The sequence below is a fragment of the Pseudomonas aphyarum genome (assembly GCF_028657055.1).
Lineage (GTDB): Bacteria > Pseudomonadota > Gammaproteobacteria > Pseudomonadales > Pseudomonadaceae > Aquipseudomonas > Aquipseudomonas aphyarum.
Genome location: NZ_JAMDGS010000013.1, coordinates 113,050 through 169,010, shown reverse-complemented (window position 1 = coordinate 169,010; position 55,961 = coordinate 113,050). Strand labels below are relative to the sequence as shown.

The window sequence follows — 55,961 nt, the reverse complement described above, 5'->3', positions numbered from 1 at the left end:
TCAAGTCGTTTGGTGACCTGCCGTCCAATCCGGTTTCTGTGGCGCTGTTCAGCGTAGAGAAGAAGATGCGCCTGTTTCAGCATGAAACGAAGGAAGGGCTCACCTACTTCCTGGACAAGAATCCGAACGACACCGGGCACAATGCCTACAACCCTTCGTCGGTGTCGTTCGTCTTGAGGACCAATCCTTCGCTGCTGTCTGCCGTCGCCTAGTACGAATAGCGCAGCAAGGTATGCGGCAAGTGTCGCAGCACGAAGAAACCGAACAGGGCGACCAGCGCCGGCAACACCAGCCACCAGACTTTCTGCGGCATGGCGCCGAGCGGTGACTGCCGCTGGCTGAGCCAGAGCCCGGCGGCACACACGCACGCGGCAAGCATGGCGCCGGCCAGCACATCCGTCGGCCAGTGTGCGCCCAGATACACCCGCGACAAGGCAATCGCCAGTGCCGGAATGCAGCCGATCAGCAGCCAGGTCAGTCGCAGCCTTGGCGGTTGCCCGCGTCCGGCGAGTACGGCCAACGTCAGGAACAGCGCGAACGATCCCGACGCATGACCGCTGGGCATGCTGTAGCTGGTGAGCGGATCGGTCAGCACTTCCGGGCGCACCCGGGCGAAGAACATTTTGGTGCCGGTGTTGGCCAGGGCCGTGACGAGCAGGGTGCCGCCCACGAAGATCGCGTGGCGCCACTGGCGGCACAGCAACAGGAGCGCGGTCAGCAGGGCACTGAACAGCAGCATGTTGCGGAATTCACCGATCAGGGTGAAAACCACCGCCACCTCATCCAGCGCCGGGCGACGGTGTTCCTGCACCAGGGTCATGACGCCCTGATCGAGGGCGGTCAGGTACGGGTAACCGATGAACAGGCCGATCAGGATCAACAGGCTCATGCTGCTGATCCAGATGGTCGCCCGGCGATGGCGACGCAGGCTGCTGTTGGCACTCAGGCCGACCATCACCGCGATGCTGCCAGCGACGATGCCGGCCTGCAGCCAGAAACCTTCCGGCAACGGCAAGCGAATCGCCGCCCCGGTGGCCCAGCCCGGCAGCAGGTAGGCGATGCTCCAGCCGGCCGCTGCCAGCAGACTCACGGCGGCGAAGCGCGGGAAGGGCATGTCGCACATCCCGGCGACCATCGGCAGCATCGGCCGCAACGGGCCGATGAAGCGCCCGACCAGCAGGCTGGCGATGCCATAGCGCTGGAAATAGGTTTCTGCGCCGGCCATCCATTCCGGGTGATGGCGCAGGCCCGGCAGGCGCCGGATGTTCTGGTGGAAGTGGCGGCCGAGGAAATACGAAATCACATCGCCGAGAATCCCGCCGAGGAAGCCCAGCAACAGGGTTTCGCTCAACGACAGGGCACCGCTGCCGGCCAGCACCGCCACGGCAAACAGCAGCACCGTGCCGGGCACGATCAACCCGGCGATCGCCAGACATTCCACGCAGGCCACGACAAACACTGCAGCGGCCAGCCACTGCGGATTGGCGGCCAGCCACCCGGTCACGCTATCGAGCCATGGGCCCATACAAACCACTCCATTTCATTGATGTCCCTGATCGGCGAGCCGAAGGGTGTGCATTCACAGCAGAAAATAATCGCGACCTTCGACCTGACCCCGACGCAGCGGGTTCCGCGTACACCACTGGGCATAGGCGGCATCGACGAAGCGATACATCAAGTGTTCGTCACGGCCATGGGGAATGCCCAGGCGGGTGGTCTGAATCACATGAGTTGGCGCAGGGCCGGTGTCTTCCACCAGCAGGATTTCGTGGTCGAAGCGCTTGGCATCCCACACCGGCACTTTCAGTCCCAGTGCCTTGCACAGCAGCGTCTGCCCGGCACAGAGTTTCTGCGACGGACGCGGTCGCCCCTGGGCGTCGGGGTTGTTCAACAGCATCTGCGCCAGACTGGCCGGGCCGCTGATCTCGTCGACCCACGGATAGGCCGATTTGATCAGCACCGCGTTGCCCGGACCCTGCGCGCTGAAGTTCAGCGAATCGCCGCCACGGGCGTAGTACATATAGATGTGCCCGCCGTCCAGAAACAAAGCCTTACGCTTTTCTGTGTAGCCGAGGGACGCATGGCTGCCTTTTTCTTCGCAGTAATACGCTTCGGTTTCGATGATTCGGGCGCTGAGCCACAAATCGCCGACGCGGTGGCGGATGACTTTGCCGAGCAGATCGCGGGCCAGCGTCTGGGCGTCACGGTCGAAAAAAGCGTCCGCAAGGCCGACAGGCTGGCGCGCGGAGGTGGCGCGAACGGTCAGGTTGGACATGGCAAACAGTGTTTATCCAGGCGAAGGAGGTCGTGATGATAACAATTCGCGGCTTAATCCCGGCTGAACGTCGGCAAATCGCCGTCCATTTCGACCATCCGCCCGTCACCGCTGTTAGTCCCGGTACGCGACAGCTATAATCTGCCGCTTTCCTCTTTGCCAAGACCCCAGCAGACCATGACTGAGTCCGTTCTTGACTACATGACCCGATTGGGTCGCGCCGCCCGCGAAGCCTCCCGCGTCATCGGCCGTGCCAGCACCGCGCAGAAAAACCGCGCCCTGCTGGCTGCCGCCAATGCCCTGGACGCCGCCCGCGCCGAGCTTGCGGCAGCCAATGAACAGGATCTGGCCGCCGGTCGCGCCAACGGTCTGGAGCCGGCATTGCTGGAACGTCTGGAGCTGACCCCGGCGCGCATCGACGGCATGATCGTCGGTCTGCGTCAGGTCGCAGCGCTGCCGGATCCGGTCGGTGCGATCCGCGACATGAGCTTCCGTCCGTCGGGCATTCAGGTCGGCAAGATGCGCGTACCGCTGGGTGTGATCGGGATCATCTACGAATCCCGTCCCAACGTGACCATCGATGCCGCGAGCCTGTGCCTGAAGTCCGGCAATGCGACCATCCTGCGCGGCGGTTCCGAAGCGATTCATTCCAACCGCGCGATTGCCGCCTGCATCCAGCGCGGTCTGGCCGAAGCCGAACTGCCGGCCGCCGTGGTGCAAGTGGTGGAAACCACCGACCGCGCCGCCGTCGGCGCGCTGATCACCATGCCCGAGTACGTCGACGTGATCGTGCCGCGCGGTGGCCGTGGCCTGATCGAGCGCATCAGCCGCGACGCCCGCGTACCGGTAATCAAGCATCTGGACGGCATCTGCCACGTCTATGTCAGCGAACACGCCGACCTGCCGAAAGCCCAGCGCATCGCCTTCAATGCCAAGACCTATCGCTATGGCATCTGTGGTGCGATGGAGACCTTGCTGGTCGATCAAAGTGTTGCGAAGGATTTCCTGCCGTCGATGGCCAAGCAGTTCCGCGAAAAGGGTGTCGAACTGCGTGGTTGCGAACGTACCCGGGCGATCATCGAGGCCGTAGCCGCGACCGAAGAAGACTGGAGCACCGAGTACCTGGCGCCGATTCTGTCGATCCGCGTGGTGGATGGCCTGGATCAGGCCATCGAACACATCAACCATTTCGGCTCCCATCACACCGACTCGATCGTCAGCGAAAACCTCGCCGACACCCGCCAGTTCGTGGCTCAGGTCGACTCGGCGTCGGTCATGATCAACACCCCGACCTGCTTCGCCGACGGATTCGAATACGGATTGGGTGCCGAGATCGGCATTTCTACTGATAAGCTGCACGCCCGTGGCCCGGTGGGCCTCGAAGGACTGACCTGCGAGAAGTACATCGTGGTCGGTGATGGCCAGTTGCGCGGCCAGGCGACGGTCTGACTTGTCCGACCTCGACCTGAAAGCGCCGAAACCCGGCAAGAAGTCCCGTCCCCGGCGCATTGGCGTACTGGGCGGGACGTTCGATCCGGTGCATGTCGGCCATTTGCGCGGCGCGCTGGAAGTGGCCGAAGCGTTGGGGCTCGATGAGCTGCGCATGATGCCCAGCGCCCGGCCGCCGCACCGCGATACGCCGCAGGTGTCGGCGCAGGATCGGCTGGCAATGGTTGAATGTGCGGTGGCCGGTGTGCCGCCGCTGGTGGTGGACGCCCGCGAATTGCAGCGGGACAAACCGTCCTGGACCATCGATACCCTGGAGTCGCTGCGTGCCGAAATGGCCGCCGAGACCCAGGTTTTTCTGCTTCTGGGCTGGGACGCATTTTGCGGCCTGCCCACTTGGCACCGCTGGGAAGAGTTGCTCCAGCATTGCCACATCCTGGTGCTACAGCGCCCGGACGCCGACAGCGAACCGCCGGATGCCTTGCGCAACCTGCTGGCAGCGCGTTCGGTGAGCGACCCGCTGGCCCTGAAGGGGCCGAGCGGTCAGATTGCATTCGTCTGGCAGACACCGCTCGCGGTTTCCGCCACCCAGATCCGTCAACTGCTGGCCAGCGGTAAGTCGGTACGTTTCCTGGTGCCCGACGCGGTCCTGGCCTACATCGATGCGCACGGTCTGTACCGTGCGTCGAACTGAACAAGGCGTGCTTCACTGATACGAATCCACGTGTCGCCAAGCCGCCGAAAATATGAGCAAAACGAGTTTTATATGACTGACAAAGACCAAACCAAAGTAAAGCGCAAAGGCACATTCAAGAGCGCCCCGCTGCCAGAGCCGGTCAACACCAACGAACCGCTGAAGGGCGACGAACTGGTCAAGGTGGCCGTTGCAGCCCTGGAAGACGTCAAGGCACAAGACATCCAGATCATTGATGTGCGCGACAAGCAGAGCATCACCGACTACATGATCATCGCCACCGGTACTTCCAACCGCCAGATCAACGCGATGCTGGACAAGGTTCGCGAAGAGGTCAAAAAGAACGGCGCCAAGCCGCTGGGCGAAGAAGGCAAGGGCGACAGCGACTGGGTGCTGCTGGACCTGGACCTGGTGATCGTGCACATGATGACCGCCTCGGCACGTCAGTTCTACGACCTGGAACGCCTGTGGGCCGGTGCCGAGCAAAGCCGTGCGGCGGACGCCAAGCACCACAGCCCGGAAAACACCCACGAGCATTTCACCAAGCTCAACAAAGACCAGCTGTAAGGGATTGCTGTGCGACTGCGACTGATCGCCGTCGGTTCACGCATGCCCAAGTGGGTGGAAGAAGGCTGGCATGAATATGCCAAGCGTCTTCCGTCCGAGCTGGCGCTGGAACTGGTGGAAATTCCGCTCAATACCCGTGGCAAAAACGCCGACGTGGCCCGCTTCATCCGTCAGGAAGGCGAAGCCATGCTGGCCAAGGTCGGGCCGAACGAGCGGATCGTCACCCTCGAAGTTCATGGCAAGCCGTGGAGCACCGAGCAACTGGCGGTCGAACTCGATCGCTGGCGCCTGGACTCGCGCACGGTCAACTTCATGGTCGGTGGCCCGGAAGGGCTGGCGCCGGAAGTCTGTGCCCGCGCGGATCAGCGCTGGTCGTTGTCGCCGTTGACGCTGCCGCACCCGCTGGTGCGCATCCTCATCGGCGAGCAGTTGTATCGTGCCTGGACCGTGCTGTCCGGCCACCCTTACCACAAGTAATCCGCCCTCATGTCTCAGCCGATCCGCATCAAGGACCACGAAAAAGACGCCCGTCTGGTGCGTGGTCGCGTCGTGTTCGGCGCAATTGCGGTGGTGGCGCTGATCTGCGTGCTGATTGCGCGCCTGTATTACCTGCAGGTGATTCAGTACGAATATCACTCGACCCTGTCGGAAAACAACCGGGTTCACGTGCAGCCGATCCCGCCGACCCGTGGCCTGATTTTCGACCGCAACGGCGTGGTGGTGGCGGACAACCGTCCGAGCTTCAGCCTGAGCATGACCCGCGAGCGCTCCGGCGACTGGCAGCAGGTGCTCGACGTGATCGTCGAGGTCTTGCAGCTGACGCCGGAAGACCGGGTGATCTTCGAGAAACGCATGCGCCAGGGTCGTCGGCCGTTCGAGCCGGTGCCGATCCTGTTCGAGCTGAGCGAAGAGCAGATCGCGCGGATCGCGGTGAACCAGTTCCGTCTGCCGGGCGTCGAGGTGGTCGCGCAACTGGTGCGTCATTACCCGCAGGGCGCGCATTTCGCGCACTCGGTGGGTTACATGGGGCGGATCAACGAGAAAGAGCTGAAGACCCTCGATCCGGTCAACTACAGCGGCACCCACCACATCGGCAAGACCGGCATCGAGCGCTTCTATGAAGCCGAGCTGCACGGTCAGGTGGGTTACGAAGAGGTCGAGACCAACGCCCGTGGCCGCGTCCTGCGTGTACTCAAGCGTACCGATCCGGTGCCGGGCAAGGACATTGTCCTGAGCCTCGACATCAAGTTGCAGGAAGCCGCCGAGGCCGCGCTGGGCGGTCGGCGTGGCGCGGTGGTGGCTCTCGATCCGAAAACCGGCGAAGTGCTGGCGATGGTCAGCCAGCCGAGCTTCGACCCGAACCTGTTCGTCACCGGCATCAGCTTCAAGGCTTACGCCGAGTTGCGCGATTCCATCGACCGGCCGCTGTTCAACCGCGTGCTGCGCGGTCTGTACCCGCCGGGCTCGACGATCAAGCCGGCGGTGGCGATTGCCGGTCTCGATGCGGGCGTGGTGACGGCGTCGAGCAGGGTGTTCGACCCCGGTTACTACATGCTGCCCAACTACGATCACAAGTACCGCAACTGGAACCGCACCGGGGACGGCTTCGTCGACCTCGACACGGCGATCATGCGGTCCAACGACACCTACTTCTATGACCTGGCGCACAAGCTGGGCATCGACCGGTTGTCGGCCTACATGAACAAGTTCGGCATCGGCCAGAAGGTCTCGCTGGACATGTTCGAAGAATCCCCAGGCCTGATGCCGTCCCGCGAGTGGAAACGCGCGACCCGGCGTCAGGCGTGGTTCCCCGGCGAAACCCTGATTCTCGGGATCGGCCAGGGCTACATGCAATCGACCCCGCTGCAACTGGCCCAGGCCACGGCGCTGGTGGCCAACAAGGGTGTGTGGAACCGCCCGCACCTGGCCAAATCCCTCGAAGGCGTGAAACCGGTGGACGAGAATCCGATGCCGGACATCATCCTGCGTGATCCGTCGGACTGGACCAAGGTCAACCATGGCATGCAGCAGGTGATGCACGGTGCGCGGGGTACGGCGCGTAAAGCGGCCATCGGCGCGCAATACCGGATCGCCGGCAAGTCGGGTACCGCGCAGGTCGTGGCGATCAAGCAAGGCGAGAAGTACGACCGCTCCAAGGTCCAGGAACGCCACCGCGACCACGCCTTGTTCGTCGGTTTCGCGCCGGCGGATGACCCGAAAATCGTGGTGTCGGTGATGGTCGAGAACGGTGAGTCCGGTTCCGGCGTCGCGGCACCGGTGGTGCGGCAGGTCATGGATGCCTGGCTGCTGGATCAGGACGGACGGTTGAAGGCCGAATACGCCAGCCCTATCAGTGCGGAGGCTACGGCCCGTGATGAATAATTTCGATCGCATGCTCTCCAGCGAGGATGTGATGCGTCGCCGGGCGACGCTGTTGCAACGTTTGCATATTGACGGCCCGCTGCTGGTGCTGCTGCTGATTCTCGCGGCCGGCAGCCTGTTCGTGCTGTATTCGGCCAGCGGCAAGAGCTGGGATCTGCTGGCCAAACAGGCCACGTCGTTCGGCATCGGTCTGGTGTCGATGATCGTCATCGCCCAGTTCGAGCCAAGGTTCATGGCGCGCTGGGTGCCGCTCGGCTACGTGATCGGGGTGGTGCTGCTGCTGGTGGTGGACATCATGGGCCACAACGCCATGGGCGCGACCCGCTGGATCAACATTCCCGGGGTGATCCGCTTCCAGCCTTCGGAATTCATGAAGATTTTGATGCCGGCGACCATCGCCTGGTACCTGTCCAAGCGCACGCTGCCGCCGCAGCTCAAGCATGTCGGCATCAGCCTGCTGTTGATCGGCGTGCCGTTCGCCCTGATCGTGCGTCAGCCGGATCTCGGCACTTCGCTGCTGATTCTGGCCGGCGGCGCCTTCGTACTGTTTATGGGCGGGCTGCGCTGGCGCTGGATTCTCAGCGTACTGGCGGCGGCGATTCCGGTGTCGGTTGCGATGTGGTTCTTCATCATGCACGACTACCAGAAGCAGCGGATCCTGACGTTCCTCGACCCGGAAAGCGATCCGCTGGGCACCGGCTGGAACATCATCCAGTCGAAAGCCGCCATCGGTTCCGGCGGCGTATTCGGCAAGGGCTGGCTGCTGGGCACCCAGTCGCACCTGGACTTCCTGCCGGAAAGCCATACCGACTTCATCATCGCCGTGCTCGGCGAAGAGTTCGGCCTAGTGGGCATCTGCGCACTGTTGCTGATCTATCTGTTGCTGATCGGCCGTGGCCTGGTAATTACCGCCCAGGCCCAGACGCTGTTCGGCAAATTGCTGGCCGGCGCTCTGACCATGACGTTTTTTGTTTATGTTTTCGTCAACATCGGTATGGTCAGTGGCCTGTTGCCGGTGGTGGGGGTGCCGTTGCCGTTCATTAGCTACGGCGGAACTTCGCTGGTGACGCTGCTGTCAGCGTTTGGGGTTTTGATGTCGATCCATACCCATCGCAAGTGGATCGCACAGGTTTGAATAAGGTGAAGAGTTCAATGCAAGTAATGCGTGACTGGGCGACACGATACGCACCGTGGCTCGGCCTGGTAGGCATCCTTGGCAGCGCGCAGGAAGCGTTGGCCGGCGATTACGAAGGCTCGCCCCAGGTGGCCGAATTTGTCGGTGAAATGACCCGCGACTACGGTTTCGCCGGCGAACAGCTGATGGCCGTGTTTCGCGAGGCCCAGCGCAAACAGGCGATTCTCGACGCCATTTCCAAACCCGCCGAACGGGTCAAACAGTGGAAAGAATACCGGCCGATGTTCATCACCGACGCGCGCATCGCCCGCGGTGTGGACTTCTGGCGCCAGCACGAGGCCACTCTGGCCCGAGCCGAGCAGGAATACGGCGTTCCGGCCCAGGTCATCGTGTCGATCATCGGCGTTGAGACCTTTTTCGGACGTAATACCGGCAATTACCGGGTGATCGATGCCTTGTCCACCTTGGGTTTCGACTATCCTCCCCGTGCCGAATTTTTCCGCAAGGAACTGCGTGAGTTCCTGCTGCTGGCGCGCGAAGAGCAGGTCGACCCGCTGACCCTCAAGGGTTCCTACGCCGGGGCGATGGGCCTGCCGCAGTTCATGCCGAGCAGTTTCCGCGCCTACGCGGTGGATTTCGACGGCGACGGCCACATCAATATCTGGAACAACCCGGATGATGCGATCGGTAGCGTCGCCAGCTATTTCAAGCGTCACGGCTGGGTCGCCGGCGAACCGGTGGTCAGTCGCGCGGATGTACGGGGAGACCAGGTGGATGAGGGCCTGACCACCGGCATCGAGCCGACGAAAACCGTCGGGGAGTTGCGAGCGCTGGGCTGGTCGAGTCATGATGCGCTGCGCGATGACATGCCGGTCACCGCATTCCGCCTCGAAGGCGACAATGGCCCGGAATACTGGATGGGCCTGAAGAATTTCTACGCGATCACGCGTTATAACCGCAGCGTGATGTACGCCATGGCCGTACATCAACTGTCTGAACAGCTGGTACAAGCACGGGGCGTCAAGTAATGCGGGCATTGCCTATCAATAAACCCCTGAAGCTGGTGGCTTTCGCTGCGTTGGCGGTGCTGCTCGCCAGTTGTTCGACCAGCCGTTCGCCGAGTCAGAAGCCGACCACCGCCGTTCGCTCGCAGCCGGGCCTGGACATCAACCGGGCTCACAAGGACGGCGCGCCGTGGTGGGACGTCGACGTATCGCGCATCCCGGATGCGACGCCGACCCTGCACACCGGCCCGTACAAGGCCAACCCGTACACTGTGCTGGGCAAGACCTACTTCCCGTTGCAGGAATCCAAGACGTACGTGGCCTCCGGCACCGCGTCCTGGTACGGCACCAAGTTCCACGGTCAGAACACCGCCAACGGCGAGGTCTACGACCTGTACGGCATGAGTGCAGCCCACAAGACATTACCGCTGCCGAGTTACGTTCGGGTGACTAACCTGGACAACAACCGCACGGTGATCCTGCGAGTCAACGACCGTGGGCCGTTCTACTCGGACCGGATCATCGACCTGTCCTACGCCGCCGCCAAGAAGCTCGGTTATGCCGAAACCGGCACCGCGCGGGTCAAGGTCGAGGGCATCGACCCGCAACAATGGTGGGCCGCCAAGGGCCGTCCGGCGCCTTTGATGCTCAACGAACCGCAAGTCGCGCAGAATAGCGCCCCGGTGATCACGGCCTCGGCCGGCACCGTCGAGCAATGGACTCCACCGCCGCAGCAGCACGCCGCGGCCGTCGTGCCGGTTCAGCTCGATGCAAAAAAAAACGCTTCTGCACCAGCGTCTGGCCAGTATCTGCAGGTGGGCGCGTTCGCCAACCCGGACGCTGCAGAACTCCTGAGGTCGAAGCTCAGCGGGATGGTGAGCGCTCCGGTGTTCATCAGCTCGATCGTGCGCAATCAGCAGACCCTGCACCGGGTTCGCCTGGGACCGATCGGTTCGCCGGGTGAAATTGCCCAGGTACAGAACAGCGTGCGCCTGGCCAACCTGGGTTCGCCAAGTGTGGTCACCGAGTAAACGTAGGACTTGATTGACGGTTCACCAGCGATTGGGGGGTGAACCAGGTTGTTGGCTCGTCGAAGAACAAAAGCCCGGCAAGGGTGACTGGAGTGAGCAACTGAACACGCGATGGCCCGTTAGAAAGCCATCTGATTAATTTTGTCCGCAAGGACAGTTTCCATTAGCGATTTCGAGAGACGGATGAACATCACCACCTTTGCCAAACGCCTGTGTCTGCTAGTCCCGCTGCTCCTCTCGCCTGCCGCGTTCGCGGCCGAGATGATGCCGTCGCCACCACAACTGGCCGCCAAATCCTACGTGCTCATGGATGCCAACAGCGGCAACGTGCTGGTGGAGAACAACGGTGACCAGCGCCTGCCGCCGGCCAGCCTGACCAAACTGATGACCGCGTACATTGCCACGCTGGAAATCCGTCGCGGCCAGATCGGTGAAAACGACCCGGTGACCGTCAGCGAAAACGCCTGGCGCACCGGCGGTTCGCGGATGTTCATCAAGGTCGGCTCGCAAGTCACTGTCAGCGACCTGCTGCACGGCATCATCATCCAGTCCGGCAACGACGCCAGCGTCGCGGTTTCCGAACACATCGCCGGCAGCGAAGACGCCTTCGCCGACCTGATGAACAAGACCGTCGCCGATCTGGGCATGACCAATACCCACTTCATGAACCCGACCGGTCTGCCGAACCCAGAGCACTACTCGTCGGCTCACGACATGGCGATCCTGGCTCGCGCGATCATCCACGAAGACCCGGCTCACTACGCGATCTACTCGCAGAAGGAGTTCTTCTGGAACGGCATCAAACAGCCTAACCGCAACCTGCTGCTGTGGCGCGACAAGACCGTCGACGGTCTGAAAACCGGTCACACCGACGAAGCCGGCTACTGCATGGTGTCCTCGGCCGTACGTGACGGCATGCGCCTGATCGCCGTGGTGTTCGGCACCAACAGCGAAGTGGCCCGCGCCGCCGAGACCCAGAAGCTGCTGACCTACGGTTTCCGCTTCTTCGAAACCCAGACCTTCTACCAGAAGGGCACCGAACTGGCTCAGGCCCCGGTGTGGAAAGGCACCACCAGTCAGGTCAAGGCCGGCTTGGCACAAGACCTGACCATGACCCTGCCGAAAGGCCAGCTGAAAAAGCTCGCTGCCAGCATGACCATGAACCCGCAACTGACCGCGCCAATCGCCAAGGGCGACGTGATCGGTAAAGTCGAAGTGAAACTGGATGACAAGGTGGTGCACAGCGCCGACCTGATCGCCCTGGACGCTGTCGAGGAGGGTGGTATCTTCCGCCGCATGTGGGATAGCATCCGTCTATTCTTCTACGGCTTGTTCAACTGATTTGAGTTGACCTGCATGGCCCCGTTCCGATCCGGAGCGGGGCCTTGTTCGTTACCGGGCTTACGCTTACGAGGCCGTTACGCCATGACCGATACCGAAGTAAAGGCGCCAAAGATCGAATTTCCCCAGGTTGATTATCCGGTTAAGGTGATCAGCGATACGGGCGTCGGCAACAAAGACAAGATCATCGACATCGTCAAGAAACACGCCAAGATCAACGATGAGCGTGTCGACGAGCGTCAAAGCAGCAACGGCAAGTACACCACCATCCAGTTGCACATCGTCGCGACCGACCAGGATCAGCTGTACAACATCAACAGCGAACTGCGGGCTACCGGTTTCGTGCACATGGTGCTGTGATGCCGGGCACGCTGGGCTTTCGCGAGCTTGGCCAGATGGCTTACGAGCCGGTCTGGCAGGCCATGCAACGTTTTACCAACGAGCGTGGCACCACGGCCCCGGACGAAATCTGGCTGGTCGAACACCCGCCGGTGTTCACCCAGGGCCAGGCCGGCAAGGCCGAGCACCTGTTGCTGCCGGGGGATATTCCGGTGGTGCAGGTCGACCGCGGCGGTCAGGTGACCTACCATGGCCCCGGCCAACTGGTGGCGTACCTGCTGCTGGACGTGCGCCGACTCGGTTTCGGCGTGCGCGATCTGGTCAGCCGCATGGAGCGCTGCCTGATCGAACTGCTGGCCAGCTACGGCGTGACCGCCGTGGCCAAACCGGATGCTCCCGGCGTCTACGTCGACGGAGCGAAGATCGCTTCTCTGGGTTTGCGGATTCGCCACGGTTGTTCCTTTCACGGCCTGGCCCTGAACGTGGACATGAACCTGGAGCCGTTTCGACGGATTAATCCCTGCGGCTATGCCGGGCTGGCGATGACCCAGCTGAGCGAGCACGCAGGATCGATTGAATTTGCCGAGGTAAGTGCCCGGCTGCGCGTGCAGCTCGTCAAACACCTCGACTATGCTGAGCAGACGACCCTGACGGGCGGAATCGACTGATATGACTACTGATGCAGTGCAAACCATGATCCCGACGCTCGACGTGACCGAGCGCCCGGCCCCGCGTCCCAAGGTTGAAGCCGGCGTCAAGCTGCGCGGCGCCGAGAAGGTTGCACGCATCCCGGTGAAGATCATTCCGACCACCGAACTGCCGAAGAAACCCGACTGGATCCGCGTGCGCATCCCGGTTTCGCCGGAAGTCGACCGCATCAAGAGCCTGCTGCGCAAGCACAAGCTGCACAGCGTCTGCGAAGAGGCGTCCTGCCCGAACCTGGGCGAGTGCTTCTCCGGCGGCACCGCGACCTTCATGATCATGGGTGACATCTGCACCCGTCGTTGCCCGTTCTGCGACGTCGGCCACGGTCGTCCGAAGCCACTGGACGTCAACGAGCCGGAAAGCCTGGCCATCGCCATCGCCGACCTGAAACTCAAGTACGTGGTGATCACCTCGGTTGACCGTGACGACCTGCGTGACGGCGGTGCCCAGCACTTTGCCGACTGCATCCGCGAAATCCGCAAATTGTCGCCGAACGTGCAGCTCGAGACCCTGGTCCCGGACTACCGTGGCCGCATGGACATCGCCCTGGAAATCACCGCAGCCGAGCCGCCGGATGTGTTCAACCACAACCTGGAAACCGTACCGCGCCTGTACAAGGCTGCGCGTCCGGGTTCGGACTACCAGTGGTCGCTGACCCTTCTGCAACGCTTCAAGCAGATGATGCCGCACATCCCGACCAAATCCGGCCTGATGCTGGGTCTGGGCGAGACCGACGACGAAGTCATCGAAGTCATGAAGCGCATGCGCGAACACGACATCGACATGCTGACCCTGGGCCAGTACCTGCAACCGTCCCGCAGCCACTTGCCGGTGCAGCGTTTCGTGCACCCGGACACCTTCGCCTGGTTCGCCGAGGAAGGTTACAAGATGGGCTTTAAGAACGTCGCGTCCGGCCCGTTGGTACGTTCTTCGTACCACGCCGATGAGCAGGCGAAACTGGTCAAGGCCGAGCTGCTCGGTTCCTGATTCAGCGCTGAATGAAAAAATGCCCGCCGGGGTTTATCGCCCGGCGGGCATTTTTTTGCCTGGCTTACACTCGTTACTGACTTTTCCTGCAATCTGCGGCGCGGCGAGGCTCTTCTGTTTGTCGCCGTTCCTGACTACTGTGTGAGCATGACTTCACACAGGGAGATCCATGGATGACCGTTCGACCGACCCACACCCTTTTTCCGCACAAGCCTGTGCCTGCACTGCCGTCGGAAGGACTGATAGGCGTCATTGCGCCCGCCGGCCCCGGCACGCTGGATACCGAAAAGGCCGTTCAGTGGATGCGCGCCCGGGGTTACGGTTTGCGGGTGTTCCCTGGCGTTTACGAGAAGGATGGCTATCTGGCCGGCAGCGACGAGGTGCGGCTCAACGATCTGCACGCGGCGTTCGCTGACGAGGAGGTGGATGCGATCATTTGTCTGCGCGGTGGCTACGGCACGCCAAGGTTGCTGGACCGGATCGACTACGACCTGCTGAGCCGCCATGCCAAGCCCTTCGTCGGTTACAGCGACATCACCGCGCTGCATCTGGCCATCAGTCGCTACGCCGGGTTCGTGACCTTTCATGGGCCGTTGTTGAATGCCGATCTGCTGGGGGACAAGGAACCGCCGACGGAGACGTCGTTCTTCGCCATGCTGCGCGGTCAGTTGAAGGCTGGCAGTGTGCTGAGTCATCCGGCGGCTTATCCGTTGACCACCGTTGAGCCAGGCATTGCCCACGGGCGTTTGCAGGGTGGCAATCTGGCGATGATCGCCGCGACTTTGGGCACGCCTTACGAAATCGACGTCGAAGGGGTGATTCTGCTGATCGAGGACATCAACGAGCCGCTGTACCGGATCGACCGCTTGCTGACCCAGATGCGTCTGGCGGGCAAGTTGGCCAGATTGCGCGGCGTGCTGGTCGGGGATGTGGCGGGCGTGGACGTCGAAGCCTTGAACCGCTTGCTCAAGCAGACCTTTGAACCGTTGCGGATTCCCGTGCTGTCCGGCTGGCGCAGCGGGCACTGTGATCCGAACCTGACGCTGCCGCTGGGGGCGCTGGTTCGACTGGATGCGGGTAAGAAGGAATTGATGCTGGAGCAGGATGTGGTGATTCGCTGAGCGAGCCACAAAAAAAGACCGCCGCCTGAAGAGGCGGCGGACTTTTTGTTTTTACTGGTTACGCAGGCTTTCCAGCAGTTTGTGCGTCGGATAACCGTCCGCCGGCCAGCCGAATGACTGCTGCGCACTGCGGATCGCCTTGCGCGTATTGGCGCCGATGATCCCGTCTGCCGCGCCGGCGTCGTAGTTGCGCGCGGTCAGCAGGTTTTGCAGTTCGATCCGTTCGGTGCGGCTCAACGGCAGATCGTCTTTTGGCCAGGTGCCATTGATCAGGCCGGCACCGTTGAAGCGCTCGGACAGCAGGCTGACGGCCAAGGCATAGGACGACGAGTTGTTGTACTTGAGGATCGCCCGGAAGTTATCGAGGATCAGGAACGCCGGGCCGCGATAGCCGGCCGGCAGCAGCAGGGCAGCGGACAGTTGCTCGGAGCCGGCCGGCACCTGACCGCCGTTCGGCAGGATCACGCCCAGTTGCCGCCATTCAGCGACGCTTTTGCGAATTGCGCCGTCGGCCAGGGTGTAGTTGAAACCGCTCGGCAGTTGCACTTCGAAGCCCCACGGCTGGCCACGCTGCCAGCCGGAGCTTTGCAGGTAATGCGCGGTGGAGGCCAGGGCGTCAGCCGGGCTGCCCCAGATGTCGCGGCGACCGTCACCGTCGAAATCCACGGCGTGGGTGTTGTAGGTGGTCGGGATGAACTGGGTCTGGCCCATGGCGCCGGCCCAGGAACCGAGCATTTTCTCCGGCGTGATGTCGCCCTGTTGCAGGATCTGCAGCGCCGCAATCAGCTGCGCATGGGCAAAGCCCGGACGGCGGCCTTCATAGGCCAGAGTGGCCAGCGAGTTGATCACCGACTTGCTGCCCTGGAACTGGCCGAAGTTGCTTTCCATCCCCCACACCGACACCAGCGCCTGACGATCGACGCCATAACGCTGCTCGATGCTTTGCAGGATGTCAGCGTACTGGCTGATCAGGGCCTGGCCTTTGCGCACGCGCAAGGGCGAAAGAGCACCGTCCAGGTATTCCCAGACCGGCCGGGCGAATTCCGGCTGGCTGCGGTCGGCGCGAATCACGCTGGCATCGAAACTGACATTGGCGAACGCGCGGTCGAACAGGTCGGCACGGATGCCGGCGGCCAGAGCTTCCTTGCGGAAACCGGCCTGCCATTCGGCGAAGGTCTGGGTCGGTTGCAGGTCGAGGTTGTCACCGGACGGCACTACCGGCGGGATGACCGCTGGGGCTGTAGCAACGGGGACGGTCTGAAGCGGTTGAGCGTCGGCGGCGGTGGGTTTTTCCGCGCAGGCGACGAGCAGTACGAAGCTGGAGGCAGCGATCAGTTGGCGGAAAGGCCAACGACGGGAAAGACTGAGGGGCATGCACAGGTCCAGGGGATACGAATCAGGTGCAGACCTTAACATGAGGAAGGGGTGCTGTGCTTCAAGCGGCCAGAAAGTAATAAGCCTCCCAGCTGTCAGACTGGAAGGCTTCGCGGCGGTAGCTGCCTTTACCCTTGGTTGGTCGTTCCTGGCGGCTGCGGAACAGGGGTTGGGCAACGATGGATTTGGCCTTGTTGTGGCCATGTTTCGATGGCTTTTTGCTCATGAGGATTCTCTCGATTGAGTGGGGTTTTGCGCGGCAGATAATCTGCCGATCTCGGGCGTCTGTCTATAGGACCGAAGGCGGGATGTTCTGTAGGAAATGGACTCGGTAAAAAAACGGGATCGCAGAGCGCGATCCCGGATTTCATTCGGCAGGCAATGTCAGACGCTGACCGGCCATCAACAGCGCCAACCGGCTCAGGCTCATCCACGGCGAGCCCGCCGCCTGACCCTTGATCTGCGCATCGATGCGCTGGGCTTCGAGCAGCAACTGCGCCCAGCGTTGCGCCGAGTAGCGTTGCAAGGCCTTGCTCATCAGCGGTTTGCGCTTGTCCCAGACCGGCGGCTTGGCCTGACTGAAGCACTTGTCCAGCGGCGTGCCCTGGCTGTATTGCAACGAGATGTTGGCCAGCAGGCGCAACTCACGGGCCAGGGCCCAGAGTATCACCGGCGGCTCGACCCCTTCGCCGCGCAACCCTTCGAGCATGCGCAGGGCGTGAGCCGGTTCACCGTTGAGCACCGCGTCGGTCAGGCCGAACACGTCGAAGCGCGCACTGTCGGCCACGGCCGCCTGCACGGTTTCGACGGTAATTTGCCCGCCCTCGGCCATCAGCTTGAGCTTTTCGATCTCTTGCGCAGCGGCCAGCAGGTTGCCTTCGACCCGCGCGGCAATCAGCTCGACCGCGTCCTGACTGGCCGACAAGCCGGCCTGGGACAAGCGCTGACGAATCCAGCTCGGCAACTGGTTGGCGTCCACCGGCCAGATCTGCACGAACTGGGTCTGCTGACCCTCGACCAGCGCCTTGCCCCACTTGGTCTTTTGCGCGCTGCCGTCCAGCTTCGGCAGGCTGATCAATAGCACCGTGTCTTCAGCCGGGCGCGAGCAGTATTCGATGAGTGCGGCAGCGCCCTTGTCACCGGGCTTGCCCGAAGGCAGGCGCAGTTCCAGCAGGCGTTTTTCAGCAAACAGCGACATGCTGGCGCCGGCCTGCAGCAACGTGCCCCAATCGAAATTGGCGTCGGCGGCGAAGACCTGGCGTTCGTCGAATCCTTGCTGACGGGCAGCAGAGCGAATGGCGTCGGCGGCTTCCTGACACAGCAGCGGGTCATCGCCGCTGATGATGTAGACCGGCGCCAGAGCGCCTTGCAGGTGTTTGCCGAGTTGGGCGGGAGCGAGCTTCATAAGAGAGGGCGAACGGGGCGCCTGAGCGCCCCGAACGTCTTACTGTTGCGGCAGTTCGAGTGGCGACTGACGCGGGGTTTCCGCTTCAGCCTTCTGCGCCGCTTCGAGGGCATCGGCTTCTGCCTTGGCCCGTGCATTGGCGGTTTGTTGCAGAGCGTCCAGTTGCGCCGGTGTCAGTTGTTGCAGGCGGATCATCATGCGCTGCACCAGCTCGCGGCGGGTTTCACGGCGGGCATCGTTGGCTTCCTGGTCGGAACCCACCAGGTTGTTGCCGTCGTGAATGAACACTTTCTGCACTTCAAGCTTGTCGCTTTTGAGCAGCAGGTCTTTTTCGCCACGGATATCGTAGTTGAGCACGGTGCTCACCTGATATTCGCCAGTACGACCGGCGCCGGCGTAGCTGAGGATGCGCTGGGACTCTTGCTCATCCGCCAGGTAAAGCTTGTATGGCGCGCCGGAAACGACCTTGACGCCGCTGGCCTCCAGCACCTGACGCAATTGCGTCACGGTCTCGCCATAGGCATTACGGGCGCTCAGGTCGAGTTCCTTGATCGTCAGTTCGGTGGTGCCGGTGCCACGCAGCTGGAAACCGCAGGCGCTCAACAGGACGGCGAGGCCCATCACCAGCAGATTGCGTTTGATCATTGTGTTGCTCCCCTTGAAACCATGTGGGCCGACTCTGTGGCCCGAAAGGTTTTACTGGGCGTCAGGCTCACCTGACGCCCGATCCAATTAGCTGGCGACGATATTGACCAGTTTCCCGGGCACTACGATCACTTTGCGAATGGTCAGACCGTCAACGAAACGCAGCACGTTTTCGTTGGCACGGGCTGCCGCTTCGACTTCTTCACGGGTGGCGGCGGCCGGCATTTCGATCTGGCCACGCAGCTTGCCGTTGACCTGGATAACCAGGGTCAGGCTGTCCTGCACCAGCGCGCTTTCGTCCAGCACCGGCCAGCCGGCGTCGATCACCGGATCGGCGTGGCCCAGACGGTTCCACAGCTCGTGGCTGATGTGCGGCGTGATCGGAGCCAGCAGCAGCGTCACGGTTTCCAGACCTTCCTGAACCAGTGCGCGATCCTGTTCGGTCGCTTGCGCGGCTTTTTCCAGCACGTTCATCAGCGTCATCACCTGAGCGATGGCGGTGTTGAATTTGTGGTTCTGGCCGACGTCGTGGCTGGCCTGCTTGATCGCCTGGTGGATCGCGCGACGAATGACTTTCTGCTCGTCATTCAGGCCGGCGATGTCCAGTTTGCCCGGCAGGCCCTGAGTAATGTGGGCCTGAGCCAGACGCCAGACGCGCTTGAGGAAGCGGTGCGAGCCTTCCACGCCGGAGTCCGACCATTCAGCGCTCATGTCAGGTGGCGAGGCGAACATCATGAACAGACGGCAGGTGTCGGCGCCGAACTGATCGATCATCGACTGAGGGTCGACGCCGTTGTTCTTCGACTTGGCCATCTTCTCGGTGCCGCCGATTTCCACCGGCAGGCCGTCGGCGATCAGCCTGGCGCTGATGACCTTGGCCTTGCTGTCGCGCTCGAGTTCCACGTCCGCCGGGTTGAACCAGGTGTAGGCACCGTTGGCTTCACGACGATAGTAAGTCTCGGCGACCACCATGCCCTGGGTCAGCAGGTTCTTGAACGGCTCGTTGGAGCTCACCAGGCCTTCGTCGCGCATCAGCTTGTGGAAGAAGCGTGCGTAGAGCAGGTGAAGAATCGCGTGTTCGATACCGCCGATGTACTGATCCACCGGCAACCAGTGGTCGGCCGCGGATTTTTCCACCAGACCGCCTTCGAAGTGCGGCGAGGCGTAGCGGGCGTAGTACCAGGACGACTCGACAAAGGTGTCCATGGTGTCGGTTTCACGCTTGGCAGGCTGACCGCATTTCGGGCAAGCGCACTCGTAGAACTCGGGCATGCGCGCCAGCGGCGAACCGGCGCCGTCCGGCACCACGTCCTCCGGCAGAACGACAGGCAGTTGATCTTCCGGCACCGGCACGTCACCGCAGGCATCGCAGTGGATGATCGGGATCGGGCAGCCCCAGTAACGCTGACGGCTGATGCCCCAGTCGCGCAGACGGAACTGGGTGCGCGAGGCGCCGAGGTTTTTCTTGATCAGGGCGACTTCCATGGCGTCGAACGCGCCAGCGAAGTCCAGACCGTCGAACTCGCCGGAGTTGATCAGCGTGCCGTGCTCGCCGTAGGCGTCCTGCCATGGCGCCGGGTTGGTTTCGCCGGAGCTGGTGCGCACCACGGATTTGACCGGCAGGTTGTACTTGTGGGCGAACTCGAAGTCGCGCTCGTCGTGCGCCGGCACAGCCATGACCGCGCCGTCGCCGTAGTGCATCAGCACGTAGTTGGCGACCCACACCGGCAGTTTCTCGCCGGTCAGTGGGTGCTCGACGAACAGGCCGGTCGGCAGGCCTTTTTTCTCTTGAGTGGCGACGTCGGCTTCGGCGACGCTGCCGCCCTTGCATTCGGCGATGAACGCTTGCAGCTCAGGGTTGTTCTTCGCGGCGAGAGCGGCCAGGTGGTGCTCGGCAGCCACGGCGACATAGGTCGCGCCCATCAGGGTGTCCGGACGGGTGGTGAAGACTTTCAGGGTGCCGCTTTCGCCGATCGAATCGACGTTGTACGGGAACTGCACTTCCATCCCGCGCGACTTGCCGATCCAGTTGCGCTGCATGGTCTTGACCTGTTCTGGCCAGCCAGTCAGTTCGTCGAGGCTCTCCAGCAGCTCATCCGCGTAGGCGGTGATCTTGAAGTAGTACATCGGGATTTCGCGCTTTTCGATCAGCGCGCCGGAACGCCAGCCGCGACCGTCGATTACCTGCTCGTTGGCCAGAACGGTCTGGTCGATCGGGTCCCAGTTCACGGTGCCGTTCTTGCGGTAGATCACGCCTTTTTCGAACAGGCGAGTGAACAGCCATTGTTCCCAGCGGTAGTAATCCGGTTTGCAGGTGGTGACTTCGCGCGACCAGTCCACCGCCAGGCCCAGGCTGCGCAGCTGGGATTTCATGTAGGCGATGTTTTCGTAGGTCCACTTGGCCGGGGCCACGTTGTTCTTCATCGCGGCGTTTTCCGCCGGCATGCCGAAGGCGTCCCAACCCATCGGTTGCAGAACGTTCTTGCCGAGCATGCGCTGGTAGCGGGAGATCACGTCGCCGATGGTGTAGTTGCGCACGTGCCCCATGTGTAGCTTGCCGCTGGGGTAAGGGAACATCGACAGGCAGTAGTAAGTCTCCTTGCCTGGCTGTTCACTGACTTCAAAGGACTTTTGCTCGTCCCAGAACGACTGGGCGGCGGCTTCGATTTCACGGGGCTGATATTGTTCGTGCATGGCTACTTTTGTACTGGATAGGGGTGGCCTAATCCTCTTCAATGCGACGTTCGGGGCGTGCCGGACGAGCTGGAAGTGGAGTTACAGGAAGCGCCGTAGCATACATGACCGCGCTCGGCCTAGGGAAACCCTGATTGCAGCCGTTTGACCGGTCAAAATTGCGGCGAGGGCCGTTGGTCGCGGCGTGCAGCCGGTTTGTGCAGCGAAGCTAAGCTCTAACTGGGGAGTGAGTCTTATCTTCAATGAGGTGAGGGATGGTGGAGTCACAGCAAAAAAACGTTACCAAACCCGAGTTGTACGAGCGGTTGATCGATCGTCTGGGTATGGCCCTGGACGCGGCAAAAACCGCTGGAAGGCTGCGCGACGAGCGCCCCCTGGAGCTGGAATTGCGTGGCTTGAGTCCCGCCGAGTTCAAACTGGTCAAGGCCTATCTGGATCGCAGTGAGCGTGAAACCCACGGATACCTGTCACAAGCAGTGAAACAACTCGATGCAGCCCATACGGCCAATGTCATCTGGCTCAAGGACAAGGCGCCCGGCAGAGACCCCGTCAAGGTGCGGACTCTGCAGGCCAAGTAAACGCATGGCAGGTCAAAAAGCGGATCTTTTTCAACGGGATCCGACCCTACTGGTTGTCGCGCTGTATCAACCCACTTAGGCTTCGGGCATCTCTGGAGATGCTCGATGCCTTTTCGTTATTTCATTAAACAACTTCTATTGCCGCCCGGCCTTCTTTTGCTGCTGTTGCTCGCGGCCTGGTGGCTGCGTCGCTCGCGGCCTCGGCTGGCGGGGCTGTGTTTTGCCCTGGGTTTTGGCGGGTTCTGGCTGATGAGCCTGCCGGTGGTCGTGCAATGGGGCGCGAAGGCCCTGGAGCGCGAGCCGCCGCTTGCCCGGGATTCATGGACAAGCCTGGCGCAGCGCGCCGATGCGATTGTGGTGCTGGGCTCCGGTCGCGAACGCGGCGATGTGGCCTGGGGCGAGGATCAACCGACCGGTGTCGGGCTCGAGCGCCAGCGTTATGCGGCGCGACTGGCCAAGGCTTCGGGGTTGCCGATTCTGACCAGCGGTGGCCTGCATTACGGTACGCCGCCGACTGAAGCCAAATTGATGGCCGACTCGTTGCGCGATGATTTCGGGGTGACGGTGCGCTGGCAGGAAGGGGAGAGCCGCACCACGTGGGAAAACGCCGAATTCAGCGCCAAAGTGCTGTTGCCGGAAGGCGTCAAACGCATCGTGCTGGTGACCCAGGCCTGGCACATGCCGCGAGCGGTGTGGAGTTATCAACAGGCCGGATTCGAAGTGGTGCCGGCGCCGGTCGGTTTCCTCGGTACTGACAATGCCCGGCCGTTTGGCGGCTGGCTGCCGGAGTTCAAGTCGATCTGGCAGAGCGGGCAGTTGATGAACGAGGCGGTGGGGCAGATTGGCTATTCGCTGTTCTACCGAGGGAATGAAAGCGCCGATTGATCACTCCCGCGCAGGACGCGGGAGTGAACAGGCTTTCAGAGCGTCTTGGACATCCGATTGGTCATCAGCGCCCAGCCGAACAGCACCACGCACAGGATGATCAGCGGCCACGAGCGCCATTGCAGATACGGCGTCAGGTTGTGCATCGGCACCACTTCGCCGTACAGCACGCCCTGTTCGAACTGCGGGATGCGCTCGGTGATCTGGCCAAACGGGTTGATCAGCCCGGTCACGCCGTTGTTGGTGGCGCGGATCATCCAGCGTCCGGCTTCAAGCGCACGCATCTGCGCCATCTGCAGGTGTTGCAGCGGGCCGATCGAGGTGCCGAACCAGGTGTCGTTGCTGATGGTCAGCAGCAGGTCGCTGCGTGCCGCCAGACTGGCGGCGAATTCCGGGTACACCACTTCGTAGCAGATGAACGGTGCAATCTGATATCCCTTGGCCTGCAACAGGGCCTGATCCGCAGGGCCGCGGGCGAAGTCGGACATCGGCAGGTCGAAGAACGCGATCAGCCCGCGCAGGATATCCTGCAACGGTACGTACTCGCCGAATGGCACCAGTTTCTGCTTCAGATAAGTGCCGTCGCCTTCGCCGACTACGGTGATGCCGTTGAAGAAGCGTTTTTCGTGACGGACCATTTCGCGGATCGGTACGCCGGTGATCAGCGCCGATTTACGCTCGGCGGCGAAGTTGCCCATCATGTTCAGGTAGCCCTCGGCGGACTCCTTGAGTACCGGTACGGCGGTTTCCGGCCAGATCAGCAGGTCCACGGGTTTCGAACGGAAGCTCAGGTCGCGGTACAGCGCAAGCTGCGCATTGAGTTCGGCCGGGTCCCATTTCATGCTTTGGGCGACGTTGCCCTGAATCGCAGCGACGGTCAGCGGCGCGCCGGCCGGGCTGGTCCAGGCATGACCCTTGAGTGCAATGCCTGCCGCCCATGGCCCGATCAGCAATACCAGACCGGTAGCGATGAAAGCTTTGCGGCGGGTTTGCAGCAGACGCGGTGCGTTGTAGATCAGTGCAGCGGTCAGTGCCAGGACGAACGACACCAGCCACATGCCACCTACTGGCGCGAGCCCGGCCAGCGGGCCGTCGAGCTGGCTGTAACCGGAATACAGCCACGGGAAACCGGTGAGGAACCAGCCACGGAAAGCTTCCTGGCCGACCCACAACGCCGCAAAGGCCAGGGCATCAGCCACCGGCGCTTCGTTACGCCGCAGCCAGCGCGCCCACAGCCACGCGGGCAGGGCGAAGAACCAGGCAATGGCCGCCGTGAAGATCAGCATCAGGAACCCGGCCAGCAGCACCGAAGCGCCGCCGAAGTGGTGGATGCTGTAATAGATCCAACTGGTGCCGGCGCCGAACAGGCCGAAACCGAAACACCAGCCACGCCCCAGCGCCTGACGCGGGCTCAGCTCGCGCAGGCCGGCATAGAACAGGCCGACCGCCAGCAACGCCAGCGGCCAGAGATCGAACGGTGCCAGAGCGAAGGTGGTGATTGCACCGGCCGCCACGGCCAGCAGGTTACCGGGCCAGCCGGGGCGGGTTGTCCAGCGCATTTCAGTCCTTAGAATTAACGAGCAATGGGCGTCAGTCGCAGCAAATGAATCCGACGGCTGTCGGCGTTCAAGATGCGGAAACGGTAGGCGCCGATTTCAGTGATTTCGTTGCGTTTTGGCAAGTGCCCGAACGCGCTCATCACCAGCCCGCCAACGGTGTCGAACTCGTCGTCGGAGAATTCGCTGTCGAAGAACTCGTTGAAGTTCTCGATCGGCGTCAGGGCCTTGATCAGGAAATCACCGCTGGGCAGCGGCTTGATGTAGCTGTCCTCTTCGACGTCGTGCTCGTCTTCGATGTCGCCGACGATCTGCTCAAGAACGTCTTCGATGGTCACCAGACCGGCCACACCGCCGTATTCGTCGATGACGATGGCCATGTGGTTGTGGTTGGCGCGGAATTCACGCAGCAACACGTTCAGACGCTTGGACTCCGGCACGAAGGTGGCCGGGCGCAGCAGGTCCTTGATGTTGAAGCTGTCGCCGTTCTCCTTGAGGATCAGCGGCAGCAGATCCTTGGCCAGCAGCACGCCCATCACGTCGTCATGGCTTTCGCCGATGACCGGGTAGCGCGAGTGGGCCGAGTCGACCACAGCGGGGAGGAATTCGCGGGGTGTCTGGGTCGCCTTGATGCTGATCATCTGCGAGCGCGGCACCATGATGTCGCGAACCTGCAGGTCAGCCACCTGGATGGCGCCTTCGACGATGGCCAGCGCTTCGCTGTCCAGCAGTTTGTTCTGATGTGCATCGCGCAGCAGCTCAAGCAGCTCCTGGCGGTTCTTCGGCTCGTGGGCAAAAGCCTGGGTCAGTTTACCCAGCCATGACTTTTGCCCGTTGCTCGATCGATCTTCGCTCATAGCGATTACTCTGAATCCTTTGTTGTAACAGTAGGGGATGTTTCGGTTTCGTCGTCCGCGTACGGATCGGGATAACCCAATTCGGCAAGCAACTCGCGTTCCAGTGCTTCCATTTCCTCGGCTTCCTCGTCATCTATATGGTCGTAACCAAGCAGATGCAAGCAGCCGTGAATGACCAGATGTGCCCAGTGGGCCTTTAGTTCCTTGCCCTGTTCGGCAGCTTCGCGCTCGACCACCGCCACGCAGATCACAAGATCGCCCAGCAATGGAATGTCGAGAAACTCGTCAGGCACTTCGGCGGGGAAGGACAGGACGTTGGTCGCGTAATCCTTGTGGCGCCAGGTGTGATTCAGTTCGCGGCCTTCTTCCTCGTCGACCAGACGAATGGTCATTTCCGAGTCGGCGGTGCGCTGGCGCAGAGCCAGTTCGCACCATTGGCGGAACTCGGCTTCGGTCGGCGCAGACGCTTCGGTCGCGATTTGCAGGTCAAGCTCAAGCATCGTGGCGATTGTCCTTCGGTGTTTCATCGGCCACACGCGTCTCGAAGCGCTCGTAGGCTTCGACGATGCGTTGCACCAACGGATGGCGCACCACGTCTTTGGGCTGGAAGTGGGTGAAGCTGATGCCCGGCACATCTTTCAGGACTTCGATGACGTGATGAAGTCCGGATTTGGTGCCGCGCGGCAGGTCGACCTGGGTGATGTCGCCGGTGATCACGGCTGTTGAGCCGAAACCGATCCGGGTCAGGAACATCTTCATCTGCTCGACGGTGGTGTTCTGACTCTCATCGAGAATGATGAAGCTGTTGTTCAGCGTACGGCCGCGCATGTAGGCCAGCGGCGCGACTTCGATCACCTGACGCTCGATCAGCTTGGCCACGTATTCGAAGCCGAGCATCTCGTAGAGCGCGTCGTAGAGCGGGCGCAGGTACGGGTCGATCTTCTGCGACAGGTCGCCGGGCAGGAAGCCGAGTTTTTCACCCGCTTCGACCGCCGGACGCACCAGCAGGATGCGGCGGATCTGTTCACGCTCCAGCGCATCAACCGCGCAGGCGACAGCCAGATAGGTCTTGCCGGTACCGGCCGGGCCGATGCCGAAGTTGATGTCGTTGCCCAGGATTTCCTTCACGTAGCGCAGCTGATTCAAGCCGCGTGGGCGAATCATGCCTTTCTTGGTGCGCAGTGCGACGGAGGCTTCGGCGGGGGCGTGGTTGTCCAGTTGCTCGACGGCCGATTCCTGGAGGAACAGGTGCACCGTATCTGGCGACAGCTCTGAACCCTTGGTTTCCCGGTACAGGCGGCGAATCAGGTTTTCCGCAGAAGTGGTGTGCTTGGGTTCGCCGATCAGTTCGAACTGATTACCGCGGTTGCGGATCTCGATGGCCAGGCGCTGTTCGATCAGCCGCAGGTGCTCGTCGAACTGCCCGCACAGATTGGCGAAGCGGCGAGCCTCAAAGGGCTCGAGGATAAAACGATGTGGTTCGATGGGTGCGTTCAAGGTCGTATTTAGCCGCCCTGGGGCAATTAGGATGAAATCAAGGATAACGCCAGCGGCGTGGGTGCGAAAGCTCTTAAAAAGCCTTGCATCGATTCAGCCGTCTGGCGGGGTCTCCTTGCGGTGTTACTGGATCAGCGAGCCGCGCAGCGAGTGCGGTTGCGCCGCGTCGATGTGGACGTCGGCGAACTGGCCGATCAGGGTCGGATTATCGCAGCGGAAGTTGACGATACGGTTATTCTCGGTGCGCCCTTGCAGTTCGCCCGGGTCTTTCTTCGAATAATCGGTCACCAGAATCCGCTGGACCGAACCGACCATTTGTCGGCTGATCTCGAAGCCTTGCTGATTCAAGCGGTGTTGCAAGGCGTTCAGGCGTTCTTTCTTCAATTCTTCCGGGGTGTCGTCGGCCAGATCGGCGGCCGGGGTGCCCGGGCGCTGGCTGTAGACGAACGAGTAGGAAAAGTCGAAACCGACGTCGGCGATCAGCTTCATGGTCTGTTCGAAATCTTTCTCGGTTTCCCCCGGGAAGCCGACGATGAAGTCCGAGCTGATGCAGATGCCCGGTACGGCGGCGCGCAGTTTGCGCAGCTTGGATTTGTACTCCAGCGCCGTGTGGTTGCGTTTCATCGCGGCCAGGATCCGGTCCGAACCCGACTGCACCGGCAAGTGCAGGTGCTTGACCAGTTCCGGCACTTCGGCGTGGGCCTGGATCAGGCTGTCGGAGAATTCCAGCGGGTGCGAGGTGGTGTAGCGGATGCGGTCGATGCCGTCGACCGCCGCGACCACGCGGATCAGTTCGGCCAGGTCCGCCAGGCGACCGTCGTGGGTCAGCCCGCGATAACCGTTGACGTTCTGGCCCAGCAGGGTCACTTCACGCACGCCGTTTTCGGCCAGGTGAATGATCTCGGCAATCACGTCGTCGAACGGCCGGCTGACTTCTTCGCCGCGGGTGTAGGGCACCACGCAGAACGTGCAGTACTTGCTGCAGCCTTCCATCACCGACACGTAGGCGCTCGGGCCGTCGATGCGGGGCTCGGGCAGGTGGTCGAATTTTTCGATTTCCGGGAACGAGACGTCGACTTGCGGCAGCTTGCTGATGCGCGCGGCGTCAATCATTTCCGGCAGACGGTGCAGGGTCTGCGGGCCGAACACCACGTCGACGTACGGGGCGCGATCACGGATCGCCGCGCCTTCCTGGCTGGCCACGCAACCGCCGACGGCGATCACCATGTCCGGGTTGGCCAGTTTCAGTTCGCGCCAGCGGCCGAGCTGGGAATACACCCGGTCCTGGGCGCGTTCGCGGATCGAGCAGGTGTTGAGCAGGATCACGTCGGCATCTTCGGCGCGCGCCGTGACTTCCAGGGCCTGGTGTTCGCCCAGCAGATCGACCATGCGCGAGCTGTCGTACTCGTTCATCTGGCAACCGTGGGTTTCGATGTAAAGCTTCTTGGCCATGGAATAGGGTCGTCACGTGGTTCAAAGAACCGCGCATTATAGGGAACATGTCCCCAGGTTCCTACCGCTGCGCGTCCGGTGGCTATGCTATAGTTCGCGCCCTCATTTTTACCCCGATGTCGTCCGCCCGCCATGACCAAACGCGAAGCTCCAATCTACAAGGTGATTTTCCTCAACCAGGGCCAGGTGTTCGAAATGTACGCCAAGCAGATCTATCAAAGTGATCTGTGGGGCTTCCTGGAAGTGGAAGAGTTCGTCTTTGGCGAGCGCACGCAAGTGGTCGTCGACCCGAGCGAAGAAAAGCTCAAGGCGCAGTTCGAAGGCGTGGTGCGCAGCTTTGTGCCGATGCACTCGATCGTGCGTATCGACGAGGTCGAGCGGCTGGGGACGCCGAAGATCAGTGAAGCCCGTGGCGGCGTTGGCAATGTGATGCCGTTTCCGGTGCCGATGCCCGAGAAGTAAAGCCGGTTTTTATGGAAGTGATCGTTCCCATGCTCTGCGTGGGAATGCCGCCTTCGACGCTCCGCGTCAGTGACGCACAGCGCGGGAACTGTCGTTAGTCAGGGCAGGGGCGAGAACGGCGTACGCCCGTCGGCGCTCTGCAATTCCATCAGGTATTTACGGAAAATTTGCCCGAGCACTTGCGTGGCAGTCTCAAGATCTTCGCGAGACATTTTTTCGGAGACTTCGTCGGCCGTATCCAGCGCATCTTCTGCACCGTTGACCGCCGCCATCTTCAGCACGATGTACGCCTGAATGTTGTTGGCCTGCACACCTTCGCCGTGGAAGAACATGGTGCCGAGCTTGAATTGCGCCTGGGCGTGGCCTTGCAGCGAGGCCTTTTCGAAATAGCTCAGGGCTTGATTGAGGTCGCGCGGCGCATTCTTGCCGTCGTAGTAGAACTCACCCAACTCGTATTGCGCTTGCGCATCCCCCTCATCCGATGCCTTTTGGCAGGCGGCGAGGGCCTGCGTGACATCTTGCGGCTGAGTATTGAGGGTGCAGCGACCCATCGCCGGGATCAACAACGAGTTGCCGCCTGCTTGTGCATGTGCGAGCAGCGGCTGAAGGAGCAACAGGCAGCCCAAGGCAAGGGTGCGGCCGGTGCGGTTCATGGGAATCGACTTACCTCTGAAGGGCGCGCGGACCCGTCGAGGGATCCAATAAGCGCGCATTATGAAATAAGCAGGGCCATCCTTACAAAGTCTTTACTCGATTTTCTGCTGCGCGGGAAATATATCGCCCACTTTATGGGAGATTTTTGGCAGGCGTGTCGGAAAAGGCGTGCGGATGTAGGAGAACGCTGACGCTGGCAATGGCCAACGTCAGCGGCGGGGCGTTTTACTTCAACTTGGCGAAGGCGCGCTCGGCGGCGTCGAGGGTCAGTTTCAGCTCGGCTTCGCCATGGGCGATCGAGGTGAAACCGGCTTCGAAGGCGCTAGGTGCCAGGTACACGCCACCTTCCAGCATCAGGTGGAAGAAGCGGCCGAACAGCGCTGCATCGCTGGCCATCACGTCTTCAAAAGTAACAATGTCGTCGGCACCGCTGAAGTACAGACCGAACATGCCGCCCGCCTGGGTGGTCACGAACGGAATGCCGGCGGCATCGGCGCGCTGTTGCAGGCCGTCGAGCAGGCGCGTGGTGTAGTCGGTCAGTTCGGCGTGGAAACCCGGACGGCTGATCAGGCGCAGGGTGGTCAGGCCGGCGGCCATCGCCAGCGGGTTACCCGACAAGGTGCCTGCCTGATAGACCGGGCCCAGCGGTGCGATGCGCTCCATGATCGAGCGCTTGCCGCCGAAGCAGCCGACCGGCATGCCGCCGCCGATGATCTTGCCGAAGGTGGTCAGGTCCGGGGTTACGCCGTAGTAAGCCTGGGCACCGCCGAGGGCAACACGGAAACCGGTCATCACTTCGTCGAAAATCAGCACCACGCCGTGCTTGTCGCACAGGCTGCGCAGGCCTTCGAGGAAACCTGGCGCCGGCGGTACGCAGTTCATGTTGCCGGCCACGGGCTCGACGATGATGCACGCGACGTCCTGGCCGACTTCGGTGAGCATTTTTTCAACGGCGTCGATGTCGTTGAACGGCAGGGTCAGGGTGTGTTTGGCGAATGCCGCCGGTACGCCGGCGGAGCTTGGCACACCCTGGGTCAGTGCGCCGGAACCGGCCTTGACCAGCAGGCTGTCGGAGTGACCGTGGTAGCAGCCTTCGAACTTGATGATGCTGTCGCGGCCGGTGAAGCCACGGGCCAGACGGATCGCGCTCATGGTCGCTTCGGTGCCGGAGCTGACCATGCGCACCATCTCCATCGATGGCACCAGCGAGCAGACCAGATCGGCCATCTCGGTTTCCATCGCGGTCGGCGCGCCGTAGGACAGGCCGTGCTGCAACTGGTTGCGCACCGCATCCAGCACGTCCGGGTGGCTGTGGCCGAGGATCATCGGGCCCCACGAGCCGACGTAATCCACATAACGCTTGTCGTCTTCGTCAGTGACGTAGGCGCCTTCGGCGTGCTTGAAGAACAGCGGCGTACCGCCGACGCTCTTGAATGCGCGCACCGGCGAGTTCACGCCACCGGGAATGTGTTTCTGGGCGTTGGCAAACAGGGTTTCGGAACGAGACATGATCGGGCTCTCAGACTTTTAGTAATTCATTGAAGGCGCGGGCGCGGCGGGTCACTTCGGCGGTGCTGTCGGCGCCGAACAGGCCATGGACCACGGCCAGCAGATCGACACCGTGGGCCACCAATGGCGCAGCGTTGTCGAGGGTGATGCCGCCGATCGCGCAGATCGGCAGGTGCAGGGTGCGTTTGGCCTCGTCGAGCAGATCGAGGCTGCAACTCGGTGCACCGGGTTTGGTGTTTGAATTGAAGAAGCGACCGAAGGCGACGTAACTCGCGCCTTCTTTGGCGGCCTGCTCCGCCAGTTCAAGCTGCGCGTGGCAGGTCGAACCGATGATCGCCTTGGAGCCGAGCAGGGCGCGGGTCGGCGACAGCGGGCCGTCGGTCTGGCCAAGGTGCACGCCGACGTTCAGGCGTGCGGCCAGTTCGGCGTCATCGTTGATGATCAGTTGCGTCTTGTAGCGTTCGCACAGATCGCGCAGGGCTTCGGCCTCACGCAGACGGCGGGCTTCGTCGCTGCTCTTGTCGCGGTATTGCAGCAGGGTGACGCCGCCTTCCAGCGCCGCCTCCACGTAGGACAGAAACTTGCCGGCCAGCAACTGGCTGTCGGTGATGGCATACAGGCCACGTAGTTTCATCGCGCAGACCTCAGGCTCGGAACATCAGGAACAGAAATCCAGCGGCAGGCGACGCGGCACGAACTGGCCTTTGCCCAGCTGTTCGGCATCGCGCAGGGTGCGCCAGGTGTAATCCAGTGCCGTGCGCACCGCGCTGGCGAGGTTTTCGCCCAGTGCCAGGCGACCGGCGAGGGTGCTGGCCAGGGTGCAACCGGAACCGTGATAGCTGCCCGGCAGGCGCTGGCACTTGAAGGTTTCGCGCAGGCCGTCGCGGCTGTACAGGCGATTGTGGATTTCGGTTTCGTCGCCGTGACCGCCAGTGATCAGCAGGTTCTTGATGTACGGCAACAGTTTTTCAGCGCACTCGTCCGCGGTGCCTTCTGGCAGTTCGGCGAGGATCCGGGCTTCGGGAAGGTTGGGGGTGGCGATGATCGACAGCGGCAGCAGGCGTTCGCGCATGGCGTAGCCGACTTCGTCCTTGCCCAGGCGTCCGCCGCCGCCGGCGCGCAGCACCGGGTCGCAGACCACTGGCAAGTGCGGGTGCGCCTGAAGCAGTTCGACGACGGTGTCGACCATTTCCAGGGAACCGAGCATGCCCAGTTTCACTGCCGCGACTTCGGAATCGTTGAGCACGGCATTGGCCTGGGCCAGTACCCACTCACGGTCGAGGACGCGAAAGTCAGTGACATTGACCGTGTCTTGCACGGTCAGGGCGGTGACGGCCGGAGCCGCATGGCAACCCTGAGCGAGCAGGGCTTCGATATCTGCCTGCAAGCCGGCGCCACCACTGGGGTCGTGGCCGGAGAGACAGAGGACAACGGGGCGTGAGCTGTAGATATTCATGGTGCGCGAGCTTACCACCAAACCTGTTTTTCGGGTGTTGTGGCGCAGCGTCCTGCCGATAACACGGGTAGCGGATCCGCAGTGCTTGTCACAATTTGACCGAGCAAACAGCTCTAGTCCGGCGTTCTGCTCTGGAACGCCCGTTCTAGAGCCTTCGTCGGAAAAATTTCCATGGTGCTCAATGGCCATCAACGGCTATGCTAGAGTGGATCCAAACCAATAACAGGTAATACCGGTTTTACGTCATCTCAAAGGGAATGGGGGGCTTCCTGACACAACCGGCCAAGCCACGCTGGGGCTTCAATGCGCTATTTGTTGATGTTGCTGTTCTGCTTGCCCCTCCTGGCAAGCGCCGTCGAGTTCGACGAGTTCACCCAGAGCCTTCCGCTGGGTCGATCCCTGCAAGTGTTCGAAGACCCGAGCGGTCAGGCGAGCATTGCCGACGTCCGCGCGCAAGCCGCTGCCGGAAACTTCAAACCCCATGACAAAGCCACGCTCAATGCCGGTTATTCGCGCTCGGCGTTCTGGCTGAAGATCGACCTGCATTACCGCCCGACCAATCCGTCGGCGCAGCGCAGCTGGCTGCTGGAACTGGCGTATCCGCCGCTTGATCATCTCGACCTGTATCTGCCCGATGCCGCTGGCGACTACCGTCTGGTGCGGCAGACCGGCGACGCCTTGCCGTTCGCCAGTCGCGAGATCCGCCAGAACAATTACCTGTTCGACCTGGCGTTCAAGGCGGATCAGCAGCGAACCGTTTATCTGCGGTTGTCCAGCGAAGGCTCGATTCAGGCGCCGGTGACGTTGTGGTCGAGCACCGCGTACCTTGAAGACCAGCCGGTGCGCCTCTACGTGCTGGGGATCATTTATGGCGTGCTGCTGGGGATGCTGGTCTACAACCTGTTCATCTACCTGAGCGTGCGCGACACCAGTTACCTCTATTACATCTTCTATATCGCTTCGTTCGGCCTTTATCAGCTGTCGGTCAATGGCGCGGCGGTCGAGTATTTCTGGCCGGACAACCCGTGGTGGGCCAACGCCGCCACGCCGTTCTTCATTGGTTGCGCGGGACTGTTCGGCAGCCAGTTCGCCCGTAGCTTCCTGCAGACCAGGAACCACAGTCGTTGGCTCGATCGTCTGCTGATCGCCTTGATCGTTTTTGGCGCCGTGGTGATCGGCCTGTCGTTGATGACCAGTTATGGCCTGGCCCTGCGTCTGGCAACGACCCTGGCGCTGACCTTTACCGTGGTGATCTTCGCCGCCGGGATCCTGGCCTGGTGGCGTGGTCTGCGGGTGGCGCGTTATTTCATCATTGCCTGGTCGGCGTTCCTGATCGGCGGCATCGTCAACACCATGATGGTGCTGGGCCTGCTGCCGAATGTGTTCCTGACCATGTACGCCAGCCAAATCGGTTCGGCCATTGAAGTGGCGCTGCTGTCGCTGGCGCTGGCCGACCGCATCAACGCGATGCGCGAACAACAGGCGCAGACCCTGTTCGACGCCGGCCAGAAACTTGAAGTGCTTAACCAGCAACTGGCCCACAGCAACAAGCTCAAGGACGAATTCCTCGCGACCCTGACCCACGAACTGCGTACGCCGATGAATGGCGTGATCGGTTCGCTGGAGCTGATGCAGACCGTCGAACTCGATCCGGAACTGGAGCAATATCAGCAGACCGCCGCCGGTTCGGCGCGGGACATGATGCGCATGGTCAACGGCATCCTGACCCTGACCGAATTGCAGGCCGGCAAGCTCAAGGCCACGCCGGGCAGTTTCAGCCTGCGCGGGGTGGTCGAGGCGTTGCGGATTCAGTTCGATGGCAACGCTTCGAGCAAGTCGCTGGACTTCAAGGTCGACGTACTGCCGACCCTGCCGGATCGCCTGCATGGCGACAGCGCCAAACTCGCGCAATGCCTGGAATGCCTGCTGGACAACGCGATCAAGTTCACCCGCGTCGGCGGTCTGGCATTGCGGGTCACCGGCAAACCGTCGACGGACAATCGCCTGGCGCTGTCCTTCGCGGTGATCGACACCGGCATCGGTTTTACCGATCTGGGCGAGGCGACGATGTATCAGCGGTTCTTCCAGCTCGATGGTTCGATGACCCGCGAATACGGCGGGTTGGGTGTCGGCCTGGCGATCTGCCGTCAATTGGTGGAATTGCTCGGTGGCAAGCTCACGCACCGTTCCGAACCGGGGAGTGGCAGCCGCTTTCAACTGGATGTCGAGTTTGAGTTGCCGGAAGTGGAAGCCGTGCCGGCGTTCAGCCGCGACACCGTGCGTGCGCCTCAGGACTGCACCGTGCTGTTGGTGGACGACAACAGCGTCAACCAATTGGTGATGCGCGGCATGTTGCTCAAGCTCGGTTTCCGGGTGCGCACCGCCGACCACGGCGCGGCGGCGCTCGACTGTTTGCAGCGCGAGCGCTTCGATGCCGTGCTGATCGATTGCCAGCTGCCACCGCTCGACGGGGCATCGCTGTGTTGCCAGATTCGTGACCTGCCGGGATGCGCCCATCTGCCGGTGTTCATGATCGCGCTGGGGGCGGATCGCGAGCATTGCGCGTCGGGTGGCTCGATCGATTACCTGAGCAAACCAGTGAAATTCGAGGATCTGCAGGTTGCGATGCAGCGGCGGGTGCTGAGTTACTGATAGGGTGAAAGCGCCGGTATTTAGGCCGATATGACACTTTGATCGGTTCGGGGGCGGTGCTTAACTGAAGCTCTGGCCGATCAAGGAGCCCCGTCATGAACCTGCATCAGTTCGCCGAAACCCACGAAGTCACCAACCAGCCACCGTCGCTCGACGGCACCAACCTGTACCGCATCGACCTGCCGTTGCAGGAGTGGTCGCGGCGGTTCGGCGCCGGCTGGGCCGAGTCGCGGATCGACGCTTACGGCGCGCTGGCCGGCGGGCCGCTGATGGAGGCCGGGTTCCTCGCCAACCAGAACAAACCGGTGTTCGCCAGCCATGACCGCTACGGTCATCGCATCGATCTGGTGGAGTTTCATCCGGCGTATCACGAGCTGATGCGCACCGCCATTGAACATGGCCTGACGTCGCTGCCCTGGGCTCATCCACAGGACGGCGCCCATGTTGCCCGCGCCTCCATGAGCTATCTGCACAGTCAGGCCGAGGCCGGCAGCGGTTGCCCGCTGACCATGACCTTCGCCAGTGTCCCCGCGATGCGTTTGCAGCCGAATCTGGCCGAGCAGTGGCTGCCGAAAATTCTCGCCACCGAATACGACCCGCGCAATGTCGGCATGGCCCACAAGGCTGGCGTGACCATCGGCATGGCGATGACCGAGAAACAGGGCGGCACCGACGTCCGTGCCAACACCACCAAGGCTTATCCGGTCGGCGCCAGCGGCCCGGGCCAGGCCTATGAACTGGTGGGCCACAAGTGGTTCTGCTCGGCGCCGATGTGCGATGCGTTCCTGACGCTGGCGCAGACCGACAAGGGTTTGAGCTGCTTCCTGCTGCCGCGCCATCGCCCGGACGACACGCGCAATCAGTTCTATATCCAGCGCTTGAAAAACAAGCTCGGCAACCAGTCCAACGCTTCCAGCGAAGTGGAGTTCCGTGGCGCACTGGCGTGGATGGTCGGTGAGGAAGGGCGCGGCGTGCCGACCATCATCGAGATGGTGGCCATGACCCGTTTCGATTGCATGGTCGGCTCCAGCTCGCTGATGCGTCAGGCGCTGACCCAGGCCAGCCATCACTGCGCCCATCGCAAGGTCGGCGGCAAACTGCTTAGCGAACAACCACTGATGCAAAACGTGCTGGCCGATCTGGCACTTGAAAGCGAAGCCGCGCTGGCGTTGAGCCTGCGCATGGGCAAGGCGCTGGATCATCTGGACGATCGCCATGAAGCGCAGTTCGCCCGACTGGTGACGGCGGTGGGCAAATACTGGATCTGCAAACGTGCGCCGGGAATGATCAACGAAGCCGCCGAATGCATGGGCGGTGCTGGCTATGTCGAGGAGAGCATCCTGCCGCGGCTGTACCGCGAAGCGCCGGTGAACTCGACGTGGGAAGGCTCCGGCAACGTGCAATGCCTCGATGTGCTGCGCGCCCTGTCGAAGGAACCGGGCGTGCTCGACGTACTGTTCAACGAGTTGGGCGACGGCCATGGCGACAAGCGACTGGCCGCGCACATTCAGCAGTTGCAGGCGCAGTTCAAGGACACCAGTGACATTCAATACCGCGCTCGGCAACTGACCGAAGACATCGCTTTGGGACTGCAAGCGAAGCTGCTGCTGGAGGCCGGGAATTCGGCGGTCAGCGATGCGTTCATCGCCAGTCGCTTGAACGGAGGCGGGCGGGTCTACGGCGCGTTGCCGCGCGGGCTGGATGTCGAAGCCATCGTCGCCCGCTCTACGCCGCAAGGTTTCTGAATAGGGATTGCGACAAAGCCACAACGCCACTGTTTCCGTGACGCCACGATGCAGGCAAGATGAAGCTCTGCAAGTCAGAACACAGGAAGCTGATCGTGACCGAAGCGTTTATTGTCGTTCAAACCGCCGAACAGGCCGTGGATCGTCTCGCCGAGCTGCATGAGCGGGCCACCACGGCGCTGAACTCGGCGCTCAAGCGTTATCTCAAGGATCGCGTCGAGCCCGACGCCGAGCAACGTGCCCTGTTCCGTTATCCCGAACTGCGTCTGACCTACCACTGCCAGGGCGAAGTCCCGCAGACCACCCGCGCTTACGCCAAGGTGCAGTTGCCGGGCACCTACAGCGTGACCGTCACTCACCCGGCAGCGTTTCGCAAATACCTGCTGGAGCAACTAACGCCGCTGATGCACGACTTCACCGTGACCGTCGAAGTCGGCGTCAGCGAGCAGAACATTCCATACCCGTACGTGGTCGAGCAGGGCGATGAACTGGCCGGCTCCGGTGTCACTGCCGCCGTGCTGGCGCGGGTGTTCCCGAGTACCGACCTGTCCGCCGCCACCGATGGCATCGCCGACGGGCTCTACGATTGGGAAAACACCGATCCGCTGCCATTGGCGCTGTTCGATGCGGCCCGCGTCGATTTTTCGCTGCGTCGTCTGGTGCATTACACCGGCAGTGACTGGCGCCATGTGCAGCCGTGGATTCTGCTGACCAACTACCACCGTTATGTCGACCAGTTCATCGTCCATGGCCTGGAGCAACTGCGCCGCGACCCGCGTTTCGTGCGCATGGTGTTGCCGGGCAACGTGATCATCGAAAAAGGCATGGATCACGGTGAAGCGTCGGCGATTGCGGCAGGCGTGGTCTGGCACCGCTACCAGATGCCGGCCTACCACCTGATCGCCAGCGATGGCCACGGCGTGACCCTGGTCAATATCGGCGTCGGCCCGTCCAACGCCAAGAACATCACCGACCACCTGGCCGTGCTGCGTCCGCATTGCTGGTTGATGATCGGCCACTGCGGCGGCCTGCGTCAGTCGCAGACCATCGGCGACTACGTGCTGGCTCACGCTTACATGCGTCGCGACGGAATTCTCGACCGCGTGGTGCCGCCGAACATTCCGATCCCGGCGCTGGCCGAAGTGCAACTGGCGTTGCAGCAAGCGGCGGCCAACATCACCGGCGAGAAAGGCGAAGAGCTGAAAAAACGCCTGCGCACCGGCACCGTGCTGACCTACGACGACCGTAACTGGGAGTTGCGCTGGGCCCAGGAACGACCGCTGATCAACCTGTCCCGCGCCGTGGCGGTGGACATGGAAAGTGGCACCATCGCCGCCCAGGGTTATCGCCTGCGGGTGCCGTACGGCACGTTGCTGTGCGTGTCGGACAAGCCGCTGCACAGTGAAATCAAGCTGCCGGGTTCGGCCAACGCGTTCTACGAGCGTGCGGTCAGCCAGCACTTGAAGATCGGCATCGAAGCGGTGGATCTGTTGCGCACCGAACTCAACTCGCTGCACTCGCGCAAACTGCGCAGCTTCGACGAGCCGCCGTTCCGCTAACGGTTTGTCGTGGTCATTTGGCGGTCGGGGCACTAGCATTAGCAGCCCCGACCGTTAGATGTTCTTTCGCCATGTCCCGTCCTCAACGTCCACCTTCCCGCCGCCCCGGCGCGAAGCCAGCTTCTTCAGCCCCGCGCCGAGTCGCCAAGGCACCACCGGCCGAGCCGAAGCTGATCCTGTTCAATAAACCGTTCGATGTGCTGACGCAGTTCAGCGACGGTGAAGGGCGGGCGACGCTCAAGGATTACATTGATGTTCCGGGCATCTACCCGGCCGGACGGCTGGACCGTGACAGCGAAGGTTTGCTGCTGCTGACCAACGACGGCCAGTTACAGGCGCGGATCGCCGACCCCAAGCATAAACTGGCGAAAACCTATTGGGTGCAGGTCGAAGGCGTGCCGACGGCCGAGCAGTTGCAGCGCCTGCGTGACGGCGTCGAATTGAATGATGGCATGACCTTGCCCGCCGAAGCGCGGCAACTGGACGAGCCCGAACTGTGGCCGCGCAATCCACCGGTACGCTTTCGCGCAACGATTCCGACAACCTGGCTGGAACTGGTGATTCGCGAAGGACGCAACCGCCAGGTGCGGCGGATGACGGCGGCGGTGGGGCTGCCGACGTTGCGGCTGGTGCGGGTCAGAATTGGTGACTGGACGATCGAAGGGCTCGATCAGGGTCAGTGGAAAGAAGTGCCGGCGCGCTTATAAGGCGCCGGATTCGATCAGGCCGATCACCACGCTCTTGATGATGAACGCGGCCACGCCCAGGCCCAGCACGAAGAACAGAATGAACGAGCCGAAACGCCCGGCCTTGGACTTCTTCGCCAGATCCCAGACGATGAAACCCATGAAAATGATCAGGATGCTGACCAGACCGGTCATCATCCACTCTTCAAATACTGCTGGATCCATCGGGTTCTCCGGCACACCTGGGGATAAAAGGGCGCGGCGAGTATACGCCAAGGTATGCGGGGTGGCATTGATCTGGGTCTGATCCGACGACTGGCCCTCACCCTAACCCTCTCCCGGGGGGAGAGGGGACTGACCGAGGTGTCTGGCGTCATACATCGACCTGAAATTTCCAGTCGATTATGGATTCACAGCAGGGCGTTCAGGTCGGCGTACTTCTCGAGCAACCCACCGTCGGCTCCCTCTCCCTCCGGGAGAGGGCTGGGGTGAGGGCAGCTCTTGATCAGCTACGCAGATGAGTCAGCGGCAATTCAGTGCTGTTGAGCACCTGATTCAACACAAAACTCGAGCGCACGCTGGTCACCCCTTCGATCCGCGTCAGATGCCCCAGCAGCAGCTTCTGATAGTGATCCATGTCCGGCACCACCACTTTCAGCTGATAGTCGGCATCCACCCCGGTCACCAGGCTGCATTCCAGCACCTGCGGCAAGGTACGGATCGCCGCTTCGAAGTTCTCGAAACGCTCCGGCGTGTGCCGGTCCATGCCGATCAGCACGTAGGCGGTCAGGCTCAGGCCGAGCATCTTGCGATCGAGCAGGGCGACCTGGCGGGAAATGTAGCCGTCGTCCTCCAGTTGCTTGACCCGGCGCGAGCACGGGGAGGGTGACAGACCGATGCGCTCGGCCAGTTCCTGGTTGGAGATGCGGGCGTCGCGCTGCAATTCCGCCAAAATACTGAGGTCGTAACGGTCGAGTTTGCTCATCAAACGATCCTTTGTCTTAACTATTGCGGCGGATTATCTATCCAGGGTTAAAAATTGCGCAAGTGATGTTTATTTGAGCAATCTTCGCAATCATCTGTCGCAGCTCCGGGCCTATTCTTATCACCAGAATCACTGCTCGGTAACACAGTCCACGCGGCCCGCCCAATCCGGCCTGCCGCGGCCGCCACCCCTACCGGGGTTGTGCCGGCCCCCGAGCTGCACACTGTCCAGAAGACGGCGTGAGGTGAGCCGACGTCAAAAGCGTCGAGCCAGGACGAAGTTCTCTAGAAGGGAGGCCGACGGGTCTCCCTTTTTTCTTGCCCGCGATTTGGCCCATCTCGCTCAATAAATAAATGACGTGACTGATAACCTGTAGCAGAACCCGGTGTACTCATCCCCGGTCTTAGCTACACGCCCTCTTAATTTCAGGCTCTAGTCCGCAGTGAGGAATTTCATGAAGTCGCGCATCTGGCGTCTGGCCAGTGTTGGTTTGCTGTGTGTGAGTGTCGGTGCGCAAGCGCTGGCGGATGAGCCGCAGAATCGCGGCCCCGACGGCGGCGGACGCGGGCCGGAGCATCAGGGCAACAATCAGGGCCATGGCGGCGGCAATCAGCAGCGCGGCCAAGACAATCCGCAGCGGCAGAACAACGACATCATCCGTGGCGATAACAGCCGCCAGTTCGAGCACAACGGCCAGCAGAATCATGGCCAACCGAACAACGGCCAGTGGCAGAACCAGAATCAGCCACGTCCGGCGTACAACCCCAACCCGGTGCGTCAGCCGCCACCGCCGCCGCAACTCCCGGCCAATGACCTGCCGATCCAGCCGCGCCCCGACACCGTGCGCCAGACCCAGGAACCGCGTCAGGGTTACTACCGCGACGAGCGTCCGCAGAATGGTTATCACCAGAACTGGCAGACCGGCAATCGCCCCAACGATAACCGCTGGCCGGGGCGTCCGGACGGGCATGGCAACGGTTGGGGCCCAGGTCCTCAATATCGGCCGGGTCATGTGATCGACCGTTTCCCGGATCGTGATTACCGTGTGCCGTATCGCGGCCAGGACTATTTCTACTCCGGCGGTTACTGGTATCGCCCGCAAGGCCCGCGCTACATCGTGGTTCAGCCGCCGCGCGGGATTCGCATCCAGTACCTGCCGGATTACGCTCGGGAAGTGTGGATCGGCGGTTCGCTGCTGTTCCTCGCCGCAGGCTCGTACTACGCCTATCAGGAAGCGACCCAGGATTACGTGGTGGTCGAGCCGCCGTCGCAGCAGCCACCGCAGCCGACCGGCAATGGTTATGACGTGGAAGCGTATCCGGCCAACGGCCAGTCACCGGAACAGGTTCAGCGCGACGGTTACGAGTGCTATCAGTACGCGGTGCAGCAAAGCGGCTTCAATCCGCGCACCGCGACCTACCAGCCGGCGCCCGAAGTGGTGCAGGCCTACCGCCAGGCGCAGGGCAATTGCCTGAGCAGTCGCGGTTATCAGGTCAACTACTGAGCCCGAGCGGCTTTGACCACTTCCTGCGGGTCGGCGTGCACCAGCACTTCGGCCCGTGGGTAGGCTTTGTGAATGGCATCTGCTGCCTGATCGCTGATGCCATGGGCGACTGACAGCGTCAGCTCCCCCGGCAACTCCAGGTGCAACTGCACGAACCAGTGATTGCCGGAAATCCGTGTACGCAAATCATGCGCACCCAATACGCCCGGTACGCCGCACGCCAGTTCGAGCATGTGCTGACTGACATCCGTCGGCAGCTCTTCATCCATCAGCACCGAAAAACTTTCCCGGGCGATCTGAATCGCGCTCCACAGAATGTATGCCGCGATCCCCAGACCGAACCACGCATCCAGCTGATCGAACCCCAAACCGGCCAACACCAGCGCAATCAGAATGCTGCCGTTTAGCAACAGGTCCGAACGGTAATGCAGTGAATCCGCCCGCACCGCGTTGGAACCGGTCTGCTTGATCACCCGATGCTGCAGCATCAACAGCGCTGCCGTCAGCAGCAGGGAAAACACAATCACCCCGATGCTCAGCCATGGCGCGCCGAGCGGCTCGGGATTGTTCAAACGCTCATAAGCCTGAAACGCGATCAGCACCGCACTGCCGCCAATGAACAGCGCCTGTGCCATGCCTGCCAGGGATTCGGCCTTGCCGTGGCCATAACGGTGATCGTCATCCGCCGGGCGCAGCGCGTAATGCACCGCCAGCAGATTGAGCAACGAAGTGACGCCATCGAGGGCCGAGTCGGTGAGGCCGGCGAGCATGCTCACCGAACCGCTCAGCCACCAGGCGATGGCTTTGGCGATGATCAGCGTACAGGCCACCGCCACCGAGGCGCGGGTCGCCAGCCGCAGCAGGCGGGCGTGTTCGGTGCTTGTGGTCATGGGTGCGTCAATTCCTTATGCGGCAGGTTGCAGGCCGAACATCGCCAGTTGCTGGGTGCTGCCCTTGTGCTGGATCAGGCGTGGGTCATCCAGCGGCAGATTGCGGCCCAGCTCGGTTTCGAGAATAGCCTGCAACTTCAAGTTATCGACCTGGCCGTCCGGGCTGATGGCTTGCTTGAGCTTGGCCGGATCGACCTGCGCCGTGTGGCCCGGTTCGAAGTAGATCGCGCCGGTGGCGAAGTCCACGGCAAACGCGATCAGGCCGGGCACGATGTAGAACAGCAGGCCCACGGCATCGAGCACGGCAATCGCCGGGTCGATCTTGCCGTCGATCTGGCCGCGCCGGTCGGGATAGAAAATCGAACCGCACGCGGTGATCTGAGTGAGCAGGGTGGCAACCAGTACACCGCCGATCAGGCGAAAAGGTAAGCGCATGTAGATAACTCCTGAGTCATTTGAAAACGAAGCATCGTCGTGTGGAATTAAGACCCCGACAAACACCCGGCAGTTCGCCGTTATACTCGCGGCTCTGTTTGGGAGCCAGCATGATTTCTTTGCCGATCGATGAAGTTTTACCCGCCCTGCGTGAAGCCCTCGCGACACGCCACGAAGCCGTGCTCGAAGCACCGCCCGGCGCCGGTAAAACCACCCGCGTGCCCTTGGCCCTGCTCAATGAAGCGTGGCTGAACGGGCAGACCATTCTTATGCTCGAACCGCGTCGGCTGGCCGCGCGTGCAGCGGCGGAACGGCTGGCCAGCGAGCTGGGCGAGAAAGTCGGTGAAACCGTCGGTTACCGCATCCGCCTCGACAGCAAGGTCGGCCCCAACACACGCATCGAAGTGGTCACCGAAGGCATCCTCACCCGGCGCCTGCAGGACGACCCGGCGCTGGAAGGTGTGGGCCTGCTGATCTTCGACGAATTTCACGAACGCAGCCTCGACGCCGATCTGGCGCTGGCCCTCAGTCTGAACGGTCGCGAGCTGTTTCGAGCTGAACAACCGCTGAAGATTCTGCTGATGTCCGCCACCCTAGAAGGCGAGCGTCTGGCCGGGTTGCTCGACGACGCACCGATCCTGCGCAGCGAAGGCCGGATGTTCCCGGTGACGATGCGCTGGGGCCGGCCGTTCCAGCCCGGCGAATACATCGATCAACGCGTCACGCAAGCGGTGCTCGAAGCCCTGCACGATGAAACCGGCAGCCTGTTGGTGTTCCTGCCCGGGCAGGCGGAAATCCGACGTGTTCATCAGCAACTGGCGGACGCCATCGGTGAGCGCAGCGACATCTTGCTCTGCCCGCTGCACGGCGAACTCGACCTGAATGCCCAGCGTGCCGCCATCGACCCAGCCCCGGCGGGTCAGCGCAAAGTGGTGCTGGCCACCAACATCGCCGAGACCAGCCTGACCATCAACGGCGTGCGCGTGGTGATCGACGCCGGTTTGGCGCGGGTGCCGCGTTTCGACCCGGGCAGCGGCATGACCCGCCTCGACACTCAACGCATCTCCAAAGCCAGTGCCACCCAGCGCGCGGGCCGGGCCGGGCGTCTGGAACCGGGCGTGTGTTATCGCCTGTGGTCGCAGGATCAGCACGAACAACTCGCGGCTTATGGCAGTGCGGAAATTCTCTCGGCTGATCTGGCCGGGTTGGCCTTGCAGCTCGGACGCTGGGGAGTGGCGCCGAGTGATCTGATCTGGCTGGACGTGCCGCCGGCCGCCGCTTATGCACAGGCTCAGGACCTGTTGCAGCGTCTCGGTGCGCTGGACGGTGAAAGCCTGAATCGCCACGGTCAGGCCATGGCTGAATTGCCGGCCCATCCGCGCATCGCTCATTTGCTGTTACGCGGTCAGGCGCTGGGGCTGGCGAACATGGCGTGCGACGTCGCCGCGTTGCTCGGCGAGCGCGATATTTTGCGCGGCGCCGGGGCGGATCTGCACAGTCGTCTGGTGCTGTTGTCCGGCGAAGAACGCGCGGCGCGCGGTGCCCAGGGCGGCGTGCAGCGCGCCCGGCAACTGGCGCGGCAATATCGCGGCTATCTGCGCGGCAAGGCGAGCGAACCAGTTGCCGATCCGGATCACCCGCGCTGGCTCGGCGCCTTGCTGGCGCTGGCCTATCCGGATCGCGTCGCCCAGCAGCGGCGTGCCGGTGGAGCCGAATATCGATTGGCAAACGGCCGTGCGGCGCTGTTCGCCGAAGCCGACAGCCTGATGAAGGAACCGTGGATCGTGATCGCCGACCTCGGCAGCCGCCAAGGTCAGCGCGAAGAGCGGATTTATCTGGCGGCGGATTTCGACCCGACGCTGTTCGACTCAGTGCTGGCCGAACAGGTGCACAACGTCGATCAACTGGACTGGGACGAACGCGAAGGCGTACTGCGCGCCGAGCGTCAACGCAAGGTTGGCGAACTGATCCTCAGCCGCGAGCCACTGACCGGTCTCGACGAAAACGCCCGCAGTCAGGCGCTGGTCAATCTGGTGCGCCGCAAGGGTCTTGAACTGCTGCCGTGGACTCCGGAACTGCGCCAGTGGCAGGCGCGAGTTGCCTTGTTGCGCCAGCTTGACCTGGACGCCAAAGGCGACAGCCAATGGCCGGATGTCAGCGACACCACGCTGCTGAAAACCCTTGAAGACTGGCTGATGCCTTACTTGGGCAAAGTCTCGCGCCTCAGCCATTTCGCCAACCTCGACCTGTCGAACATCGTCCGTAATCTGCTGCCATGGCCACTGCCGCAGCAGCTCGACGAACAGGCGCCGCATCACCTGAGCGTGCCATCGGGCTCGTCGATTCGTCTCGACTACAGCGAACAGCCACCGATTCTCGCCGTGCGCTTGCAGGAGTTGTTCGGCCTCGCCGACACACCGCGCATCGCCGGCGGCAGGCAAGTGGTCAAGCTGCACCTGCTGTCGCCCGCACGGCGTCCGGTGCAGGTGACGCAGGATCTGGCCAACTTCTGGCGCAGCACCTATGCCGAGGTGAAGAAGGATCTTAAGGGGCGGTATCCGAAGCACTATTGGCCGGATGATCCATTGGTGGCTGAAGCTACCGCACGAGCCAAACCACGCGGTACTTGAGGGTCAGCGGCTGGCCTTCGCGGTCAGCTGCTCCCGACAATAATCGGCAAACAACTGCGCCGGTTTGGTCAGTTGTCCGCGTTTGAGCCACGCGGCCACCAGGCCTGAGCCGGTGACGTCTTCGACGATGTCGACGCACACGACTTTCTTGCCGTCGTAGGTGCATTCCGAGTGCGGGCGGGTGACCAGGATCGAGAAGCCGAAACCCTGGCCGACCATGCCGCGCACCATCTCGATCGACGGCGAGCTGAATTCGATGCGTGGCGACAGGCCGAGTTCTTCGAACAGGCTGACGAAGTAGGTGCGGCTCGGTTGAACGTCGAGCAGGATCATTGGTTCCAGGCACAAGTCCCGCAGCGAAACCTGCTTGAGCTGGGCGAAGCGGTGATCGGCCGGGAGCAGGGCGTAAGGTCGTTGGGCCGGCATCAGCGGTTCGGTTTCGATGGTGGCGTCGAGGTCGTGCTTGTACAGGATCGCCAGGTCGAAGGTGCCCGAAGTCAGGCCTTGCACCAGTTCCTGTTGTTCGCCGTCGCGGATGCGGATCTTCACCCCCGGATACAGCGCCGAGAAGCCGGCAATCAGTTGCGGCAGGTACAGTGGCGCGACGGTTTCGAAACAGCCGATATCGATCTGCCCGGCCACCACGTCGTTGTCGGCGAGGGCGTTCTGTTCGAACTCCTTGGCCATGCGCAGCAGTTCCTGGGCCTTGCGGAAGAATCGCGCACCGCTGGGCGTCAGCGACACGCCCTGGGCGTGATGGCGGATCAGCAGTTGCACGCCGAAGCTGTCTTCCAGCCCCTTGATCGCCGTGGAAATCGCCGGTTGCGCGATGTACAGCTTGCGCGACGCTTCGGCGACGCTGCCGCATTCGACGGTGGTGATGAAGTATTTCAACTGACGCAGGTTGTAAGCGGCCACGGTGAACCTCAAAGCGAACGGATTCCACATCCAAGCAATTTGTACGCCGCCGGCCTCCGTTCTGTCGGCGGTTTTTTTGTCTCTGAACAATAGCCCCATACGCGCGCGAAGGGGTCATCGGCTGGTTACCTTTTTTATTGTCTGCGAAGACATTTTTACTGGTTTTAGCCCGCACGGGCCTGAGCGACTATCACTGCGCACTGTTCTCAAAAGAATAAAAGTCCAAGGAGCAACCACCGTGTTCGAGCTTGCAGACTGGCAGCGCAAGGCCGCTGAATTGAGCTATCCGTACCAGGCCGTGATCGACGGCAAACTGCGTGCGGCGCAGTCGGGGCAGACCTTTGCCGCGGTCAACCCGGCCACCGGCCAGCTTCTGGCAAACGTCGCCGCGTGCGGTGAAGAAGATGTCGATGCGGCGGTGAAAAATGCGCGGCAGTTGTTCGAGGCCGGCACCTGGGCCGGGCGTTCACCGACCGAGCGCAAGCAAGTGCTGCTGCGGCTGGCGGATCTGATTCTGGCCAATCGCGAAGAGCTGGCGTTGCTTGATTCGCTGAACATGGGCAAACCGGTGATGGACGCTTACAACATCGACGTACCGGGCGCCGCCGGGGTGTTCCGCTGGTACGCCGAAAGCCTCGACAAGCTCTACGATCAGGTCGCGCCAAGCGCCTCGAATGTGCTGGCGACCATCACCCGCGAAGCGCTGGGCGTGGTGGCGGCCGTGGTGCCTTGGAATTTCCCGCTGGACATGGCCGCGTGGAAACTCGCCCCGGCGCTGGCGGCGGGCAACTCGGTGATCCTCAAACCCGCCGAGCAATCACCGTTCTCCGCATTGCGTCTGGCCGAGCTGGCGCTGGAAGCCGGGTTGCCGGCCGGTGTGCTGAACGTGCTGCCGGGACTCGGCGAACAAACCGGTAAAGCCTTGGGCTTGCACCCGGATGTCGATTGTCTGGTGTTCACCGGCTCGACCCAGGTCGGCAAATATTTCATGCAGTACTCCGCGCAGTCGAACCTCAAGCAGGTGTGGCTGGAGTGCGGCGGCAAGAGCGCCAATCTGGTGTTTGCCGACTGCAAGGATCTGGATCTGGCGGCGCAGAAAGCCGCGTTCGGGATCTTCTTCAATCAGGGCGAAGTCTGCTCGGCCAACTCGCGATTGCTGGTGGAACGCTCGATTCATGACGAGTTCGTTGAACGGCTGAAGGCTCAGGCCGAACGCTGGCAGCCGGGCGATCCGCTGGATCCGGCGAGTGCGGCCGGGGCGATCGTCGACACCCGTCAGACCGAAAGCATTCTGCGCTTCATCCATCAGGCCGAACGCGAAGGCGCGACCCGCGTCTGCGGTGGGCGGCAGCTGAGTTTCAACGGCTCGGACAACTTCGTTCAGCCGACGATTTTCACCGACGTGCAGCCGCACATGGCCCTGTTTCGCGAGGAAGTGTTCGGCCCGGTGCTGGCGGTGATTCCGTTCGATGACGAAGCCCACGCCTTGCAACTGGCCAACGACAGCGTCTACGGTCTGGCGGCGTCGCTGTGGACCGATGATCTGCACCGCGCGCACCGGGTGGCGCGGCAATTGCGAGCCGGTACGGTGTCGGTCAACAGTGTCGATGCGCTGGACGTGACCGTGCCGTTCGGCGGTGGCAAGCAATCCGGTTTCGGCCGCGATCTGTCGCTGCACTCGTTCGACAAATACACCCAGTTGAAAACCACCTGGTTTCAACTGCGCTCATGACAGCCGCTCACAACAAGAAAGGAGATCCGGCGATGACCACCTCACGTGAAACCCGCGACTACCAGGCCGCCGATGCAGCGCACCACATTCATGCGTTCGTCGACCAGAAGGCCCTCAACGACGAAGGCCCACGGGTGATGGTGCGCGGTGACCGCCTGCATCTGTGGGACAACGACGGTCGGCGTTACCTCGACGGCATGTCCGGGCTGTGGTGCACCAACCTCGGATACGGGCGCAAGGATCTGAATGCCGCGGCGAGCCGGCAACTGGAGCAGTTGCCGTACTACAACATGTTTTTCCACACCACCCACCCGCAGGTGATCGAGCTCTCCGAGTTGCTGTTCAGCCTGCTGCCGGGGCACTACAGCCATGCGATCTACACCAACTCCGGCTCCGAGGCCAACGAGGTGCTGATCCGTACCGTGCGCCGTTACTGGCAGGTGCTGGGCAAGCCCGAGAAGAAAATCATGATCGGCCGTTGGAACGGTTACCACGGTTCGACCCTGGCCGCGACGGCCCTCGGCGGCATGAAGTTCATGCATGAAATGGGCGGGATGATTCCCGACATCGCGCACATCGACGAGCCGTACTTCTTCGCCCACGAAGGCAACCTGACCCCGGCTGAATTCGGCCTGCGGGCGGCGCAGCAACTGGAATCAAAGATCCTCGAACTGGGCGCCGACAAGGTTGCAGGCTTCATCGCCGAACCGTTCCAGGGCGCGGGCGGGATGATCTTCCCGCCGGAAAGCTACTGGCCGGAAATCCAGCGCATCTGCCGCAAATACGATGTGCTGTTGTGCGCCGATGAAGTGATCGGCGGCTTCGGTCGCACCGGCGAATGGTTCGCTCACGAGTACTTCGGTTTCGAGCCGGACACCCTGTCCATCGCCAAGGGTTTGACCTCCGGTTACATCCCGATGGGTGGCCTGATCCTGTCGAAGAACATGGCCGACGTGCTGGTGGAGCAGGGCGGTGTGTTCGCCCACGGTCTGACGTATTCCGGGCACCCGGTGGCGGCGGCGGTGGCGATTGCCAACCTCAAGGCATTGCGCGATGAAGGCGTGGTGACGCGGGTCAAGGACGACATCGGCCCGTACCTGCAACAGTGTCTGCGCGAGGTGTTCGGCAATCACCCGTTGGTGGGTGATATCCAGGGCACGGGCATGGTCGCGGCGTTGCAACTGGCCGAGGACAAGGCCACGCGCAAGCGCTTCGCCAATGAAAACGATATTGCCTGGCGCTGCCGCACGATTGGTTTTGAGGAGGGGGTGATCATTCGCTCGACCCTGGGGCGGATGATCATGGCGCCGGCGTTGATTGCCAGCCGTGAAGAGATAGACGAGTTGGTGGGCAAGACGTTGAAAGCGCTGGATCGTACGGCGCAGGAGTACGGTCGGCTCTGATCTGAAACCTGTGTGAATCGCTAACAATCGCAGCCTTCGGCTGCGATTTTTTTTGGCTTTGCACCCACCTCGGGCAGCCCCGCCCGACGCGCCCTTTCGCGGTGCGCACTACCCAGTTTTTTCATCGTTCGCGTCTAACTATTTCCTCGTTTTCCTGACGCCAAGCCTGGGTCAACATCGATTTCGCCAGCCAAGGCATTGCCCGCCAGAGTCCAGCAGAGACCGCAGCGTGTAATCGCGACACCACGGCTGGCCGTACTGCCCATGACAACTAAATCAACAGCGTTGGGAGTGCTCCATGAACAAGTCCTTGTTTACCCGTCTTGCATGTCCTCTGGCGATTTCCGCCCTTTCCATCACCGGCGCCCAGGCCGGCACTTTGTCGATCGGCCACACCACGTGGGTCGGTTACGGCACCCTGTACCTGGCCCAGGATCTGGGCTACTTCAAGGAAAACGGCCTGACCGTCGAATTGCCGGTGGTCGAAGAAGCGTCGATGTACATGGCCGCCCAGGCGTCGGGGCAATTGTCCGGCTCGGCGTCGACCATCGACGAAGTGCTCAAGTACCGCCCGCAGTTCTGCTTCAAGGCCGTGGCCGCGCTGGATGACAGCCATGGCGGCGACGGCGTGCTGGTCGGCAAGAACGTGAAGAGCCTGCAAGAACTCAAGGGCCAGGCCGTGGCCGTCAACGAAGGGTCGACCTCGCAGTTCTGGCTCTCGTATCTGCTGAAAAAGAACGGCATGAGCATGAGCGACATCACCGTGCAGAACATGACCGCTGACGATGCTGCCACCGCGTTCATCGCCGGTCGCGTGCCGGCTGCCGTGACCTGGGAGCCGCATCTGTCGATGGTGCGCGACAAACAGCAGGGCAAGGTGCTGATCGACAGCAGCAGTACGCCCGGCGTGATCGTCGATGTGGTGGCGCTCAACTGCACGGTGATCGAGAAGCAGCCGGAAGACGTCAAGGCGCTGGTTGCCGGCCTCTACAAAGCGGTGCAGTACACCAAGGACCATCCACAGAAAGCCTACGAAATCATGGCCAAGGGCGTCGGTGGTTACCTGTCCGATCCGAAGGAACTGGCCGCCGCCGCGCAAGGCGTGCGCTTCTACGATCAGGCCATGAGCGAAAAACTGCTTGGCTCGCCGGGCAAACCGGGTGATAGCGCGCCGCTGATCAAACTGGCCAACGAAACCGCCAGCGAATTGCAAGGCAAGCCCTACAACGTCAGCAACGACGATCTGGTCGACAACCGTTTCGTCAGCCCGCTCTAGGAGACTGGTCATGTTCAAGCGCAATTCATGGCTGAGCCGCTGCATCACGCCGAAAACCGGATTGCCGGTGCCGGTAGTGTGGAGCGCCAGCGGTCTGGCCTGGGTGTTGCTGGTCGGCCTGTGGGCCGGGTTGTCCTACGGCGGCATCGTGCCGGGGATGTTCCTGCCGACGCCCGGCGCGGTGGTCGAAGCCGCCGTGCGCCTGAGCCGCGATGGCACCCTCGGCCAGCATGTGTGGGCGAGCGTCGAAGTGGTGATGGTCGGTTTCATTGTGTCGTCGCTGGTGGCGGTGCCGCTGGGTTTGCTGATGGGCAGCTTTCGCATCGTCCAGGCGTTCCTCGAACCGCTGGTCAACTTCATCCGCTACCTGCCGGTGACCTCGTTTGTGCCGCTGTTCATCCTGTGGATCGGTATCGGTCTGGAGCAGCGGGTGTCGGTGATCATTTTCGGCGTGTTCTTCCAGCAACTGGTGATGATCGCGGACGTGTCCAAAGGCATTTCCAAGGACTTGATCAACGCTTCCTACACCCTCGGCTCCAACCGGCGTGACGCGGTGCTGCACGTGATCGCCCCGGCGTCGTTGCCCGGCGTACTCGACACCTTGCGGGTAACCATGGGCTGGGCCTGGACCTATCTGGTGGTCGCCGAACTGGTCGCCGCATCGAGTGGCCTCGGTTACTTGAGCCTAAAGGCCATGCGCGGCTTTCAGGTCGACGTGATTTTTCTCGCCATCGCGATCATCGGCCTCCTCGGCCTGGTCACCGATCAACTGTTCCGCTTCTTGCGTTTGAGGATTGCCGCATGGGCTCAGTAACCGCTGCCAACCGTCGTTTCATCGAGCCGGTCGCCGCACCGGCACACGCCGCGCCAAGGTTGCAGGTGGACAAGGTCAGCCTGCGTTACAGCAAGCCCGGCGGCGGTACATTCACTGCGCTGGAAGAAGTGTCGTTCGAGGTGTCGGATCAGCAATTCGCGGTGCTGGTCGGGCCGTCGGGCTGCGGCAAGTCGAGCCTGTTGTACCTCACCGCCGGGCTGGCCGAGCCGACGTCCGGCGAGATCTACGTCGGCGGTCAGCAAGTGCAGGGCCCCGGCGCGGATCGCGGGATGGTGTTCCAGAGCTACACGCTGTTCCCGTGGCTGACGGTGCGGCAGAACGTCGAGTTCGGCCTCAAGCGCCGGGGCATGCCGGCGGCGCGGCGCAAGGAGATCGTCGATCACTATGTGCACGAAGTCGGGCTGTCCGGGTTCGCCGACAACTACGCCAAGCAGTTGTCCGGCGGGATGATGCAGCGGGTGGCGATTGCCCGGGCATTGGCCAACGATCCGCAGATCCTGCTGATGGACGAACCCTTCGGCGCCCTCGACAGCCAGACGCGCCTGCAAATGCAGCAGCTGTTGTTACGGGTATGGGGCAACAGCAAGAAGACCGTGCTGTTCGTCACCCACGACATCGACGAAGCAATCCTGCTCGGCGACCGGGTGTATGTGATGGGCGCCAGGCCGGGGCGGATCAAGCAGATTCTGGATGTGCCGATCGAACGCCCGCGCACGCTGGACATGGTGATGGAGCGCTCGTTCATCGACATGAAACGGCAGATCTTCGGGCTGTTACACGACGATCTCGAAGAAGCTCACTGAAGTCAGTTGGGCGGCAGCAGGAATCGCGCAATCACCGGCAAATGATCGGAAATGCGCAACGTATCGTCCTGCCGCACCGTGGCTTCGACCCGTTTGATCTTCGGGCTGTAGAACAGGTAATCGACCGTGCGGTCCGGGCCGTTGAGGCCGGGGTCGTTGGGGTAATGGGTCAGCCACTTGGCGCGGTCGATGCCGCTGGCTTCGTTGTTGGTCGGGATCATCGGGTATTTGTCCCACAGCACATGCAGCGCACTGTCGGCAGAGTAAGGCGTGCGCTGCTCGGTGGGCAGGCGCCGGTACTGGCCGAGCGGTAACAGGTTGAAGTCGCCACCGATCAGCCACGGCGTACCGTGGCCTTCGTGTTTGTCGAGGACCTTGGCCACCGCTGTCACCTGCGCCTGCAAGGTGTCGTCCGGTTGGGTCGCGCGATCCAGATGGGTGTTGAGCACCACCAGTTGCCCGCCATCGCTGAGCGGCAGAGTGGTGGCGAGCAGGGCGTTTTTCGGCTGGAACTGACGGCTGATGATGTTCGACGGCTGCACCGGCAATTGCAGGCGTTCGGCGTGTTCGATGCGGTAGCGGCTGAGGGTGGCGAGTTGCCGGCCGACGCTGCCGAAGATGTGCGGATCCGGGACGAAATCGGCCTTCCAGTCGAAGGCGTGGGCGCTGCACGGGTAGAGGTCGGTCAGACGTTCTTGCAACAGCTTGAGCTGGTTCTGATAGTCGCTGGCCTTGGCGCCGTCATCCAGTTCCTGCAACAGCACCACGTCGGGCTGTTCGTCGCGGATCACCCGCGCCACTTCATCGAGGCTGAACGCCATGTCTTCCGGGGTCGGGGCTTCGTCGTCGCCATGCGCCAGGTCATTCCAGAACACGTAGCGCTTACCGGCCAGATACTGCACGTTCCAGGTCATGACTTTCAGGGCCTGGCCGGGGACCAGCGTCGGCGGTTGCCCGGTGCAACTGACCGGCAGGGTTTCCCGGGCGTCGGGGCGCCAGGTCAGGCTGAAAATCATCACGCCGATCAGGGCGACGGCCAGCAGCACGAAGAGCAGGATGTAGCGCAGTAGACGGGTCATGGCTCGGCTTATAGCGATACGGAAGTGGTCCCGAGCATACCCGAGACCCATCCATCAGCCCAAGCTCGGTGCAGTCAGACTATTCCGTCACGTTTGTCGGGCAATTCGCTGATCAACATGAACAGGCGGAACAGCACCACGCTGGTGAACAGTTGCAGGAAGCTGTGGCCACTGTCGATCAGTACCGCGATCAAAGGATTCTGCGGATCGGGATAGACCTGCAGGGTCAGGCCCTTGAGCAGCCACAACGGCCCCATCACACACAGGATGCACACCAGAATCCGCAGAAAATGCCCACGGCTCAGACGCAGGCTTTCCTTCATCGCCTGCAACGGGCCGTAACCGCGCAGTACCAGCAGGTATTCACCGAAGGCCAGAGTGACCATCAGCCATAGCCCCGGCAGGAAATACAGCGAAAGCCCGAGAAGGATCAACAGCGTGTTCAGCGCCGTCAGCAGGGCAAAGCGCGGCCAAAGACGAGCGGCCATCGCCAGCAGATCGCGGGTTTGCGGGGATTCGCCGCGGGTGCGGGCATCGAGGAACAGAATCAGCGCGGCGGTGTACAGCGGATACACCAGCAGGCCGACGATCACGCTGATCGCCGAGTAACCGTCCGGGTCGCTGGCATGGTCGACCACCTGTTGCAGCACGGCTTCGAAAATCACCAGCGGCAGGCACAACTGGACGATCCGGCCCAGATTGCGTTTGAAGAAATACAGGGAGTCGCGCAGCACATCGAAGGCATTCATCAGTCGGTATCGCAGGTCAAAAACAGTGGCCCACTTTAACCGATGATCCGTTTCGCTGCGCAAACGTAAACGTTCGGTAAAGGTCATTGAAACATTCAGTTGCTGCCTCCATTACAGAGGTGCGCCTCCTCCGACGTGGACGAGGGCAACGTTATCCCCGGCAATCTACGAGGTCGCCATGAACAGCGAAGAACAAACCCTGATCGATGGACTGTTTTCCCGGCTGCAGCAGGCCGAAACGGATGCAGCCCCGCGCGACGCACTGGCTGAAGCGCGGATCAAGGAACACCTGACGCGCCAGCCGGCCGCAGGTTATTTCATGACCCAGGCGATTCTGGTGCAGGAGGCTGCCCTCAAGAGCCTCGACGAACAGAACAAGCAACTGACTCAACAGGTCAAGCAATTGCAGGCCGAACTGCAATCGGCCAAGGCGCAGAGCGCGGCCCCGGCGCCGAGCGGCGGTGGTTTCCTGTCGAGCATCTTCGGTGGCAGCAGCTCGCGCCCCGCATCGACCCAGAGCGCCCCGGCGTCCACCGGCGGCTGGCGTGAACCGGCACCGCAGCAGAACTTCGGTGCGCCCGCGCCGCAACAGAACTTCGGCGCGCCACCACCGGGTTATGGCCAGCAACAAGCAGCCCCGGCAGCCGGCAGCAGCTTCCTCGGCGGTGCCCTGAAAACCGCCGCCGGTGTGGCGGGTGGCGTGATGCTGGCACAAGGCATCAGCAGCCTGTTCCATCACAATCAGCAGCCGGAAGAAATCGTCGAAGTCATCAAGGAAGAGCCGGCCCAGGTCAACGACCAGAGCAACAACGGTTGGGGCGATGACCAGCGTATGGCCAACAACGACTCCTACGGTAATGATCAGGGCGGCTTTGCCGACACCAACTACAGCGATGACAACTCATCGTTCTTCGATGACGACGATTCCTTCGTCTGATTCACCATTCGTCCGGGGCGCCTGATCGCCCCGGGCCGATTATTCGCGGAACCTTCCTTCGGGCTGGCATACTGAGCGCCTTTTTCGGGCCTGGTGCCTGATCCGGCTCATGCGCGTCAGCGCTCACAGGAACTCCGGTGAAAAAAATCGCAGTGTTCGCCGATGTGCAGAACCTCTACTACACCGTGCGTCAGGCCTATGGTTGCCACTTCAACTACGCGGCGCTGTGGGCGGATGTCAGCCAGCACGGGCAGATCGTCGAGGCCTACGCCTATGCGATCGACCGGGGCGACAGCAAACAGCAGCAGTTCCAGCAGATCCTGCGCAACCTCGGTTTCACCGTGAAACTCAAACCCTACATCCAGCGCAGCGACGGCTCGGCCAAGGGCGACTGGGACGTGGGCATCACCCTCGACATCATGGACGCCGCCGACCACGTCGACGAAATCGTCCTGGCCTCAGGTGATGGCGATTTCGACATGCTGCTCGAACGCATCATCAACAAACACGGCGTACAAGCGGTGGCCTATGGCGTTCCCGGCCTGACCGCCAACTCGCTGATCCGCGCCGCCAGCCGTTACGTGCCGATCGAAGGCGCACTGCTGTTGAAAAATTGAGCCCTGCTCAAGAATTGATTTAAACGGAGTACCACCCGGTTTGGAACGCATTGCAGTCATCGACTTTGAAACCACCGGCATCTCGCCGAGCAGCAGCTGCCGGGCCACGGAAATCGCCGTGGTCATGCTGGAAAACGGCCGCATCGTCGAGCGTTACCAGAGCCTGATGAACGCCGGCGTCCGCGTCCCGGCCTTCATCGAACAACTCACCGGCATCAGCAACGCCATGCTGCGCACCGCGCCTTCGGCCGAACAGGTGATGAACGAAGTCAACGAATTCGTCGGCTGCACGCCCCTGTTGGCGCACAACGCCGCGTTTGACCAGAAGTTCTGGGACTTCGAACTGGGCCGGATCAAACGCACCCGTTTGCAGAACTTTGCCTGTTCGCTGCTACTGGCTCGTCGTTTGATGCCGGCGGCGCCGAACCACAAGCTCGGTACGCTCACTACCTTCGCCCAACTGCCGCATACCGGC

Annotated in this window: 54 protein-coding genes (2 of these 54 only partly in view); 31 read left to right on the top strand and 23 right to left on the bottom strand. The window is 62.1% G+C overall.

Annotation, left to right across the window (positions count from 1 at the left end; translation table 11 throughout):
- Positions 1 to 212, top strand: partial view of a hypothetical protein gene (locus M5G18_RS20085; protein ID WP_273897695.1) — the 3' portion only. 367 nt of this gene lie to the left of the window's left edge; the window shows 212 of its 579 coding nt (coding positions 368–579); its start codon lies beyond the left edge, outside the window; its stop codon occupies positions 210 to 212.
- Here M5G18_RS20085 and M5G18_RS20080 read toward each other — a convergent pair.
- Positions 209 to 1,525: a bifunctional DedA family/phosphatase PAP2 family protein gene (locus tag M5G18_RS20080; protein ID WP_273897696.1), complete on the bottom strand. Its 1,317-nt coding sequence runs from the start codon at positions 1,523 to 1,525 to the stop codon at positions 209 to 211. The genes M5G18_RS20085 and M5G18_RS20080 overlap by 4 nt on opposite strands.
- Before the next feature lie 54 nt (positions 1,526 to 1,579).
- Positions 1,580 to 2,275 carry a DNA-3-methyladenine glycosylase gene (locus M5G18_RS20075; protein WP_007958648.1) on the bottom strand — a complete coding sequence of 232 codons (696 nt, stop codon included), beginning with the start codon at positions 2,273 to 2,275 and terminating at the stop codon, positions 1,580 to 1,582.
- 177 nt (positions 2,276 to 2,452) lie between these two features.
- Between M5G18_RS20075 and M5G18_RS20070 the strand changes: the two genes are divergently transcribed.
- From M5G18_RS20070 to M5G18_RS20010, 13 genes are all read left to right on the top strand, one after another.
- Positions 2,453 to 3,724, top strand: coding sequence for a glutamate-5-semialdehyde dehydrogenase (locus tag M5G18_RS20070; RefSeq protein ID WP_007958650.1), 1,272 nt, complete (start codon positions 2,453 to 2,455; stop codon positions 3,722 to 3,724).
- Entirely contained in the window at positions 3,693 to 4,415 is a 723-nt protein-coding gene (nadD, locus tag M5G18_RS20065; RefSeq protein ID WP_007958652.1) for a nicotinate-nucleotide adenylyltransferase, read from the top strand. Before M5G18_RS20070 ends, nadD begins: the two co-directional genes overlap by 32 nt.
- Positions 4,416 to 4,487: 72 nt before the next feature.
- Positions 4,488 to 4,982 carry a ribosome silencing factor gene (gene rsfS, locus M5G18_RS20060; protein ID WP_007958654.1) on the top strand — a complete coding sequence of 165 codons (495 nt, stop codon included), beginning with the start codon at positions 4,488 to 4,490 and terminating at the stop codon, positions 4,980 to 4,982.
- Positions 4,983 to 4,991: 9 nt separating this feature from the next.
- Positions 4,992 to 5,459: a 23S rRNA (pseudouridine(1915)-N(3))-methyltransferase RlmH gene (gene rlmH / locus M5G18_RS20055; protein ID WP_003185785.1), complete on the top strand. Its 468-nt coding sequence runs from the start codon at positions 4,992 to 4,994 to the stop codon at positions 5,457 to 5,459.
- Positions 5,460 to 5,468: 9 nt separating this feature from the next.
- Positions 5,469 to 7,364, top strand: coding sequence for a penicillin-binding protein 2 (gene mrdA, locus M5G18_RS20050; protein ID WP_007958656.1), 1,896 nt, complete (start codon positions 5,469 to 5,471; stop codon positions 7,362 to 7,364).
- A 31-nt stretch (positions 7,365 to 7,395) separates the two neighbouring features.
- Positions 7,396 to 8,499: a rod shape-determining protein RodA gene (gene rodA, locus M5G18_RS20045; protein WP_052026248.1), complete on the top strand. Its 1,104-nt coding sequence runs from the start codon at positions 7,396 to 7,398 to the stop codon at positions 8,497 to 8,499.
- Between the two features lie 17 nt (positions 8,500 to 8,516).
- Positions 8,517 to 9,527, top strand: a complete 1,011-nt coding sequence (gene mltB, locus M5G18_RS20040; protein WP_179693626.1) for a lytic murein transglycosylase B — start codon at positions 8,517 to 8,519, stop codon at positions 9,525 to 9,527.
- Positions 9,527 to 10,534, top strand: coding sequence for a septal ring lytic transglycosylase RlpA family protein (locus M5G18_RS20035; RefSeq protein ID WP_273897697.1), 1,008 nt, complete (start codon positions 9,527 to 9,529; stop codon positions 10,532 to 10,534). Before mltB ends, M5G18_RS20035 begins: the two co-directional genes overlap by 1 nt.
- Positions 10,535 to 10,717: 183 nt before the next feature.
- Positions 10,718 to 11,875: a D-alanyl-D-alanine carboxypeptidase family protein gene (locus tag M5G18_RS20030; protein WP_007958662.1), complete on the top strand. Its 1,158-nt coding sequence runs from the start codon at positions 10,718 to 10,720 to the stop codon at positions 11,873 to 11,875.
- A gap of 84 nt (positions 11,876 to 11,959) precedes the next feature.
- Positions 11,960 to 12,235, top strand: coding sequence for a DUF493 domain-containing protein (locus M5G18_RS20025; protein WP_007958664.1), 276 nt, complete (start codon positions 11,960 to 11,962; stop codon positions 12,233 to 12,235).
- A complete protein-coding gene (gene lipB / locus M5G18_RS20020; protein ID WP_273897698.1) occupies positions 12,235 to 12,882 on the top strand; it encodes a lipoyl(octanoyl) transferase LipB in 648 nt (215 codons plus the stop codon). Before M5G18_RS20025 ends, lipB begins: the two co-directional genes overlap by 1 nt.
- Positions 12,883 to 12,907: 25 nt before the next feature.
- A complete protein-coding gene (gene lipA, locus M5G18_RS20015; RefSeq protein WP_162130488.1) occupies positions 12,908 to 13,906 on the top strand; it encodes a lipoyl synthase in 999 nt (332 codons plus the stop codon).
- 173 nt (positions 13,907 to 14,079) lie between these two features.
- On the top strand, positions 14,080 to 15,027 hold the full coding sequence (locus M5G18_RS20010; protein WP_273897699.1) for a S66 peptidase family protein: 948 nt from the start codon (positions 14,080 to 14,082) through the stop codon (positions 15,025 to 15,027).
- Positions 15,028 to 15,078: 51 nt separating this feature from the next.
- Here the strand turns inward: M5G18_RS20010 and M5G18_RS20005 are convergent, their stop codons facing one another.
- From M5G18_RS20005 to leuS, 5 genes are all read right to left on the bottom strand, one after another.
- Positions 15,079 to 16,401, bottom strand: a complete 1,323-nt coding sequence (locus M5G18_RS20005; RefSeq protein WP_273897700.1) for a lytic murein transglycosylase — start codon at positions 16,399 to 16,401, stop codon at positions 15,079 to 15,081.
- Positions 16,402 to 16,462: 61 nt separating this feature from the next.
- Positions 16,463 to 16,627: an alternative ribosome rescue factor ArfA gene (arfA, locus tag M5G18_RS20000; RefSeq protein ID WP_273897701.1), complete on the bottom strand. Its 165-nt coding sequence runs from the start codon at positions 16,625 to 16,627 to the stop codon at positions 16,463 to 16,465.
- A gap of 141 nt (positions 16,628 to 16,768) precedes the next feature.
- The gene (gene holA / locus M5G18_RS19995) at positions 16,769 to 17,806 is read right to left on the bottom strand and encodes a DNA polymerase III subunit delta (RefSeq protein ID WP_007958673.1); all 1,038 of its coding nucleotides are present in this window, start codon (positions 17,804 to 17,806) and stop codon (positions 16,769 to 16,771) included.
- A 39-nt stretch (positions 17,807 to 17,845) separates the two neighbouring features.
- Positions 17,846 to 18,451: an LPS-assembly lipoprotein LptE gene (locus M5G18_RS19990; protein ID WP_273897702.1), complete on the bottom strand. Its 606-nt coding sequence runs from the start codon at positions 18,449 to 18,451 to the stop codon at positions 17,846 to 17,848.
- Between the two features lie 87 nt (positions 18,452 to 18,538).
- Positions 18,539 to 21,145 (bottom strand): leucine--tRNA ligase, encoded by a 2,607-nt coding sequence (gene leuS / locus M5G18_RS19985; RefSeq protein WP_273897703.1) that lies wholly within the window; start codon positions 21,143 to 21,145, stop codon positions 18,539 to 18,541.
- 254 nt (positions 21,146 to 21,399) lie between these two features.
- On the opposite strand from leuS, the gene M5G18_RS19980 reads away from it, so the two are divergent.
- Both M5G18_RS19980 and M5G18_RS19975 read left to right on the top strand, forming a co-directional pair.
- Positions 21,400 to 21,723, top strand: a complete 324-nt coding sequence (locus tag M5G18_RS19980; protein WP_007958676.1) for a hypothetical protein — start codon at positions 21,400 to 21,402, stop codon at positions 21,721 to 21,723.
- 105 nt (positions 21,724 to 21,828) lie between these two features.
- Positions 21,829 to 22,608 (top strand): YdcF family protein, encoded by a 780-nt coding sequence (locus M5G18_RS19975; protein WP_273897704.1) that lies wholly within the window; start codon positions 21,829 to 21,831, stop codon positions 22,606 to 22,608.
- 35 nt (positions 22,609 to 22,643) lie between these two features.
- Here M5G18_RS19975 and lnt read toward each other — a convergent pair whose 3' ends face one another.
- The 5 genes from lnt to miaB all read right to left on the bottom strand — a co-directional run bounded on the left by lnt (position 22,644) and on the right by miaB (position 27,970).
- Positions 22,644 to 24,167: an apolipoprotein N-acyltransferase gene (lnt, locus tag M5G18_RS19970; protein WP_273897705.1), complete on the bottom strand. Its 1,524-nt coding sequence runs from the start codon at positions 24,165 to 24,167 to the stop codon at positions 22,644 to 22,646.
- A gap of 14 nt (positions 24,168 to 24,181) precedes the next feature.
- Positions 24,182 to 25,021, bottom strand: coding sequence for an HlyC/CorC family transporter (locus M5G18_RS19965; protein WP_007909641.1), 840 nt, complete (start codon positions 25,019 to 25,021; stop codon positions 24,182 to 24,184).
- A gap of 5 nt (positions 25,022 to 25,026) precedes the next feature.
- The gene (ybeY, locus tag M5G18_RS19960; RefSeq protein ID WP_007958682.1) at positions 25,027 to 25,521 is read right to left on the bottom strand and encodes an rRNA maturation RNase YbeY; all 495 of its coding nucleotides are present in this window, start codon (positions 25,519 to 25,521) and stop codon (positions 25,027 to 25,029) included.
- A complete protein-coding gene (locus tag M5G18_RS19955) occupies positions 25,514 to 26,518 on the bottom strand; it encodes a PhoH family protein (protein WP_273897706.1) in 1,005 nt (334 codons plus the stop codon). The genes ybeY and M5G18_RS19955 overlap by 8 nt, the downstream gene beginning before the upstream one ends.
- Before the next feature lie 123 nt (positions 26,519 to 26,641).
- A complete protein-coding gene (miaB, locus tag M5G18_RS19950) occupies positions 26,642 to 27,970 on the bottom strand; it encodes a tRNA (N6-isopentenyl adenosine(37)-C2)-methylthiotransferase MiaB (protein WP_011336083.1) in 1,329 nt (442 codons plus the stop codon).
- Positions 27,971 to 28,102: 132 nt separating this feature from the next.
- On the opposite strand from miaB, the gene M5G18_RS19945 reads away from it, so the two are divergent.
- Positions 28,103 to 28,432, top strand: a complete 330-nt coding sequence (locus tag M5G18_RS19945) for a DUF1820 family protein (protein ID WP_007958692.1) — start codon at positions 28,103 to 28,105, stop codon at positions 28,430 to 28,432.
- A 98-nt stretch (positions 28,433 to 28,530) separates the two neighbouring features.
- Here M5G18_RS19945 and M5G18_RS19940 read toward each other — a convergent pair whose 3' ends face one another.
- The 4 genes from M5G18_RS19940 to M5G18_RS19925 all read right to left on the bottom strand — a co-directional run bounded on the left by M5G18_RS19940 (position 28,531) and on the right by M5G18_RS19925 (position 32,051).
- Complete coding sequence (locus M5G18_RS19940; protein ID WP_217830152.1) at positions 28,531 to 29,085, bottom strand: tetratricopeptide repeat protein; 555 nt, start codon at positions 29,083 to 29,085, stop codon at positions 28,531 to 28,533.
- A 226-nt stretch (positions 29,086 to 29,311) separates the two neighbouring features.
- Positions 29,312 to 30,595: a glutamate-1-semialdehyde 2,1-aminomutase gene (gene hemL / locus M5G18_RS19935; RefSeq protein WP_273897707.1), complete on the bottom strand. Its 1,284-nt coding sequence runs from the start codon at positions 30,593 to 30,595 to the stop codon at positions 29,312 to 29,314.
- Positions 30,596 to 30,605: 10 nt separating this feature from the next.
- On the bottom strand, positions 30,606 to 31,229 hold the full coding sequence (gene thiE, locus M5G18_RS19930) for a thiamine phosphate synthase (protein ID WP_085608753.1): 624 nt from the start codon (positions 31,227 to 31,229) through the stop codon (positions 30,606 to 30,608).
- A 24-nt stretch (positions 31,230 to 31,253) separates the two neighbouring features.
- Entirely contained in the window at positions 31,254 to 32,051 is a 798-nt protein-coding gene (locus tag M5G18_RS19925) for a hydroxymethylpyrimidine/phosphomethylpyrimidine kinase (protein WP_007958699.1), read from the bottom strand.
- A gap of 303 nt (positions 32,052 to 32,354) precedes the next feature.
- Here M5G18_RS19925 and M5G18_RS19920 point away from each other — a divergent pair, with 303 nt between their 5' ends.
- The 4 genes from M5G18_RS19920 to M5G18_RS19905 all read left to right on the top strand — a co-directional run bounded on the left by M5G18_RS19920 (position 32,355) and on the right by M5G18_RS19905 (position 38,714).
- Positions 32,355 to 34,703 (top strand): hybrid sensor histidine kinase/response regulator, encoded by a 2,349-nt coding sequence (locus tag M5G18_RS19920; protein ID WP_273897708.1) that lies wholly within the window; start codon positions 32,355 to 32,357, stop codon positions 34,701 to 34,703.
- 95 nt (positions 34,704 to 34,798) lie between these two features.
- Complete coding sequence (locus tag M5G18_RS19915; protein ID WP_273897709.1) at positions 34,799 to 36,448, top strand: acyl-CoA dehydrogenase family protein; 1,650 nt, start codon at positions 34,799 to 34,801, stop codon at positions 36,446 to 36,448.
- 59 nt (positions 36,449 to 36,507) lie between these two features.
- Positions 36,508 to 38,007, top strand: a complete 1,500-nt coding sequence (gene amn, locus M5G18_RS19910) for an AMP nucleosidase (RefSeq protein WP_162130486.1) — start codon at positions 36,508 to 36,510, stop codon at positions 38,005 to 38,007.
- Positions 38,008 to 38,078: 71 nt separating this feature from the next.
- Positions 38,079 to 38,714 (top strand): pseudouridine synthase, encoded by a 636-nt coding sequence (locus tag M5G18_RS19905; RefSeq protein ID WP_273897710.1) that lies wholly within the window; start codon positions 38,079 to 38,081, stop codon positions 38,712 to 38,714.
- Here the strand turns inward: M5G18_RS19905 and M5G18_RS19900 are convergent.
- Both M5G18_RS19900 and M5G18_RS19895 read right to left on the bottom strand, forming a co-directional pair.
- Positions 38,709 to 38,918, bottom strand: coding sequence for a DUF2788 domain-containing protein (locus M5G18_RS19900; RefSeq protein ID WP_003228500.1), 210 nt, complete (start codon positions 38,916 to 38,918; stop codon positions 38,709 to 38,711). The genes M5G18_RS19905 and M5G18_RS19900 overlap by 6 nt on opposite strands.
- Before the next feature lie 280 nt (positions 38,919 to 39,198).
- A complete protein-coding gene (locus M5G18_RS19895) occupies positions 39,199 to 39,678 on the bottom strand; it encodes an Lrp/AsnC family transcriptional regulator (protein ID WP_007909658.1) in 480 nt (159 codons plus the stop codon).
- A gap of 454 nt (positions 39,679 to 40,132) precedes the next feature.
- Between M5G18_RS19895 and M5G18_RS19890 the strand changes: the two genes are divergently transcribed.
- Positions 40,133 to 41,182, top strand: coding sequence for a DUF6515 family protein (locus M5G18_RS19890; RefSeq protein WP_273897711.1), 1,050 nt, complete (start codon positions 40,133 to 40,135; stop codon positions 41,180 to 41,182).
- Here M5G18_RS19890 and M5G18_RS19885 read toward each other — a convergent pair.
- Together M5G18_RS19885 and M5G18_RS19880 are read right to left on the bottom strand one after the other, a co-directional pair.
- Positions 41,176 to 42,072 carry a cation diffusion facilitator family transporter gene (locus M5G18_RS19885; RefSeq protein WP_192562504.1) on the bottom strand — a complete coding sequence of 299 codons (897 nt, stop codon included), beginning with the start codon at positions 42,070 to 42,072 and terminating at the stop codon, positions 41,176 to 41,178. The two genes, M5G18_RS19890 and M5G18_RS19885, sit on opposite strands and share 7 nt — an antisense overlap.
- A 15-nt stretch (positions 42,073 to 42,087) precedes the next feature.
- Positions 42,088 to 42,507, bottom strand: coding sequence for a polyribonucleotide nucleotidyltransferase (locus tag M5G18_RS19880; RefSeq protein ID WP_273897712.1), 420 nt, complete (start codon positions 42,505 to 42,507; stop codon positions 42,088 to 42,090).
- 110 nt (positions 42,508 to 42,617) lie between these two features.
- Between M5G18_RS19880 and hrpB the strand changes: the two genes are divergently transcribed.
- Complete coding sequence (gene hrpB, locus M5G18_RS19875) at positions 42,618 to 45,137, top strand: ATP-dependent helicase HrpB (RefSeq protein ID WP_273897713.1); 2,520 nt, start codon at positions 42,618 to 42,620, stop codon at positions 45,135 to 45,137.
- Positions 45,138 to 45,140: 3 nt separating this feature from the next.
- Here the strand turns inward: hrpB and M5G18_RS19870 are convergent, their stop codons facing one another.
- Positions 45,141 to 46,055, bottom strand: a complete 915-nt coding sequence (locus M5G18_RS19870) for a LysR family transcriptional regulator (protein ID WP_007958716.1) — start codon at positions 46,053 to 46,055, stop codon at positions 45,141 to 45,143.
- Positions 46,056 to 46,293: 238 nt separating this feature from the next.
- On the opposite strand from M5G18_RS19870, the gene M5G18_RS19865 reads away from it, so the two are divergent.
- From M5G18_RS19865 to M5G18_RS19845, 5 genes are all read left to right on the top strand, one after another.
- On the top strand, positions 46,294 to 47,787 hold the full coding sequence (locus M5G18_RS19865) for an aldehyde dehydrogenase (RefSeq protein WP_273897714.1): 1,494 nt from the start codon (positions 46,294 to 46,296) through the stop codon (positions 47,785 to 47,787).
- A 32-nt stretch (positions 47,788 to 47,819) separates the two neighbouring features.
- Complete coding sequence (locus tag M5G18_RS19860; RefSeq protein WP_273897715.1) at positions 47,820 to 49,190, top strand: aspartate aminotransferase family protein; 1,371 nt, start codon at positions 47,820 to 47,822, stop codon at positions 49,188 to 49,190.
- Between the two features lie 298 nt (positions 49,191 to 49,488).
- Entirely contained in the window at positions 49,489 to 50,466 is a 978-nt protein-coding gene (locus M5G18_RS19855) for an ABC transporter substrate-binding protein (protein ID WP_273897716.1), read from the top strand.
- A 10-nt stretch (positions 50,467 to 50,476) separates the two neighbouring features.
- Positions 50,477 to 51,280 (top strand): ABC transporter permease, encoded by an 804-nt coding sequence (locus M5G18_RS19850; protein ID WP_007958721.1) that lies wholly within the window; start codon positions 50,477 to 50,479, stop codon positions 51,278 to 51,280.
- Positions 51,268 to 52,104 (top strand): ABC transporter ATP-binding protein, encoded by an 837-nt coding sequence (locus tag M5G18_RS19845; protein ID WP_273897717.1) that lies wholly within the window; start codon positions 51,268 to 51,270, stop codon positions 52,102 to 52,104. The genes M5G18_RS19850 and M5G18_RS19845 overlap by 13 nt, the downstream gene beginning before the upstream one ends.
- A 2-nt stretch (positions 52,105 to 52,106) precedes the next feature.
- On the opposite strand, the gene M5G18_RS19840 is transcribed toward M5G18_RS19845, so the two are convergent.
- Entirely contained in the window at positions 52,107 to 53,183 is a 1,077-nt protein-coding gene (locus M5G18_RS19840; RefSeq protein ID WP_273897718.1) for an endonuclease/exonuclease/phosphatase family protein, read from the bottom strand.
- A 74-nt stretch (positions 53,184 to 53,257) separates the two neighbouring features.
- Positions 53,258 to 53,932 carry a YciC family protein gene (locus tag M5G18_RS19835; protein ID WP_007958726.1) on the bottom strand — a complete coding sequence of 225 codons (675 nt, stop codon included), beginning with the start codon at positions 53,930 to 53,932 and terminating at the stop codon, positions 53,258 to 53,260.
- 178 nt (positions 53,933 to 54,110) lie between these two features.
- On the opposite strand from M5G18_RS19835, the gene M5G18_RS19830 reads away from it, so the two are divergent.
- The 3 genes from M5G18_RS19830 to M5G18_RS19820 all read left to right on the top strand — a co-directional run.
- Entirely contained in the window at positions 54,111 to 54,869 is a 759-nt protein-coding gene (locus M5G18_RS19830) for a DUF2076 domain-containing protein (RefSeq protein ID WP_273897719.1), read from the top strand.
- Between the two features lie 137 nt (positions 54,870 to 55,006).
- The gene (locus M5G18_RS19825) at positions 55,007 to 55,486 is read left to right on the top strand and encodes an NYN domain-containing protein (protein WP_007958730.1); all 480 of its coding nucleotides are present in this window, start codon (positions 55,007 to 55,009) and stop codon (positions 55,484 to 55,486) included.
- 40 nt (positions 55,487 to 55,526) lie between these two features.
- On the top strand, positions 55,527 to 55,961 hold the 5' portion of the coding sequence (locus M5G18_RS19820) for a 3'-5' exonuclease (RefSeq protein WP_227233614.1). Its footprint extends 171 nt past the window's final position; 435 of the gene's 606 nt are visible here — the first part of the coding sequence; its start codon is at positions 55,527 to 55,529; the stop codon falls past the right edge of the window.

What these genes read in the sequence shown, in the direction of transcription:
- M5G18_RS20080 (WP_273897696.1), bottom strand. Translation starts at nt 1,525, where the DNA reads ATGGGCCCATGGCTCGATAGCGTGACCGGGTGGCTGGCCGCCAATCCG.
- M5G18_RS20075 (WP_007958648.1), bottom strand. Translation starts at nt 2,275, where the DNA reads ATGTCCAACCTGACCGTTCGCGCCACCTCCGCGCGCCAGCCTGTCGGC.
- M5G18_RS20070 (WP_007958650.1), top strand. Translation starts at nt 2,453, where the DNA reads ATGACTGAGTCCGTTCTTGACTACATGACCCGATTGGGTCGCGCCGCC.
- nadD (WP_007958652.1), top strand. Translation starts at nt 3,693, where the DNA reads ATGGCCAGTTGCGCGGCCAGGCGACGGTCTGACTTGTCCGACCTCGAC.
- rsfS (WP_007958654.1), top strand. Translation starts at nt 4,488, where the DNA reads ATGACTGACAAAGACCAAACCAAAGTAAAGCGCAAAGGCACATTCAAG.
- mrdA (WP_007958656.1), top strand. Translation starts at nt 5,469, where the DNA reads ATGTCTCAGCCGATCCGCATCAAGGACCACGAAAAAGACGCCCGTCTG.
- rodA (WP_052026248.1), top strand. Translation starts at nt 7,396, where the DNA reads ATGCGTCGCCGGGCGACGCTGTTGCAACGTTTGCATATTGACGGCCCG.
- mltB (WP_179693626.1), top strand. Translation starts at nt 8,517, where the DNA reads ATGCAAGTAATGCGTGACTGGGCGACACGATACGCACCGTGGCTCGGC.
- M5G18_RS20035 (WP_273897697.1), top strand. Translation starts at nt 9,527, where the DNA reads ATGCGGGCATTGCCTATCAATAAACCCCTGAAGCTGGTGGCTTTCGCT.
- M5G18_RS20030 (WP_007958662.1), top strand. Translation starts at nt 10,718, where the DNA reads ATGAACATCACCACCTTTGCCAAACGCCTGTGTCTGCTAGTCCCGCTG.
- M5G18_RS20025 (WP_007958664.1), top strand. Translation starts at nt 11,960, where the DNA reads ATGACCGATACCGAAGTAAAGGCGCCAAAGATCGAATTTCCCCAGGTT.
- lipB (WP_273897698.1), top strand. Translation starts at nt 12,235, where the DNA reads ATGCCGGGCACGCTGGGCTTTCGCGAGCTTGGCCAGATGGCTTACGAG.
- lipA (WP_162130488.1), top strand. Translation starts at nt 12,908, where the DNA reads ATGATCCCGACGCTCGACGTGACCGAGCGCCCGGCCCCGCGTCCCAAG.
- M5G18_RS20010 (WP_273897699.1), top strand. Translation starts at nt 14,080, where the DNA reads ATGACCGTTCGACCGACCCACACCCTTTTTCCGCACAAGCCTGTGCCT.
- M5G18_RS20005 (WP_273897700.1), bottom strand. Translation starts at nt 16,401, where the DNA reads ATGCCCCTCAGTCTTTCCCGTCGTTGGCCTTTCCGCCAACTGATCGCT.
- arfA (WP_273897701.1), bottom strand. Translation starts at nt 16,627, where the DNA reads ATGAGCAAAAAGCCATCGAAACATGGCCACAACAAGGCCAAATCCATC.
- holA (WP_007958673.1), bottom strand. Translation starts at nt 17,806, where the DNA reads ATGAAGCTCGCTCCCGCCCAACTCGGCAAACACCTGCAAGGCGCTCTG.
- M5G18_RS19990 (WP_273897702.1), bottom strand. Translation starts at nt 18,451, where the DNA reads ATGATCAAACGCAATCTGCTGGTGATGGGCCTCGCCGTCCTGTTGAGC.
- leuS (WP_273897703.1), bottom strand. Translation starts at nt 21,145, where the DNA reads ATGCACGAACAATATCAGCCCCGTGAAATCGAAGCCGCCGCCCAGTCG.
- M5G18_RS19980 (WP_007958676.1), top strand. Translation starts at nt 21,400, where the DNA reads ATGGTGGAGTCACAGCAAAAAAACGTTACCAAACCCGAGTTGTACGAG.
- M5G18_RS19975 (WP_273897704.1), top strand. Translation starts at nt 21,829, where the DNA reads ATGCCTTTTCGTTATTTCATTAAACAACTTCTATTGCCGCCCGGCCTT.
- lnt (WP_273897705.1), bottom strand. Translation starts at nt 24,167, where the DNA reads ATGCGCTGGACAACCCGCCCCGGCTGGCCCGGTAACCTGCTGGCCGTG.
- M5G18_RS19965 (WP_007909641.1), bottom strand. Translation starts at nt 25,021, where the DNA reads ATGAGCGAAGATCGATCGAGCAACGGGCAAAAGTCATGGCTGGGTAAA.
- ybeY (WP_007958682.1), bottom strand. Translation starts at nt 25,521, where the DNA reads ATGCTTGAGCTTGACCTGCAAATCGCGACCGAAGCGTCTGCGCCGACC.
- miaB (WP_011336083.1), bottom strand. Translation starts at nt 27,970, where the DNA reads ATGGCCAAGAAGCTTTACATCGAAACCCACGGTTGCCAGATGAACGAG.
- M5G18_RS19945 (WP_007958692.1), top strand. Translation starts at nt 28,103, where the DNA reads ATGACCAAACGCGAAGCTCCAATCTACAAGGTGATTTTCCTCAACCAG.
- M5G18_RS19940 (WP_217830152.1), bottom strand. Translation starts at nt 29,085, where the DNA reads ATGAACCGCACCGGCCGCACCCTTGCCTTGGGCTGCCTGTTGCTCCTT.
- hemL (WP_273897707.1), bottom strand. Translation starts at nt 30,595, where the DNA reads ATGTCTCGTTCCGAAACCCTGTTTGCCAACGCCCAGAAACACATTCCC.
- thiE (WP_085608753.1), bottom strand. Translation starts at nt 31,229, where the DNA reads ATGAAACTACGTGGCCTGTATGCCATCACCGACAGCCAGTTGCTGGCC.
- M5G18_RS19925 (WP_007958699.1), bottom strand. Translation starts at nt 32,051, where the DNA reads ATGAATATCTACAGCTCACGCCCCGTTGTCCTCTGTCTCTCCGGCCAC.
- M5G18_RS19920 (WP_273897708.1), top strand. Translation starts at nt 32,355, where the DNA reads ATGCGCTATTTGTTGATGTTGCTGTTCTGCTTGCCCCTCCTGGCAAGC.
- M5G18_RS19915 (WP_273897709.1), top strand. Translation starts at nt 34,799, where the DNA reads ATGAACCTGCATCAGTTCGCCGAAACCCACGAAGTCACCAACCAGCCA.
- amn (WP_162130486.1), top strand. Translation starts at nt 36,508, where the DNA reads ATGAAGCTCTGCAAGTCAGAACACAGGAAGCTGATCGTGACCGAAGCG.
- M5G18_RS19905 (WP_273897710.1), top strand. Translation starts at nt 38,079, where the DNA reads ATGTCCCGTCCTCAACGTCCACCTTCCCGCCGCCCCGGCGCGAAGCCA.
- M5G18_RS19900 (WP_003228500.1), bottom strand. Translation starts at nt 38,918, where the DNA reads ATGGATCCAGCAGTATTTGAAGAGTGGATGATGACCGGTCTGGTCAGC.
- M5G18_RS19895 (WP_007909658.1), bottom strand. Translation starts at nt 39,678, where the DNA reads ATGAGCAAACTCGACCGTTACGACCTCAGTATTTTGGCGGAATTGCAG.
- M5G18_RS19890 (WP_273897711.1), top strand. Translation starts at nt 40,133, where the DNA reads ATGAAGTCGCGCATCTGGCGTCTGGCCAGTGTTGGTTTGCTGTGTGTG.
- M5G18_RS19885 (WP_192562504.1), bottom strand. Translation starts at nt 42,072, where the DNA reads ATGACCACAAGCACCGAACACGCCCGCCTGCTGCGGCTGGCGACCCGC.
- M5G18_RS19880 (WP_273897712.1), bottom strand. Translation starts at nt 42,507, where the DNA reads ATGCGCTTACCTTTTCGCCTGATCGGCGGTGTACTGGTTGCCACCCTG.
- hrpB (WP_273897713.1), top strand. Translation starts at nt 42,618, where the DNA reads ATGATTTCTTTGCCGATCGATGAAGTTTTACCCGCCCTGCGTGAAGCC.
- M5G18_RS19860 (WP_273897715.1), top strand. Translation starts at nt 47,820, where the DNA reads ATGACCACCTCACGTGAAACCCGCGACTACCAGGCCGCCGATGCAGCG.
- M5G18_RS19855 (WP_273897716.1), top strand. Translation starts at nt 49,489, where the DNA reads ATGAACAAGTCCTTGTTTACCCGTCTTGCATGTCCTCTGGCGATTTCC.
- M5G18_RS19850 (WP_007958721.1), top strand. Translation starts at nt 50,477, where the DNA reads ATGTTCAAGCGCAATTCATGGCTGAGCCGCTGCATCACGCCGAAAACC.
- M5G18_RS19845 (WP_273897717.1), top strand. Translation starts at nt 51,268, where the DNA reads ATGGGCTCAGTAACCGCTGCCAACCGTCGTTTCATCGAGCCGGTCGCC.
- M5G18_RS19840 (WP_273897718.1), bottom strand. Translation starts at nt 53,183, where the DNA reads ATGACCCGTCTACTGCGCTACATCCTGCTCTTCGTGCTGCTGGCCGTC.
- M5G18_RS19835 (WP_007958726.1), bottom strand. Translation starts at nt 53,932, where the DNA reads ATGAATGCCTTCGATGTGCTGCGCGACTCCCTGTATTTCTTCAAACGC.
- M5G18_RS19830 (WP_273897719.1), top strand. Translation starts at nt 54,111, where the DNA reads ATGAACAGCGAAGAACAAACCCTGATCGATGGACTGTTTTCCCGGCTG.